This is a genomic window from uncultured Thermanaerothrix sp., assembly GCF_938028735.1.
In the GTDB taxonomy this organism is placed as follows: Bacteria; Chloroflexota; Anaerolineae; order Anaerolineales; family Anaerolineaceae; genus Thermanaerothrix.
The window spans coordinates 228,818-285,988 of sequence record NZ_CALIMF010000014.1 but is presented as its reverse complement, the minus strand read 5'-3'; the positions used below and the strand labels follow the sequence as shown (position 1 = coordinate 285,988).

51 protein-coding genes, 1 tRNA gene and 1 riboswitch (1 of these 53 running past the window's edge) are annotated in these 57,171 nt (G+C 52.8%); of the genes, 34 read left to right on the top strand and 18 right to left on the bottom strand.

The genetic code is table 11. The features are described from left to right. Positions 1–735, top strand: partial view of a hypothetical protein gene (locus Q0721_RS09055; protein ID WP_299028583.1) — the 3' portion only. Its footprint begins 258 nt before the window's first position; the window shows 735 of its 993 coding nt (coding positions 259–993); its start codon lies beyond the left edge, outside the window; the stop codon is at positions 733–735. A 32-nt stretch (positions 736–767) separates the two neighbouring features. On the opposite strand, the gene Q0721_RS09050 is transcribed toward Q0721_RS09055, so the two are convergent. From Q0721_RS09050 to Q0721_RS09035, 4 genes are read right to left on the bottom strand one after another with little or no spacing between them, the layout of a single operon-like run. After that, entirely contained in the window at positions 768–1,691 is a 924-nt protein-coding gene (locus Q0721_RS09050) for a pseudouridine-5'-phosphate glycosidase (protein ID WP_299028581.1), read from the bottom strand. After that, positions 1,692–2,639: a carbohydrate kinase family protein gene (locus Q0721_RS09045; protein ID WP_299028578.1), complete on the bottom strand. Its 948-nt coding sequence runs from the start codon at positions 2,637–2,639 to the stop codon at positions 1,692–1,694. Beyond that, positions 2,636–4,030, bottom strand: coding sequence for a hypothetical protein (locus Q0721_RS09040; RefSeq protein ID WP_299028575.1), 1,395 nt, complete (start codon positions 4,028–4,030; stop codon positions 2,636–2,638). Before Q0721_RS09040 ends, Q0721_RS09045 begins: the two co-directional genes overlap by 4 nt. Beyond that, positions 4,027–5,430: an SPFH domain-containing protein gene (locus Q0721_RS09035; RefSeq protein WP_299028572.1), complete on the bottom strand. Its 1,404-nt coding sequence runs from the start codon at positions 5,428–5,430 to the stop codon at positions 4,027–4,029. Before Q0721_RS09035 ends, Q0721_RS09040 begins: the two co-directional genes overlap by 4 nt. Positions 5,431–5,604: 174 nt before the next feature. Here Q0721_RS09035 and Q0721_RS09030 point away from each other — a divergent pair, with 174 nt between their 5' ends. The 6 genes from Q0721_RS09030 to bcp are packed head-to-tail and all read left to right on the top strand — an operon-like array spanning position 5,605 to position 12,004. Further along, a complete protein-coding gene (locus Q0721_RS09030; RefSeq protein ID WP_299028570.1) occupies positions 5,605–6,564 on the top strand; it encodes a proline dehydrogenase family protein in 960 nt (319 codons plus the stop codon). Between the two features lie 18 nt (positions 6,565–6,582). Continuing rightward, the gene (locus tag Q0721_RS09025) at positions 6,583–7,311 is read left to right on the top strand and encodes an SDR family oxidoreductase (protein WP_299028568.1); all 729 of its coding nucleotides are present in this window, start codon (positions 6,583–6,585) and stop codon (positions 7,309–7,311) included. Between the two features lie 9 nt (positions 7,312–7,320). Next, positions 7,321–8,262, top strand: coding sequence for a prenyltransferase (locus tag Q0721_RS09020; RefSeq protein WP_299028565.1), 942 nt, complete (start codon positions 7,321–7,323; stop codon positions 8,260–8,262). 3 nt (positions 8,263–8,265) lie between these two features. Beyond that, positions 8,266–9,501, top strand: a complete 1,236-nt coding sequence (gene glp / locus Q0721_RS09015) for a gephyrin-like molybdotransferase Glp (protein ID WP_299028562.1) — start codon at positions 8,266–8,268, stop codon at positions 9,499–9,501. Between the two features lie 33 nt (positions 9,502–9,534). Then, positions 9,535–11,505: a molybdopterin biosynthesis protein gene (locus Q0721_RS09010; RefSeq protein WP_299028559.1), complete on the top strand. Its 1,971-nt coding sequence runs from the start codon at positions 9,535–9,537 to the stop codon at positions 11,503–11,505. Between the two features lie 37 nt (positions 11,506–11,542). Beyond that, on the top strand, positions 11,543–12,004 hold the full coding sequence (gene bcp, locus Q0721_RS09005; RefSeq protein ID WP_299028556.1) for a thioredoxin-dependent thiol peroxidase: 462 nt from the start codon (positions 11,543–11,545) through the stop codon (positions 12,002–12,004). Positions 12,005–12,119: 115 nt separating this feature from the next. Here bcp and Q0721_RS09000 read toward each other — a convergent pair whose 3' ends face one another. Continuing rightward, the gene (locus tag Q0721_RS09000) at positions 12,120–12,596 is read right to left on the bottom strand and encodes an Rrf2 family transcriptional regulator (protein ID WP_299028553.1); all 477 of its coding nucleotides are present in this window, start codon (positions 12,594–12,596) and stop codon (positions 12,120–12,122) included. Between the two features lie 218 nt (positions 12,597–12,814). Between Q0721_RS09000 and Q0721_RS08995 the strand changes: the two genes are divergently transcribed. The 11 genes from Q0721_RS08995 to Q0721_RS08945 all read left to right on the top strand — a co-directional run bounded on the left by Q0721_RS08995 (position 12,815) and on the right by Q0721_RS08945 (position 23,788). Beyond that, positions 12,815–13,246: a cytochrome c gene (locus Q0721_RS08995; RefSeq protein WP_299028550.1), complete on the top strand. Its 432-nt coding sequence runs from the start codon at positions 12,815–12,817 to the stop codon at positions 13,244–13,246. A gap of 103 nt (positions 13,247–13,349) precedes the next feature. Further along, positions 13,350–15,170 (top strand): sensor histidine kinase, encoded by a 1,821-nt coding sequence (locus Q0721_RS08990; protein ID WP_299028547.1) that lies wholly within the window; start codon positions 13,350–13,352, stop codon positions 15,168–15,170. A 2-nt stretch (positions 15,171–15,172) separates the two neighbouring features. Further along, positions 15,173–15,823 (top strand): response regulator transcription factor, encoded by a 651-nt coding sequence (locus Q0721_RS08985; RefSeq protein ID WP_299028544.1) that lies wholly within the window; start codon positions 15,173–15,175, stop codon positions 15,821–15,823. Positions 15,824–15,988: 165 nt separating this feature from the next. Beyond that, positions 15,989–17,416, top strand: a complete 1,428-nt coding sequence (coxB, locus tag Q0721_RS08980) for a cytochrome c oxidase subunit II (protein ID WP_299028541.1) — start codon at positions 15,989–15,991, stop codon at positions 17,414–17,416. Between the two features lie 25 nt (positions 17,417–17,441). After that, positions 17,442–19,292: a cbb3-type cytochrome c oxidase subunit I gene (locus Q0721_RS08975; protein WP_299028538.1), complete on the top strand. Its 1,851-nt coding sequence runs from the start codon at positions 17,442–17,444 to the stop codon at positions 19,290–19,292. Positions 19,293–19,309: 17 nt separating this feature from the next. Continuing rightward, the gene (locus tag Q0721_RS08970; protein ID WP_299028536.1) at positions 19,310–19,519 is read left to right on the top strand and encodes a cytochrome C oxidase subunit IV family protein; all 210 of its coding nucleotides are present in this window, start codon (positions 19,310–19,312) and stop codon (positions 19,517–19,519) included. After that, entirely contained in the window at positions 19,519–20,088 is a 570-nt protein-coding gene (locus Q0721_RS08965; RefSeq protein ID WP_299028533.1) for a cytochrome c oxidase subunit 3, read from the top strand. Before Q0721_RS08970 ends, Q0721_RS08965 begins: the two co-directional genes overlap by 1 nt. 2 nt (positions 20,089–20,090) lie before the next feature. Continuing rightward, positions 20,091–20,705 (top strand): SCO family protein, encoded by a 615-nt coding sequence (locus tag Q0721_RS08960; RefSeq protein WP_299028530.1) that lies wholly within the window; start codon positions 20,091–20,093, stop codon positions 20,703–20,705. After that, positions 20,702–21,217 carry a hypothetical protein gene (locus tag Q0721_RS08955; protein ID WP_299028528.1) on the top strand — a complete coding sequence of 172 codons (516 nt, stop codon included), beginning with the start codon at positions 20,702–20,704 and terminating at the stop codon, positions 21,215–21,217. Before Q0721_RS08960 ends, Q0721_RS08955 begins: the two co-directional genes overlap by 4 nt. A gap of 7 nt (positions 21,218–21,224) precedes the next feature. After that, positions 21,225–22,010, top strand: coding sequence for an SURF1 family protein (locus tag Q0721_RS08950; RefSeq protein ID WP_299028525.1), 786 nt, complete (start codon positions 21,225–21,227; stop codon positions 22,008–22,010). Further along, entirely contained in the window at positions 22,007–23,788 is a 1,782-nt protein-coding gene (locus Q0721_RS08945; protein ID WP_299028522.1) for a heme o synthase, read from the top strand. Before Q0721_RS08950 ends, Q0721_RS08945 begins: the two co-directional genes overlap by 4 nt. A gap of 41 nt (positions 23,789–23,829) precedes the next feature. Here Q0721_RS08945 and Q0721_RS08940 read toward each other — a convergent pair whose 3' ends face one another. The 3 genes from Q0721_RS08940 to Q0721_RS08930 are packed head-to-tail and all read right to left on the bottom strand — an operon-like array spanning position 23,830 to position 26,888. Then, on the bottom strand, positions 23,830–25,071 hold the full coding sequence (locus Q0721_RS08940; RefSeq protein WP_299028520.1) for a Xaa-Pro peptidase family protein: 1,242 nt from the start codon (positions 25,069–25,071) through the stop codon (positions 23,830–23,832). A gap of 31 nt (positions 25,072–25,102) precedes the next feature. After that, positions 25,103–26,482 (bottom strand): L-seryl-tRNA(Sec) selenium transferase, encoded by a 1,380-nt coding sequence (selA, locus tag Q0721_RS08935; protein WP_299028517.1) that lies wholly within the window; start codon positions 26,480–26,482, stop codon positions 25,103–25,105. Continuing rightward, entirely contained in the window at positions 26,472–26,888 is a 417-nt protein-coding gene (locus Q0721_RS08930) for a hypothetical protein (RefSeq protein ID WP_299028514.1), read from the bottom strand. Before Q0721_RS08930 ends, selA begins: the two co-directional genes overlap by 11 nt. A 117-nt stretch (positions 26,889–27,005) precedes the next feature. After that, positions 27,006–27,123: riboswitch (SAM riboswitch) on the top strand. Positions 27,124–27,186: 63 nt separating this feature from the next. Between Q0721_RS08930 and metH the strand changes: the two genes are divergently transcribed. The 6 genes from metH (at position 27,187) to Q0721_RS08900 (ending at position 36,378) form a co-directional block, all read left to right on the top strand. Further along, complete coding sequence (gene metH / locus Q0721_RS08925) at positions 27,187–30,726, top strand: methionine synthase (protein WP_299028511.1); 3,540 nt, start codon at positions 27,187–27,189, stop codon at positions 30,724–30,726. A 6-nt stretch (positions 30,727–30,732) separates the two neighbouring features. Beyond that, a complete protein-coding gene (locus Q0721_RS08920; protein WP_299028508.1) occupies positions 30,733–32,604 on the top strand; it encodes a bifunctional homocysteine S-methyltransferase/methylenetetrahydrofolate reductase in 1,872 nt (623 codons plus the stop codon). Between the two features lie 9 nt (positions 32,605–32,613). Further along, positions 32,614–33,390, top strand: coding sequence for a type III pantothenate kinase (locus Q0721_RS08915; protein WP_299028505.1), 777 nt, complete (start codon positions 32,614–32,616; stop codon positions 33,388–33,390). Next, positions 33,383–34,597: a bifunctional phosphopantothenoylcysteine decarboxylase/phosphopantothenate--cysteine ligase CoaBC gene (coaBC, locus tag Q0721_RS08910; RefSeq protein ID WP_299028499.1), complete on the top strand. Its 1,215-nt coding sequence runs from the start codon at positions 33,383–33,385 to the stop codon at positions 34,595–34,597. Before Q0721_RS08915 ends, coaBC begins: the two co-directional genes overlap by 8 nt. A gap of 28 nt (positions 34,598–34,625) precedes the next feature. Beyond that, a complete protein-coding gene (locus Q0721_RS08905) occupies positions 34,626–35,348 on the top strand; it encodes a metallophosphoesterase family protein (protein ID WP_299028496.1) in 723 nt (240 codons plus the stop codon). 70 nt (positions 35,349–35,418) lie between these two features. Beyond that, a complete protein-coding gene (locus Q0721_RS08900) occupies positions 35,419–36,378 on the top strand; it encodes a DUF4349 domain-containing protein (RefSeq protein WP_299028493.1) in 960 nt (319 codons plus the stop codon). 51 nt (positions 36,379–36,429) lie between these two features. Here Q0721_RS08900 and Q0721_RS08895 read toward each other — a convergent pair whose 3' ends face one another. The 3 genes from Q0721_RS08895 to ftcD all read right to left on the bottom strand — a co-directional run bounded on the left by Q0721_RS08895 (position 36,430) and on the right by ftcD (position 40,983). Beyond that, the gene (locus Q0721_RS08895; protein WP_299028490.1) at positions 36,430–38,790 is read right to left on the bottom strand and encodes a glycoside hydrolase family 36 protein; all 2,361 of its coding nucleotides are present in this window, start codon (positions 38,788–38,790) and stop codon (positions 36,430–36,432) included. A 21-nt stretch (positions 38,791–38,811) separates the two neighbouring features. After that, positions 38,812–39,366, bottom strand: coding sequence for a dCTP deaminase (dcd, locus tag Q0721_RS08890; protein ID WP_299028487.1), 555 nt, complete (start codon positions 39,364–39,366; stop codon positions 38,812–38,814). Between the two features lie 72 nt (positions 39,367–39,438). Beyond that, positions 39,439–40,983 (bottom strand): glutamate formimidoyltransferase, encoded by a 1,545-nt coding sequence (gene ftcD, locus Q0721_RS08885; RefSeq protein WP_299028484.1) that lies wholly within the window; start codon positions 40,981–40,983, stop codon positions 39,439–39,441. Positions 40,984–41,060: 77 nt separating this feature from the next. Here ftcD and Q0721_RS08880 point away from each other — a divergent pair, with 77 nt between their 5' ends. Both Q0721_RS08880 and Q0721_RS08875 read left to right on the top strand, forming a co-directional pair. Next, entirely contained in the window at positions 41,061–41,726 is a 666-nt protein-coding gene (locus tag Q0721_RS08880; protein ID WP_299028481.1) for an SOS response-associated peptidase, read from the top strand. 63 nt (positions 41,727–41,789) lie between these two features. Next, a tRNA-Glu gene (locus tag Q0721_RS08875) sits at positions 41,790–41,865 on the top strand. A gap of 22 nt (positions 41,866–41,887) precedes the next feature. On the opposite strand, the gene rsmI is transcribed toward Q0721_RS08875, so the two are convergent. Further along, positions 41,888–42,574 carry a 16S rRNA (cytidine(1402)-2'-O)-methyltransferase gene (gene rsmI, locus Q0721_RS08870; protein ID WP_299028479.1) on the bottom strand — a complete coding sequence of 229 codons (687 nt, stop codon included), beginning with the start codon at positions 42,572–42,574 and terminating at the stop codon, positions 41,888–41,890. Between the two features lie 102 nt (positions 42,575–42,676). On the opposite strand from rsmI, the gene Q0721_RS08865 reads away from it, so the two are divergent. From Q0721_RS08865 to Q0721_RS08850, 4 genes are read left to right on the top strand one after another with little or no spacing between them, the layout of a single operon-like run. Beyond that, complete coding sequence (locus Q0721_RS08865; protein ID WP_299028478.1) at positions 42,677–43,492, top strand: ZIP family metal transporter; 816 nt, start codon at positions 42,677–42,679, stop codon at positions 43,490–43,492. Next, positions 43,476–45,038 carry a murein biosynthesis integral membrane protein MurJ gene (murJ, locus tag Q0721_RS08860; RefSeq protein ID WP_299028476.1) on the top strand — a complete coding sequence of 521 codons (1,563 nt, stop codon included), beginning with the start codon at positions 43,476–43,478 and terminating at the stop codon, positions 45,036–45,038. Before Q0721_RS08865 ends, murJ begins: the two co-directional genes overlap by 17 nt. 31 nt (positions 45,039–45,069) lie before the next feature. Then, entirely contained in the window at positions 45,070–46,143 is a 1,074-nt protein-coding gene (locus Q0721_RS08855; RefSeq protein WP_299028473.1) for a hypothetical protein, read from the top strand. After that, positions 46,140–46,658 carry a CopD family protein gene (locus Q0721_RS08850; RefSeq protein WP_299028470.1) on the top strand — a complete coding sequence of 173 codons (519 nt, stop codon included), beginning with the start codon at positions 46,140–46,142 and terminating at the stop codon, positions 46,656–46,658. The genes Q0721_RS08855 and Q0721_RS08850 overlap by 4 nt, the downstream gene beginning before the upstream one ends. 9 nt (positions 46,659–46,667) lie before the next feature. Here the strand turns inward: Q0721_RS08850 and Q0721_RS08845 are convergent, their stop codons facing one another. The 4 genes from Q0721_RS08845 to rplI form a co-directional block, all read right to left on the bottom strand. Further along, on the bottom strand, positions 46,668–48,203 hold the full coding sequence (locus Q0721_RS08845; RefSeq protein ID WP_299028467.1) for a hypothetical protein: 1,536 nt from the start codon (positions 48,201–48,203) through the stop codon (positions 46,668–46,670). Positions 48,204–48,216: 13 nt separating this feature from the next. Beyond that, positions 48,217–49,545, bottom strand: coding sequence for a 30S ribosomal protein S12 methylthiotransferase RimO (rimO, locus tag Q0721_RS08840; RefSeq protein WP_299028464.1), 1,329 nt, complete (start codon positions 49,543–49,545; stop codon positions 48,217–48,219). After that, positions 49,542–50,903, bottom strand: coding sequence for a RodZ domain-containing protein (locus Q0721_RS08835; protein WP_299028461.1), 1,362 nt, complete (start codon positions 50,901–50,903; stop codon positions 49,542–49,544). The genes rimO and Q0721_RS08835 overlap by 4 nt, the downstream gene beginning before the upstream one ends. An 87-nt stretch (positions 50,904–50,990) precedes the next feature. Further along, on the bottom strand, positions 50,991–51,512 hold the full coding sequence (gene rplI / locus Q0721_RS08830) for a 50S ribosomal protein L9 (RefSeq protein ID WP_299028458.1): 522 nt from the start codon (positions 51,510–51,512) through the stop codon (positions 50,991–50,993). A 193-nt stretch (positions 51,513–51,705) separates the two neighbouring features. Here rplI and Q0721_RS08825 point away from each other — a divergent pair, with 193 nt between their 5' ends. Further along, entirely contained in the window at positions 51,706–52,068 is a 363-nt protein-coding gene (locus tag Q0721_RS08825; protein WP_299028455.1) for a hypothetical protein, read from the top strand. A gap of 10 nt (positions 52,069–52,078) precedes the next feature. Beyond that, complete coding sequence (locus tag Q0721_RS08820) at positions 52,079–52,624, top strand: polyhydroxyalkanoate synthesis regulator DNA-binding domain-containing protein (RefSeq protein WP_299028452.1); 546 nt, start codon at positions 52,079–52,081, stop codon at positions 52,622–52,624. A gap of 15 nt (positions 52,625–52,639) precedes the next feature. On the opposite strand, the gene Q0721_RS08815 is transcribed toward Q0721_RS08820, so the two are convergent. Beyond that, the gene (locus tag Q0721_RS08815; protein WP_299028449.1) at positions 52,640–54,325 is read right to left on the bottom strand and encodes an ABC transporter substrate-binding protein; all 1,686 of its coding nucleotides are present in this window, start codon (positions 54,323–54,325) and stop codon (positions 52,640–52,642) included. Between the two features lie 137 nt (positions 54,326–54,462). Here Q0721_RS08815 and Q0721_RS08810 point away from each other — a divergent pair, with 137 nt between their 5' ends. Beyond that, positions 54,463–55,032 (top strand): phosphatase PAP2 family protein, encoded by a 570-nt coding sequence (locus tag Q0721_RS08810; protein WP_299028447.1) that lies wholly within the window; start codon positions 54,463–54,465, stop codon positions 55,030–55,032. 64 nt (positions 55,033–55,096) lie between these two features. Here the strand turns inward: Q0721_RS08810 and Q0721_RS08805 are convergent, their stop codons facing one another. Continuing rightward, positions 55,097–56,299, bottom strand: coding sequence for a hypothetical protein (locus Q0721_RS08805; RefSeq protein ID WP_299028444.1), 1,203 nt, complete (start codon positions 56,297–56,299; stop codon positions 55,097–55,099). A 106-nt stretch (positions 56,300–56,405) separates the two neighbouring features. Here Q0721_RS08805 and Q0721_RS08800 point away from each other — a divergent pair, with 106 nt between their 5' ends. Then, positions 56,406–57,110: a uracil-DNA glycosylase gene (locus Q0721_RS08800; RefSeq protein ID WP_299028441.1), complete on the top strand. Its 705-nt coding sequence runs from the start codon at positions 56,406–56,408 to the stop codon at positions 57,108–57,110. Positions 57,111–57,171: the final 61 nt, after the last annotated feature.

Here is a 57,171-nt window from a genome sequence, read left to right as displayed (position 1 = left end):
CTCACCCCGACCATCACGTTGACTCCTACCATTACATTAACGCCGACCATCACCTTAACCCCCACTATTACCGAAACCCCTTCTATAACCCCTACGCCTTTCCTACCCGCTGATATTGCGGCGCAAATTCAGAATACCGTTACCCCCAATCCGGGCGCTGTCTTTAGTCCATTGCAGTTCGCGCGTGCCGTAAATAGTGCGTTTCAACCTGTTAACCCACAGTTTGAATTTCAACAACCAATTACGACCCTATACGGGACGTTTTCTTATGATCAGATGATACCCGGTTCTCAGTGGACTGCTATTTGGTATCGTTTGAGCGATGGTCAGCGAATTTGCTACGAAACCAAACCCTGGGACGGTGGAACAGGCGGTTTTGGTTATACGGATTGTACACCGCGTTCTGAAGACTGGCAGGCTGGCGAATACGAGGTACAAATATTCGTGGGCTCCCAGTGGAAAACGTCGGGGCGCTTTACCGTTGTAGGAAATCCACCAACCTCAACCCCTACTCGTTCGCCTACGCCTACGGTAAGTGCAACCCCAACGTTTACGCTTTCCCCCACGATAACCCGCACCCCGCTTCCTTCACCAACCTCGACCTTCACAGCGACGCCGCGACCTTCTTGGACGCCTACCCCCACGCGGACACTCCCGCCCACAGCCACCCCACGCCCGACCTTGACGCCAAGACCCACGGATACGCGCTGGCCTACGTCCACCTCGCCCCCCTGATCATGGGACATAGGTCAAAGATTGGTGGTGGACTAGGCTCTGAACTGGTGGCGCGGCGTATAAAGATGATGGGCGATCTGGGCGGCTAAGCGAGCGTTATTTCTGAGCAGGGCCAGGTTGGCTTTCAGACTTTCCCCACCACTGAGAGCGCTAACACGGGCCAATAGGAAGGGTGTCACCTCTGCGCCGCGGACGCCCTGATCGAGGGCTTCATGAACAGCCTTTTGGATGAGGGCTTCAATAGTTTCTCTGGGCAAGGCGGTATCAGCAGGTGGAGGGTTAACAACTAAAATGGCGCTATTCACCTGACATTCCCATTGGATCTTGGCTATTTCCGCTACTTCTTGGGGGCTTTCAACGCGCACGTTGACAGGTAGTCCACTTTCTCGAGAGTAAAAAGCCGGAAACTCATCGGTGCGATAACCAACGACCGGCACTCCCATCGTTTCTAAAACTTCCAATGTGGCAGGGAGATCAAGAATGGCTTTGGCGCCTGCTGAAACCACAACTAATGGTGTCCTGGATAGCGTAGGCAGATCTGCAGAGACATCGAACGGGGACTCGCGATGAACGCCTCCGATGCCGCCCGTGGCAAAGACCTTGATCCCTACCTGATGAGCGATTTGCAGGGTGGCGGCAACTGTGGTTCCTCCTGCCTCTTTCCGTGAAAGCACGATTCCTATATCGCGCAGGCTCACTTTACGCTTGTGGGGAGCAGTTGCCAACCGCTGGCGGTCTTCTGGGCTCAGTCCTACTTGGATATACCCATCGAGAAAGGCAACGGTGGCCGGGATGACCCCCTCATTACGAACGGTTTGTTCCAGTTCTTCGGCAAGCTGAACGTTTTCGGGGTATGGAAGCCCATGGGTAATTACGGCAGATTCAAGGGCCACCACAGGGTAGCCGTTTTCCAGAGCGTGGTGGACCTCGGGGTAGAGACGGATGTGTTGTTTCATTTACGCAATCAACCTTTCATAAAGGCTTTCTAAAGATAACTGAGGCGATACCGAACCGGGGTGACTGAGGGTCAGGCTGGCCGCCGAGACCCCCAGGCGCACCGCTTCGTCTATATCCATGTTGTTCATCAGACCGAAGATGATGGCGGCCGTCATGGCATCCCCAGCACCAGTGGGATCAATCACCCGAGTGCGAATAGCAGGCACATGTCCACTGGTTGCGGAGGTAGCGTAGCAAACCCCAAATTCCGCCAGCGCGATCACGGCGATTTGTACCCCCAAGCGGATAAACGCACGGGCGGCTTCTAGAGCCGTGAAGCGGTCGTTAACCTGGATGTTGTCCTGCAAAAGGGCCGTGGCTTCCAGGCGATTGGCCGTTAGAAAAGTCAGGCGGGGCAGGAACGGAAGGAGGCGTGGTGCCAACGTTACTGACGTTGCATCAGCAAAGACGGGAATTCTGGCCCGCCGTGCCATCTGGAATACGGCTCGCAATGCCGGTTTGGACAGATTGGCATCCACAAAGACCAAACTGGCAGTGTGGAAAAGCGCCTCTTGTGACTTTAAGTACTCGGCTGTCAGGCGTGAAAGGATGCGCATGTCGTCAAGCCCATACTCTAAATTACCTTCGCGGGCCAGAACGGCAACATAGGAGGCTGTTCCGTAATCGCTGACGCGCAGGCAAGCCGAGATGTCCACCCCCACGTTGGCGGTATGCTCCAGCAATTGCCGTCCAATTGGGTCCTCACCCACGGCGCTAATCAGAGTTACCGGCAGGCCTAGACGGGCCAAGTTCTCAGCCACGTTGCGGGCAACTCCACCGAAGGAGGGGCGTACTTGGCTGGGCACAGAGGTCCCACTTTGTAGGTTATCAAAGGGACGGCCTACAACGTCGAGGCTGGCAGCCCCGATCACCAGCAAGTGTTTATCGGCAGAGAGGGGAAGTGTCATGGCGAATGAAACCTGGCTTTACCTTGTTGCTTTAAGTGAGCGTTTAAGCATTGCTCAATTTCCTCCAGGGCATTCCGTATTCTGGGTAGAACTTCCTGTGGATTATAGCCTGAGGCGACTTCGCTGAGGATGCCCTGGTAAATTCTAAGCAGATCAAACAAGTGAACCTCGGAGTCACGAGACCCCTGGTTGAGGGTAACAAAGGCTAAGATCGGGACTTCGCGCAAACGCTGCGCTAAGGCTTGATCCAAATTTTGTTCACGCCATTCCCGGAGTGCGCGTTCGCTACCCAGGCGCAGGTTCTCGCGGGTCAGTTTGAGTGCTTCAAGATGCTGTTCCCATACGATGGGCTCAGGAATATTCCAAGCTCCCACACTAATCCATTCCAAGCGTACCCCCTGGTTGCGGGCTAGACGTGGAAAAACGCGCGCAAAATCATCGAAAAAGCTGGTAAGTTGTGGGCGTGGCCATCGGTTAGGAATTGAAATGGGAGGAGGGAGATTAGGTGTATAGATGAAACGTAAGGGGCGCGTTAAGGGGTGCGCCCATTGGAGGGTCGTGATCTGACGTTGACGCTCAACTTGTTGACGGATCTCGGTTTGTCCAACCCCTGCGATCAGTTCGCTAAATGGACGGGATCGGATTTGATTTTGCAACTCCCGAGCAACTAAGCGGCGCATTCCCTCCACCCATGGACCCGGTAATTGGCGATAAGTCAGCCAATAAAGGTTTTGCCGGTAGGTCGGATAAGGATTTGGAAGGTTGTGGGACTGTGGAAAGCGCCGCCAGATGCTGAAGAGAACGCGCACGTCTTGGAGTGAGATGCGAATGCCATCTCGACTGCGCGTTTGAATTTCATCAAATTGGAGTTCGTGGTCTCTCAGGTCGAGGATACGGCGCAAGCGCTCAAATTTCTCCAGCGTGGTACTTGTGCCGGGCAAGATAAAACGAGGTGTACCGTTAGGGCGCTCAAAGATGGCTGCAACTTCGGCGGAGCAATTGACCTGTCCAGGACCACCAATAAGGAAAATGGGATTCTGTTGTTGGGACGTACTGAGTTGCTCGCCATGAATATCCAGGTTTGGGGGTGGCAGAAGTCCTAGGCTCACCTGAAGCAAAAAGCGGCGACTTATACCCGGATGCGGGAGCGTATAAATTTCGCTCTGGTAACGAGCCGCCCATTCCAGTCCTAACCAGAAAGGGAGGAAGATGGTTATCAGGACGGGAAGGGAAAACATTGAGCCTATCAGAAGACCGAGGGTTGGGTAGAAAGGATCCTGGCCTGCACCAATGGGAGGGAGTGGTAGATTGATCCATGCCACCCCTAACCATAGACAAAGCCCGAGAGGAAGCAGGAGGAATAAACGGAAGCGGGCATTTGAAAGTCTCATAGCGCTCGGCTCTCGAGAATTGCAATTAATTCTTGAATCTGCTGTTTCTCATCCACGGCTAGGGTCTTGAGCCCGGGACGGCTTTCAATGAGCATTAGATGCCCGCGCAAGAGACGTAACAAAATGGAGCGTGCCCAGTCTACAGGCGCTGTCATCTCTTCTGCAGGGGAATCTGTGGAGCGGGTTGAAAAGAAGGCCTCGAAATGGTGCGTGCTTGTTTCTGCATACACTCGGAGCGCATCCTCTCTGGCTTGATCCGCAAGGTCGCGACGTTCTCTTTCTATCTGTTCACGCTCTTGGCGCGCCCAGGCCAACCATCCTGCGCTCCAGCGGTTTAGCAGTTCACGTTCCACCTCGGGAGATAACCTTAGATCCAAGATATTGATCTCTATCACTCTGATGCCGCGGCTGCTTAGAACACTGAATTCGCGGCTGGGTGTGGTCTCGCCTGTATTGCGTCCGTCAAAATCCAGAAGCGGGACCTGGGGTTGTGTAAGGCGATTTCGCATCATTTGGAGAATCCATTGAAGCCCAACTTGTGGTTGACGGGCAGGCTGAGTTGGGAAAATTTGTTCTAGAGTGAAGCGAGAAATCAAGTCGCGCCAAGCTTCCGCTGCCAGTTGGGCGGGTAATTCGTTCCAGGGGATCAATCGCGCAGGCGTGTCTAGAGGTAAATCTGCATTGACAACCTGTCCCAGGATAGCCCTTTGCACGGCGAGAGGATTGTAGCCAAACTCAGTTTGGCCTTGGCCAGGCTGTGCATCCAGTTGAAAGATCACTTCAATTTGAGGAATGATCTCAAAATTATCGCGGGTGATTGCGCGCGTTTCTCGCTTGCGTCGCATTCGGGCTTCGTATTGGGCGGGTCCCTCGTTGGGCTGTGGAGGAGCGAAGGGATCTTCGCTAGGACGTGGGCCGATGGTTTGGCGCTGTTGACGCAAATCCACCACACCTGCGACTCGTTCACCAGGCTGGGTAAAAACAACGCCCGGACCCACAGCGCGAGTAAACCGATGGGAAGTGCGTAACATGGCGGCGCTGGCCGAGTCAAGAATCATAACCCCTGCGATACCAGAGGTGGTTTTCGGTTGTTGGCGGATCTGCCCATTCTCAATAAAGAGAATGGGACCGTGGCAGCCCACTAAGTAACCTATCAGATGGAAGAAGGCATTTAGTCTGTCGTGCAGATTATTGACCGGCACAATGAATTGCGAGAAAAATGCCAGCCAGAAACCTACTCCGATGCCAAAGATGACAAGATTAAGTCCCAGTCTAAGAAATCCCTTTGCACGGCCATCAGGGGCGAAAAGAGCCTCCAAGAATAAGAGGAGAAAGCCCACCAGGGCTGGGAGAAGTGTGGTTCTCCAATGAGGTCGAAGACTGGTGAACATGGGGGGCATACCCAAACTTATTAAATGATTTTATCCTAATGCGATTAGATCGAGAAATCTAATTAATGGGCAATTTTTAGGTTCTTGGTGATCCTCTGATTAGAGGATGAAATTGTGTTGGGCAAGGTGTGCTAGAATTATCTTGCTTGCCAGTGAATTTGCGCACAATAATGAGGAGCATCCATGCTTCGAGCACTATTAATCTCCCTGTCTAAAGCTGAATGGGCCAAGCATTTGGTTACCCGCTGGCGTGTTGCTTGGCGGGTGGCTTCGCGTTTCATTGCTGGAGAAACCTTGGAAGAAGCCACGCGGGTCATTCGTGTTTTGAATGAAGCGGGGTTGAATGCTACGGTCGATCATTTGGGAGAACACACTACTGATACCATCGAAGCCCAGCGGGCTACTGAGGCAATTCTGGCAAGCCTCGAGGAAATTGAGCGCCAGAACTTGCGTGCGAATGTTTCCGTGAAACTAAGTGCCATTGGTTTGACGGTTGATCGTGCGCTCTGCCGGCAAAATTTGGAACAAATTGTTGCCCGTGCTCGGGCCTTGGGCAATTTTGTACGTGTGGATATGGAGGATTCATCCCTGGTTGACGCAACTCTGGATCTGGTTCATTGGTGTCACGACCAAGGCTACGCCAATGTGGGCGTTGCTATTCAGTCTTACCTTTACCGAAGTGAACAGGATACACGTCATTTGGTGAGCCGACATGTTCCCATTCGCCTGGTTAAGGGAGCTTACAAAGAGCCTCCAGAGATTGCTTATCCACGTAAACGCGATGTGGATGCCAGTTTTGATCGTTTGACAGATATTCTACTCCAAGGGGTGCTAGAGGCGGGGGTTCCTCAAATTAGTGCAGATGGGCGCTTTCCCCCCATCCCGGCTATTGCTACTCACGATGAAGCGCGTATTCGGTATGCACAAGAACGCGCCAAGCGCTTGGGGCTACCCAACACCGCATTGGAATTTCAGATGCTTTATGGCATTCGACGTGATCTGCAACAAGCATTGGTTCGTGCGGGATATCCGGTGCGCATTTATGTGCCCTATGGTACCCATTGGTATCCCTATTTCATGCGTCGTTTGGCCGAGCGACCGGCCAATTTGTGGTTCTTCGTTTCTAATTTCTTCCGCCGCTGAGGCTAACAGAATATGGGAATGAGCCATTCTTACCCTCTGGCGCTGGTGGTGGGATCTTCTGGCAATCTGGGTGGAGCCATCGCGCTGGCATTGGCTCAACGGGGGTATGCGGTTGGGCTTCATTATTACCATTCCCGAGAAAAGGCACTGGCTCTAGCGACTCAGATTGAGCACATGGGGCAACCGGCTCTCTTGGCCTCGGCCAATCTTATGGAAGATGATAACATCACGGGCTTGTTTGAGCAGGTGGCGCGATGGGGGTATCCGTTGAAGGTCTTTGTCTACGCAGTAGGTAGGTTCTCGGGCGGGACGCTTCTGGATACCCCCCGCGAAATATGGGATAGCCTTTTTGCGCTCAATTTACGGGCCGCTTGGTTATGTGCTCGTGCGGCTGCGCCGTTGATGCAGGCTGCAGGTGGCGTTATTATCTATTTGACCGACTGTGGCGCGCTGCGGTTATGGACCTCCCACGCTGCCTATGTACTTTCCAAAGGAGCATTGGAACACTTAACGCGATTGTTGGCCAAGACCCTGGCCCCAAACATTCGGGTGAACGCTGTTGCGCCAGGGATGATTACTCCAGGCGTTGAGATGACATCTGAAGCATGGGCGCACTTAGTGGAACGCTTACCCTTAAAACGCTCGGGGACCCCTGAGGCAGTGGCCCAGGCTGTGCTTTCTCTGATTGAAAATGATCTGGTGACAGGCCAGATACTGCGGGTAGACAGTGGTTATCATTTGCTTTAGAGGTATTTCATGCGCAAACTTCTCTCATCACCTCTCTCACAACTGGTGCGCGCGGCTAACCCGCTGGCGCTATTGGCTGGCATATTGTTCTTTGCCCTTGGGGCTGGAATTGTTGATTTTCGCAATCAACCTTTTTCGTGGGTGGATTACTGGTTGGGCCAGGCCTGTATTACCCTTCTGCAAATGAGCAGTGCTTTTCTGAAAGCGTTCTATGATCGGATTGATGAGGATCGAACCCCACCCTCACAGCGGTCACCTGAAGCCAAGAATATAGAAGACGAGGAGAACGCTCCAAAAGAGGTTCTCTTGCCGCGACTGGTCTTTCTGCAAGCCGGAATGACGACTCTGAGCGTTGGAGCGATTGTGGCCGTGTTGCTATTGACCAGAGGGGCAATGAATGCCTCGGCACTCCTGCTCCTGGGGATCGCCTTTGGAGTGGCTTTCTTTTACAGTGTCCCTCCTTTGCGTCTCGCCTATACCGGATATGGTGAATTGTGCGTGGCCTTCTTCCTGGCTAATTTGACCCCCGCGTTTGCGTTTGTATTGCTTTCCCATGATTTGGACGCTCATTTGTTGGGTTTGCTTACTTTTCCTTTAACGTTGTTATGTCTAGCCATGCTGCTAGCCATCTCACTGGAACATTACTATCGTGATCTTAAGCAGGGGCGTACCACCATGATGGTGCGGTTGGGGTGGCAGCGTGGGATGTTGTTGCATAATCTCCTTGTCCCTCTGGCCTATTTCTGTTTGGGAGTGACTGCCTTGATGGGACTTTCGTGGTCACTACTTTGGCCGGCTATGTTGACTTTGCCCATAGGAGCATTTCAGGTCTGGCAAATGTGGCAAATTGGGAATGGAGCACCGACCCGCTGGCCGCTGTTACGCCTAACGGCTTATGCTACAGTTGGACTGACGGCTTATTTTCTGACCTTTTCATTGTGGGTGGGGTGACCGATGGGTGAATTTCTAGCATTACTATCCCCTCAAGCAGCTCTGGAGCGTTGGTTGAATGCTCTCCCCGACCTTGAGCCCGAGACGGAGGAACTCTTGACTCTGGAAGCCCTGGGACGGGTTACCATGGAGCCCATTCGAGCGCCAGAACCCATGCCATTTTTCCCCCGTAGCACGGTGGATGGATATGCGGTGCGGGCTGCTGATACCTTCGGGGCAAGCGACAGCCTGCCAGCCTATTTGGCGGTGGTAGGTGAGGTTGAAATGGGCCAGGCTCCTGAGTTTGCCCTACAACCCGGACAGGCGGCTTTGATTTACACCGGGGGGATGCTACCAGAAGGGGCAGATGCGGTTGTGATGTTGGAACACACTCAGATGACGATGCCAGGTGAGATCGAGGTCCTGCGCTCGGTGGGGGTGGGTGAAAATGTGCTCAAAATTGGAGAGGACGTGCAGGTAGGGGAGGAAGTTATTCCGGCAGGGGTTCGCTTACGCCCCCCTGAAATTGGAGGGCTGATGGGGCTAGGAATCACAAAATTGCGCGTAGCCAAAAAACCGCGTGTGGGAATACTGTCTAGCGGGGATGAGGTTATCCCCCCCGAGCAACCCCTGCGCCCTGCCCAAGTTCGAGATATTAATAGTTACTCGCTAAGTGCGTTGGTAGAGTTGGAAGGGGGGCTTCCACAACGCTATGGTATTGTGCCAGATCGTGAGGAGGTATTGCGTGAAGTACTTAGGCGTGCTTTGGATGAAAATGATCTGGTCATTATATCTGCGGGCTCTTCCATAAGTACACGGGATTTGACTGCGCGGATAATTGATGAGATGGGCCTTCCCGGTGTGCTAGTTCACGGGATCAACATCCGGCCAGGAAAGCCCACCATTCTGGCGGTTTGTAATGGAAAACCTCTTTTGGGTCTCTCTGGCAACCCAGTAAGCGCGCTGGTTGTGGCTCAATTTTTCTTACCGCCAGTCTTAGGGCGCTTGCTAGGGCTTAGAGTTAAACGTCCACGCGCACGCTTACCGGCCCGTCTCACCCTCAATTTGCCCTCTCAGGCTGGACGAGAGGATTACGTTCCCGTACGATTGATTGAGAGCGCGGAGGGGCTGCTGGCAGAACCCATTTTCTATAAGAGCAACTTAATCTTTTCGCTGGTGCGCGCAGATGGGCTACTGCGCATTCCCGCCGATGCAACAGGTCTGGCATCGGGTGCTGAGGTTGAGGTGTGGCTTTTGTAAGATGGTTAAATTGAGGATGAAAGGAAATTAGCGATGTCAGTGTACCTTCATGATATCCCTCTACCAGAAGCACAACAGCGTATTCGTGCCGCCCTTCAAGGAGCGAATTTATGGCGGATACTGGGAGTAGAAACATTACCCCTAAGCGAAGACCTGGTAGGACGGGTAACTGCTGAACCGGTTTGGGCGCGGCTTTCCTCGCCTCATTACCACTCTGCAGCCATGGATGGGTTTGCTATTCGAGCGGAGGACACAGATGGGGCTATGCCAACAGCGCCGGTGACCTTGCCAGTGGGCTCGCATGCGGTTTATGTGGATACAGGCGATGTATTGCCCGAATGGGCCAATGCAGTGGTGCCCATTGAAAATGTGGAGGCACTGGATCAAGAAGGGCGGCCAGCTGAGAACCCGCGACACCCTTCTATGATCCGGCTACGAGCGGCTTTGCCTCCTTGGAGCCATGTTCGCCCAATGGGTGAAGACATTGTGGCAACTCAACTGGTTCTCCCAGCGGGACATGTTCTGCGCCCGGTCGATTTAGGAGCCATTGCGGCGTGTGGGTACACTCACGTAGTGGTAACGCGCAAGCCTCGTGTTGCGATTATTCCAACAGGGGATGAACTGGTGCCAATTGGGACGCCGGTCAAGCCTGGGGACATCATTGAGTTCAATTCACTGGTTCTGGCTGCGCAGGTGGCATCTTGGGGAGGTGAACCAGTTCGTTACCCGATCACCCCTGATGATGAGGACGCGATTTTAGAGCGCGTTCGTGAGGCTGCGCAGGAAAGTGATTTGATTCTACTGAACGCAGGCTCCTCAGCAGGGTCAGAGGATTTTTCTGCCCGTGTGGTCGAACGCCTGGGAGATCTAATCTTCCATGGCGTGGCTGTTCGGCCTGGACACCCGGTTGTCTTTGGCATGGTTGGACGTTCTGGTGGAGCAGTGGGAGCCAAAGTACCCATTCTAGGGGTTCCGGGTTATCCGGTATCGGCGGCGCTCACTGGTGAGATCTTTGTTGAGCCCTTATTGGCCCTTTGGACTGGACGACCTGCTTCTGAACCCGAGGAAATTGAAGCGGTTCTCACCCGTAAGATCACCTCTCCCGCGGGGGATGAAGATTATGTGCGTGTCGTCATTGGTGAGGTGGGCGGGCGGATAGTAGTAGCACCTTTAGCACGTGGTGCGGGAGTGATCACCTCACTTGTTCGTGCGGATGGTATCTTGGTAATTCCCTCGGGTATCCAGGGAATAGAGGCAGGGCAGAAAGTGCGTGTACGGCTGTACACCTCCAGCCGGGTGTTGAGCCGCACCGTCTTTGCAATCGGATCACACGATATGTCGTTAGATCTGCTGGCTCAGTTTCTGGCTGAGCGAGGTCTGCGCCTAGTGTCGGCGAATGTGGGAAGCCTGGGGGGTCTGATTGCTTTACGTCGAGGTGAGGCTCATCTGGCGGGATCGCATCTGTTAGATCCGGAAACAGGGATCTATAACCTGCGTTATGTAAGGCAGTATCTACCCAATGAAAATGTCAGGATCGTGCGGTGGGTGGAACGTGAACAGGGTTTAATTGTACGTCCCGGAAACCCCAAAGGCATTAGAGGGCTAGAAGACTTGGTGCGTCCAGATGTGATGTTTGTCAATCGCCAGCGCGGAGCGGGTACTCGTGTTCTGCTGGATTATCACCTTAGTCTCAAGGGGCTCAATCCCGAAACCATTCGGGGCTACCAACAGGAGGAATATACGCACTTGTCTGTAGCCGCAGCGGTGGCCTCGGGGCGGGCCGATTGCGGCCTGGGAGTGACTGCCGCAGCCAAGGCACTGGATCTGGATTTTATCCCGCTCTTTCACGAAGCCTATGACTTGGTCATCCCTTGCAAGTACGTGGAGGATGAGCGCATCAAACCCATATTTGAATTAATGCATGAACCGCGTTTTCGCCAAGCGGTGGGCCAATTGCCCGGTTATGACATTGGACAAATGGGAACCATTGTTCAGGAATGCTGATAGGATTAAGTAAAATTCTATATTGTGGAGGTCTAAAATGACTCTAGAAGCCAATACGCCCGCACCGGATTTTATCCTGCTGGATGAAACCGGGACACCACGCTCCCTTAAAGAATTCAGAGGTAAACCCGTGGTGCTGTATTTTTATCCCAAGGATGACACACCGGGGTGCACCAAAGAAGCGTGTTCCTTCCGTGACGACTATCAGGCATATGCCGAAGCCGGCGTGGTGATTTTAGGGGTAAGTCCCGATTCACCAACGTCCCACGCTCGCTTTAAGGAAAAGTATAACCTGCCCTTTACCTTACTTTCTGATGAAGATCACCACGTTTGTGATCTATATGGCGTGTGGGGAAAGAAGAAGTTTATGGGGCGTGAATATGACGGGGTTCTGCGCACCACTTTCTTGATTGATGAGAATGGGATTATTAGGAAGGTATTTCCCAACGTCAAACCGGAAGGACATAGTGCAGAGGTTCTGGCTGCGCTGCGCTCATGAACGGCTCTGAATAAGCAGGCTGACCTCCCGCTTGAGACTCAGTTTAGGATTATCCTGTTCACAGATGCATTTTCTACGCGTCTGCGGATGGGTTTGAGCTGGATCCAGCGAGCTCTTAGCTTGCTGTACCCGGCTCGCAGATTTCCACTGGTAAACTCAGGGCGTGCACCTCGCGCAGGATTTGCTGTGGGGTCTGGTTCACCAGTTTGCTCAAGGTTAGGCTTTGAAGCGCTTCGTTGATATTTGCTTGGAGGTTAGTCCATATTGGTAGGAAGACGCATGTGCTGTAATGAGGGCAGGCCAAGGTATCTTCCAGACAAGGGGATAGGCGGATAGGTCCTTCGAGAGCTTCCATAATTTCACGAAGAGAAATAGCATCAGGAGAGCGACTCAGGCGAATACCGCCGCGTGGGCCGGGAATTGTTTTGACCAATCCCTTTTGCATCAGCGTGTGGGCAATCTGATGTGTAAAAGGTAGGGGAATATCTAGATCTCGCGAAAGCAAGGCGGTAGCAACAGGACGGTCTCCCATTTTGGCCAGTGCCAGCATGATTTGTAACCCGTAATCGAGACGTCGGCTGATTTTTAGCACATTCAATCCTCTAATGGAAAGTTTATCGGAAATCTTTATCAAAATAGTATGTTTTATCTGCTTTGTGTAGTGATGAATTCACGCCTTTATGATGAGGAATGTCTTAAATCACAATTAGGGTTGATTCAAAATTCACCCATTTCTCATCCTTGCCTCATTTGGAGACGGGATATAATCAAGATGTAACCGAATTTGTTCACCTGTCCAAAGGAGGACGTATGAAGAAGATAGGAATTCTGTTGGTTGTGCTGATGCTCAGCGCGCTGGCTCTTACCGCTTGTGGTGGCGGAGGCGGCGGAGAAGCCAAGGAGACACGTCCCACACCTCCGCCCGAATACGCCGGGAAAACGGATCCTTATACTACTAGCGATGCGAATGCGGTAGCGGCTGGAAAAGCCATTTATGAGCAACGCTGTGCTTCCTGCCATGGTGAGAAAGGGCTTGGGGATGGACCGGCTGGGCAAGCACTGGATCCGCACCCCGGTAACCTGGTTGAACTGGTTAAGGTGGCGAAGGATGATTACCTCTTCTGGCGCATCTCTGAGGGCGGTGCCATGGCGCCGTTCAATTCCTCAATGCCGGCCCAGAAAGGGATATTGACCGAGGACGAGATTTGGCAGGTTATCACCTACGTTAAGACTTTCAAGTAAACCAATGCTCTTGATCTGTTAACTTAGCCCGGCATGCTTGCATGCCGGGCTAAGTTTGTATACAAGGTCTTCGCAAAGCCGGGGTTAGGGTTAAAATAAAAGCATGGAAAATCTAGCAACAAAGACAATATTTATCTGGTTACGTGAGAAATTCCAAGTTGGTGTTGTGTTGGTAGGCGTATTCCTTCTCGGCTATGGGCTGGCTAAATTTAGCGAAGGCGACTGGATAGCTATGGTCTGGTTGGTGGGTGGAACCAGTTTGTTTTGGTGGGGAGGATGGAGAAAGCGGGATCGAGAAAGAAAAAAGGGGCGGGCAAAGTCTATACCGGATAACGAGGGACAAACCCCAGAGGGAAGCCCCGCAGGTGCCCTTTGGCAGGTTTTGCCTGACCTTCTTGGTGCGGATAATCAAGAATATCTGGTTCGCATAGCTTTGGAAAAGGCCGCCGCGGTTTGTGGAGCCAGCGGAGCCACTTTTATCTTTTTGGACGAATGGAACCAGCCTTTGCGAGTCTATGCGGTTGGTGAAGAAGGAGAAGTAGATAACCAGGAGTGGGAAAAGAGCCTGGCTCAGCCACAGGTTCGCCTTTCGTGTAAGCAATGCCAGGTCTATCGGGCGGCCGTGGACCAGGGGTGTACCCTCTTCCAGAGTGAAATGCCAAGGGCGAAAATAGTGGAGTGTGTTCCGTTGAAACAACATGGTCGTACGGTTGCTGTTATCAACCTCTTTTCAACACGGCCCAACTTCGTCCTTGCAGATGATCTGCGGCGCGCACTGGAGAATTTCTTTTCCGCTGTGCTAATGGGACTAGAACTGCATCGTCTAAAGGCGCGAGAGGCCGCTATTTACTCCCAGATTCTAGGAAATCGTGTAAGGCACCCCGACCTAGACAGCACACTTAGGCCCATAGTATGGCGCTGGATGCAAGTCTCAGCGTGCAAAGGAGCGGCATTATACTTGCTACAAAACGAGGCTATGAGGTTGCCCACTTTCCTGACGGTGGGTCAGTTTCCAGTCACTGAGCCTGAGCGCGTCCGAGAGGTGTGCAACTTGGTCCTCAAGGCTGTGCAGACTCGACCTGATCATCCCCAACGTGTTCCTCTGGAACCCCACGGAGTGCAAGGTTGGGCAATTCGCCTTGTTTCCTCTCAAGGCAAAGACCTAGGCGTTTTGTTGCTTTATGGGTTCAATTCAAGTGGGGGGGGTGAGTCTGTCAGCGCAGCCTCTAGTTTACTGTTGGATGCCCTGGTTTACGTCATTGAAACCGAACAAATGCATTTTGATCTGGCGTATCGGGCAGTCATACAAGAGCGAATGCGGCTGGCGCGTGAAATTCACGATGGTCTAGCACAGACGTTGGCCTACCTGAAATTGAACACTGCGCAGATGATTAATGCGCTCAATCAGGAAGACCATGCGCGATTAGAAACCCTCCTGCATCGCCATTATCAGGCGTTGGCCGAGATCTATCTGGAAACCCGGCAGGTGATGGATAACCTGCGCTTTAGCCCGCAAGAAGATATGAATACCTGGATCCGTCGGGTGGCGGCCAGTGCGATGGAAGGCATGAACTTACAGATCGAATGTATTTTACCCGAGAAGCCCCCTGATCTTCCCTTAGAAGTACAGGCGCAGCTTCTGCGCATTATCCAAGAGGCATTGAATAATATCCGCAAGCATGCCCGTGCTTCTAAGGCATGGATTTCATTAAGTTCTTGGGATCGGGATTGGGTTTTAGAAATTGGCGATAATGGGGTTGGCTTCACACCGCAGGATGTGCCGCAATTCTCGCAACACGGATTGCGAGGGATGCGCGAGCGTGCTGAGTTGATCGGAGCTGACTTCCAGGTTATTAGCCAGCCCTATCAAGGAACGATTATCCGTTTACAGGTACCATTTCGAGTGGAGGAGTCGCTGGTATGAGGATGCGTGTGATACGGGTCGTGGTTGTGGATGATCATGCGCTCTTTCGGCGCGGATTGATCGAATTGCTCCGAGGCATGCCGGAAATACAGGTGGTGGGTGAAGCCGCCAATGGTCACGAAGCTCTTGAGGTAGTGCGTCGCACGGGGCCCGATGTGGTGCTTTTGGATATTAATATGCCTTCCTTGGATGGATTGCGTACCTTAGAAGCATTGCGCAAGTGGGCTTCTTCCCCCAAGGTGCTGATGCTGACGGTTTCACAACAGGAGGCAGATCTCATGCAAGCCATCCGAAGCGGCGCAGACGGCTACCTTCTCAAGAATGTGGAGCCTGAGGAACTACGTAAGGCCATTTTACGTGTTTACCAAGGTGAGGGGGCTCTTTCGCCTGAGGTCACGGCACCAGTCTTACGTGCTTTGGCGTACCAATCCGAGATGGCCAATCGGCAAATTCTCAGCGACCGGGAATTGGAAGTGCTTGAGTGCTTGGCAGAGGGGAAGACAACAGGACAGATTGCTGCTAAATTGTATATCTCTGATAATACGGTCAAAACTCATGTGCGTCATATTCTGGAGAAGTTGGAAGCCTCTAATCGCACCGAAGCAGTGAGCAAGGCGATTGCTCTGGGGTTGATTCGCCGTCATGAGCCCTAGGCGCTCGCTAACGCCGTCCTCTTGGTGATACCAATATCCCCCTTTTAGGGGGGATTTTTAACCCCTTTTAGTGCCCGTGTAATCTCGACAATATGGGGGTTTTTTGTGTATTTTATAAGATGAAGCGGTTGTGCTTGGTGTGGAGAAGGTACAGAGGTTTGCAGCATGATGGGTCTTCAGCAGATGGATGGAGTGCGCAAGGTATTAATTGCTTCGGCCAATCCGCTTTTTGGGCGCGGGCTGGAACGATTGATTCACCAACAATGGCGGGGGCGTCAATTTGAAATTCGGGTTGTGGGAACAATGGAAGAGACGCTTACGCTCCTGGAGTCCTGGTTGCCCGATCTTGTCATCCTGGACTATGATGACCGCTCTCTTGACCGCAAGCGCTTTATGGATCTCTTTGTTAGTAGTCAGCGGACGATGCAGGTGATGTTGGTCTCGCTCCAGGAAAGTGGCTCAGTGGTTGTTTATGATCGTCGTGTTCTAACCCCTTCTCAAGCAGAAGACTGGCTCTTGCTTTCTGAGCCCTCAGGTTTTCAACCTTCTCCCTCAGGAAAGGAGCGGACATCGTCTATGAAACATTTGGCGATAGTAGCATCTCTGGTGGTTATACTGACATTAGCAACAAACTATCTCTTGAACACCGTTCAAGTTCTCCCTCTTCAAGCGAGTGTTCAGGCGCAACCGATTGATCGGTTGTTCAATTTGCAGTTCATGCTGATTGCCTTCTTCTTTTCCTTAATCGTGGCCTTCATGGGATATAGCGTGGTTGTCTTCCGGCAGCGCGCTAGAGATGAGGATGAGGAGGGTGCCTATATCAAAGGTTCTACCGGGCTTGAAGTTGTGTGGACGATCATCCCAATCGGGATTGTGATCTATCTCTCTTACCTGGGGTCGCTTGCCTTGGCCGAAACACGGCGGATAGACCCCCAGGCTATTGAGGTTAAAGTAGTGGCAGGACAGTGGTTCTGGCGGTTTGAGTATCCGCAGTATGGAATCACGTCTAATACGTTGTATTTACCAGTCAATCGTCAGGCTCATTTGCGCTTGACGTCCCTAGACGTTATTCACTCGTTCTGGGTACCTGAGTTTCGCGTGAAGCAGGATGCACTACCTGGCGCAAATTTAGAACGCGAATTACGCGTTACCCCCACCATGATGGGGCAATTTAAGGTGCGCTGTGCCGAGTTGTGTGGCACCTCGCATGCCTATATGGAGAGTCCGGTTGTAGTGGTATCCCAGGCTGATTTCGAGGCCTGGGTAGGTGAACAACTACAAGCCATCGGAGCCGATCCCGCAACGCGAGGGGCTAAGTGGGCTCAGACTAATGGATGCCTTTCCTGCCATTCAGTGGACGGTTCCCCCGGTGTGGGGCCGACTTGGAAAGGCCTCTATGGTCGCACAGATCACGAACTGGCGGATGGCAGTCGGGTTACGGTGGATGAGAATTACTTAAGGGTGGCTATTCTCAATCCAAATGCCCAGGTGGTCAAAGGTTATCCGTCCAATGTGATGCCGGGGAATTATCAGGCGCTGCTCTCGGACCAGCAAATCAACGACATTATCGAGTACATCAAGACACTCCGCTGATTTCAACACGTTGATGGAGGGTGCAATGAAACGTTTCTGGTCAATTGGTTTGGTGCGTGGGCTTGTTGGGCAGATTTTGGGCTTTCTGATAGGCATGGGGCTGTTGAGCGCTGTGCGTGCTGCTATGGGGCTGCCCTGGAAGACTGAACCTGCCTGGGTAGCCGGAGCGTTTGGTGGGGTTTTAGGTTTTATGATCACCTTGGGCGCCTTCAGGGATTGGTTTGCCTGGGCACTGGGGCATGAGACCCCTGACATCGAGGAAATCGAAGAGCAACCCGGTTGGCAACGCTATCTGGGTTATAGCCTGGATCACAAGGTGATTGGGGTTCAATACGGTATATTGTCTCTCTTGCTGTTGGCCATTGGGGGGAGTTTTGCGCTGATTTTTCGTGTCGAACTGGCTCGTTCGGGAATGCAGTTTCTTTCGTTGAACTTTTTCAACACCCTGATCGGGATGCACGGCATGGTGCTAATTATCTCAATCTTGCTGGGATTCGCCGCCATGGCCAATTTCCTAGTTCCGTTACTGATTGGAGCCAGGGACATGGCCTTTCCGCGCCTGAATGCCTTCTCATTCTGGATTGCTGTTCCTGCTTCGATCACGTTGTTGAGCGCTCTCTTTGTGGGCGGCTTCGATACAGGTTGGACGGCTTATCCGCCCCTAAGTATCCGCGCGCCTCTAGGAATGCAGATGTTCTTTGTGGGGGTGTTCTTCAACGGGTGGTCTTCCATTTTGGGAGCTCTTAACCTGATCACCACCATCATTCGGTTGCGTGCACCCGGAATGTCACTGTTTCGAATGCCTATATTTGCCTGGGCCACCCTGGCAGCGTCCATAATTGCCCTGACAGCTACTCAATTGATTGGCCTTTCCTTTCAGATGGTGATGTTCGAGCGTTTGTTTGGCATGGGGTTTTTTGATCCGACCAAAGGCGGCAATCCGATTCTTTTTCAACATCTCTTTTGGTTCTATTCTCACCCGGCCGTGTACATCTTTGTGTTACCTGGATTGGGTGTGATCAGTGAATTGCTGCCCGTTTTTGTGCGTAAACCTCTTTTCGGCTATCGTTGGGTTGCCATGTCTTCGTTGGGCATCGCGCTGGTGGGCTTCTTGGTGTGGGGTCATCACATGTTTACCTCAGGAATGGAAGAATATCTGCGCGTGCCGTTTATGTATAGCACGCTACTGGTGGCCGTGCCGACCGGGATCAAATTTTTCAGTTGGGTAGCCACTTTGTGGCAAGGACGCATCCGTACTCCCGTGCCGATGCTTTTCGTACTGGGGGCCATTATGGTTTTTCTCATGGGTGGACTGAGCGGCCCCCCTAACGGTGTAGTCGCAACGGATCTCCATCTACACGATACGTATTTTGTTGTTGGTCACTTCCATGATACGATGTTCGGGGGTTATATCTTCCCTCTCTTTGCGGCTATTTATTATTGGTTCCCTAAGGTGAGCGGTCGGAAGCTAAATGAGACCCTGGGACGATTGCATTTTTGGTTAATGACCCCTTCTTTCCTGGTGATGACCTTTGGTCAAATGTGGGTGGGGATGCTGGGGATGCGGCGGCGTATCGCCGATTACGATCCTGCCCAGGGGTTTGATACCGCTCATCTGATTATCACTATTGCTGGCTTTCTAATTGGGCTTTCGGTGTTGATTTTCTTCATCAATCTGGTGGTGAGTTTGCGCCGCGGGGAAGTGGCACTGGGCAATGTCTGGCAGTCGCGGTCGCCGGAGTGGCAGTTATTGCCCTCACCAGCTCCCATGCACAACTATCCTCAGCCTTTCCGGGTTGTGGGGGAGCCCTACGATTATGGGCTGAAGGGGTCACGGTATGTGGAGCCACTAACTCAGCCTGTAGGAGATGATTAAGAGACAGGAGGACGATGATGCAAACCACCAATAAATCCACCTTTGAGATACGACGTGGCGTTTACGTGTTCATCTTTTTGGCAGTTCTGACTGTTCTGGAATTTTATGCGGGGACACACGAAGCGCCGAGTGCAATTTTATGGGCTATTGCCCTACTTAAGGCCGCAGTTGTCATTCAGTTCTACATGCACCTAATGCGTGTTTTTCGATCACGGGAGGAGCATTGATGAGCACCCATCCGATCAGCCTTGATGCTTATCGACAGCGCGTTGCCACCAATCGCATTGGTTTGTGGCTGTTCATTATCTCGGATGCTTTTATGTTCGGAGCTCTGCTGGTTACGCGCTTTTACCTACTAGGTGGGCGCAGGCCTGAACTGGATCAGACCTTAGGATTGATTGTGACCTCGGTGTTGTTGACCAGCAGCTTTTTCATGAACCGGGCAGAGGCGATGATTGCAGCTGGAAATCGGCGTGGTTTCCTGACCAGCACGTTTATAACCATGCTTTTGGGAATTGCCTTCCTGGTAGGTGTGATCGGATTCGAGTGGCGGCTTGCGCCCTTTGGGCCGTCAGATGGGGCTGAAGGCGCAGTATTCTATATGATGACCGGGATGCATGCGTTCCACGTGTTGACAGGTGTAATTTTTCTGCTGATTGTTTTCCGCAACGGGCTAAAGGGGCGATATTCACCGGAGCGCCATTGGGCTGTGGAAGCCTGTGCAAATTATTGGCACTTTGTGGATGTAGTATGGATCTTCTTTTACCCTGCCCTCTACCTAATGGGAGCGCTGTAAATATGCACGTGCGGCAATACGGGCTTTTGATTGGGATTGGGATTGTGGTAGGGGTTTTACTCCTAAGCGGGCTTCTTTTTCCGCCACATGCCCAATTCCGCGGTTCGTTACTTGATCCCCCTGTTCCTGCGCCCGATTTTTCCCTTATCCGGGCGGATGGCGGGCTCTTTACTCTGAGCGATCAACGAGGCAAAATAGTTTTGCTTTTCTTTGGTTATACCTACTGCCCAGATGTGTGTCCAACGACCTTGGCTGACCTCAACGCTGCTCTCAAACGACTTGGCCGGCAGGCTGAGAACATAAAAGTGGTCTTTATCTCCGTGGATCCTCGCCGCGATACACTTCAGCGTGCTCAATCCTATGCAGCAGCGTTTAATCCCGCTTTCATCGGCCTCTCAGGAGAGGAAGTAGATCTACAACCGATTTGGCAGGCATATGGGGTGTACCGGCAGGTGCGCGATGAGGTAAGTCGGGGAGAGAGCTACCTGGTAGATCATTCGGCGCGGGTTTACCTGATAGACGCGCAAGGTAATTTGCGTCTGACTTATGCGTTTGGCACCTCTGCGGATGATCTGGTGAATGACTTGCGGTTGATTCTGCGGGATGTTCGTCCATGAGCGCAATGGCGAAAGCAGTACTTGTCCGCCTAGGAATCACATTTCTGCTCAGCCTCCTAGTAGGGATCCTGGTAGGGGAAGGTGCCTATTGGTTGCTACGAGGTGAAAGTGAAAATGTTCCCCGTACTATTGAGATCGTTATACCCCTAGGTACAGCGGCTCAGATCTCGATGGGGGGACCAGGGCCGACCCTCCCGCCCATGGTTTTTACGGAGGGGGATATTTTGGTTGTGCGCAATGAAGATAGCGTTAGCCATCAACTTGGCCCTCTCTGGATCCCATCCGGAAGCGCAGCCTCGCTCAACTTGGATCGTCCAAGCGCCTATAGCATGGCGTGTTCGTTTCAAACCTCGCAGATTCTGGGGATTGACGTGCGTCCGCGCATCCGCCCTGTAGATCGTATTCAGGGTATTTTGGCAGTCATGATTCCCACCTGGATGCTAATGTGGGTTTACTCTCTGGTGGCGGTACCTCTTCCAGAAAAAGTGGCGCCTTCATCATCTGGGTCTTAGGTAGCGTATGAGAACACATTGGTTGGGGCGTTGGGGTGCGACCACCCTATTAGTGTTGATTGGCATGATCGTTATGATTCGGCTGGGATTCTGGCAGTTGGACCGGCTAGCTCAACGGCGTGCTTTTAATGAGCGAGTACTAGCTGCTCGATCCCTACCCCCTCTTGATCTCAACTCAGACTCTTTCTCCATCATCCAATTACCGGATATGGAGTACCGAGAGGTTGTTGTAACAGGAGAGTATGATCATTCTGACGAGGTCTTGCTGCGTAATCAGGTGTGGCAAGGGCAACTTGGGTTTCACGTGTTGACACCGCTACGAATTCAGGGAACCTCCTGGGCTGTGCTTGTGGATCGGGGGTGGTTGCCCTATGAGGAAGCCCAACTTCCAGCACGCTTAGCCTATCAGGAAAAAGGAGTGATATCAGTGAAGGGGGTGATTCGACGTGGCCAAGAGCGGCCAGATTTTGGTGGTGTGCCAGATCCGACGTTGGCACCTGGTCAGGAACGGCTGGATGCCTGGAACCTGGTCAATATTTCCCGTATTCAACAGCAAACGCAGTTGTCCCTATTGCCCATTTATATTCAACAGGCGCCCGATCCAACTTGGCAAGGGTTACCCTATCGTACCTTGAGTGAGGTGGAAATTAGTGAGGGGCCTCATTTGGGATATGCCATCCAGTGGTTTACATTCGCTGCGATCTTGGGAATTGGATATCCGTTTTTTGTGAGACGGCAAATGCGCAAACCTAGTCCAGCCCAAGATAAACCTTTGGAGGACGAGGAAGGATGAAGGAACAGATTTGGCGTGGAGCCTATGGGGTGAGCCTTGGTTTCCTGATCCTAGCAGTTTACAGCGGGTATGTGGCCCGCTTTGTAGGGGTTGCGCAGGAATGTGTTCAAAACCTGAAATGTGTTTTTGTCCCCGGCCAGCCGGTGACTTGGTTGCCATGGGTGGCTTTAATGCACCCGGTCCTTTCCTGGCTTGCGACTGGATTGGTAATCGTTTTCGGGGGTTGGCAGCTGGTGGTCAGATGGCAAGTCTTGTCATCTCTTGAACGCGGGGGACTGATTGGTGGCATCGTGGCGCTTGCTCTCCAGGGCCTACTAGGGATCATCTCCCGTGTATTGGCTTGGGAATCCCTTGCTCTGCTGCATCTTGGGCTCGGATTAGCGGCGCTGACAGCTGTGGGGGTGAGTACCCTCTCTACCCTACCAGCCTTTCAAAGCCCTATGGGCAAAGGCGCTAGATCCAGCCACAAGTCGGTTCTTCTAGGGCTGGGGGTTATGGGGGTAACCTTTATCCTTCTGGCAAGTGGTTTTGCTAGTACGCTGGATCCTGGGGGGCGGGTATGTGGAGGGTGGCCGCTTTGTGCAGGCGGTTGGGTGCTGAGCGAGTGGGGGTGGAGCACCCTTATTCATCGCTTGGCGAGCCTTTTGGTCTTGATAGGGATGGTTATCATAATCGTAAGAGTAGGGCGGGACTACAATGCAGATCCAGTTATCTTGCCTCTTGCGCTGGCGGTTGGTATGCTTTTCTTGGGCCAGGTTGGGCTGGGCGGATGGATGGTTAGCCGCGGGTATCCTGGCGATATGGTGGCCCTGCATGCCCTCAACATTGTGGCATTATGGGGGGCAATGGTTGCACTGGTCTATGGGATGTGGGTACGCTTACCGCAAGCCGTTGAGAGGGTCTCGGATGAGATCTCCTGGCGTGTGCGCTTCAAAGCCTACTTCTTATTGAATAAGCCCGTGATTGTGGCGCTTCTTCTGGTCACAACCTACACCGGGATGGTACTGGCAGCCAGAGGATTGCCAGATTTGCGTCTGACGTTTTGGACACTTCTGGGAGGGGCTTTGGCGGCTGGAGGTGCCAGTGCCATTAACCAATACATTGACCGTGATGTGGATCGCCGCATGCAACGAACGGCTAAGCGGCCCATTCCTTCAGGTATTCTGACGCCAGCTCAGGGTCTGACCTATGGGGTGACAGCATGCCTAACGGCCTTTTTCCTCCTGGCGGGTAAGGTTAACTTGCTCAGTGCATTGCTTGCCCTGGCTGGGATGATCTACTATGTTGGGGTTTACAGTTTGTGGCTCAAACCGGCCACGACCCAGAATATTGTGATTGGTGGAGGCGCTGGAGCGATTCCACCTCTGGTGGGTTGGGCAGCAGTAGCTAATGATCTCCAGGTGCCAGCCCTATTTCTGTTCGCTATCATTTTCCTCTGGACGCCTCCGCATTTTTGGGCCTTGGCGCTAGTGCGGCAGAAGGACTACGCTCGCGCCGGTATTCCAATGTTGCCGGTTGTGCAGGGGGAGAAGGCGACGCGCCGGCAGATTTTCATTTATACCTTAGAATTAGTGGCTCTGACACTGTTAATGCCACTCTTTAATCTGACTGGTCGCCTTTTCCTATTTGCTGCGCTGCTCCTGGGAGCATGGTTAATTTATGCAGCCTGGCGGGTGTTGCGCCTTTCTGGCAATCGTCCGGCTTATCAGATGTATCGCATTTCCAGCATGTACCTTGCGCTGGTTTTTCTGGCACTGGTGGTAGATGTCCTGATCTAAAACGTAAAGAGTGCCCAGAAAGAGTTTTTGTGAATGCCTCTCTAACTTGCCCGAACAGGAATTACGAGATCAGGCGGGTACTCGGCGAGGCAGGTGATTTGTCCATCAGGTAGCACAGCATAGGTGTCCTCCAGGCGTACACCTATGCCCTTTTGGGGGTAGTAAAGCCCAGGTTCGATGGTAAAAACCGTGCCAGGCGCAAGGAGATCGCGTGATTCATTGGCATAGGCCCCACTTACTGGGTACTCATGGACATGTAGGCCCAAGCCATGCCCTAGGCTGTGCACATATCCTTCTTGCGTTGTGGGGTTAGTGCGCACTGTGGGATGCCCCATGGCTTCAAACAATTCGCATGTGCGGTCGTGGTAGAACTTGAAGAAGCGGTTAGGGGCCAATTCCTGCACAACTTGGCGATACACGGAGAGCACTTGTTCGTAAAGCCCAAGAGCTTCGTCTGTAGCGAATCCTAGGCACCAGGTGCGGGTGAAATCATAGAAGTAGCCTCCACCGGCTTCATGGGGAAAGATATCGAAAACGATCGTTTCCCCTAAGCGCAGCACATCATGGGGGTTCCCGGTGCTGTGAGGAATAGCCGCATCCCGTCCGATGGCAAATATGGTGCCTTCAGAATTCTCGGCCCCCTGTTCGGCCAGCCATAGGTTGATCCTTCGCTTAACCTCACCTATGGTGAGTGGTTCGCCGTCTGATTTGATTAAAATGCCACCCTTAGCCCGATGCTGACTCAGGAAATCTGCCGTTTGGGCCACCACCTGAGTAGTTACGCGGCCCATTTGCCGAATTCGTTCAATCTCATCCTCGTCTTTAGTCATCATTGCCATCAGGAGTATTGGATCATCAGCAAAACCGAGAAACTCTGCCTCCGGCATTAATGTTTGTAATTGTTTGACCAAATCAAACTGCGGTCCAAATTCGATTTTGCCGTAAAGGGCGATTCGGCTACGTTCGAGATGAAGATCTTCCAGCATTTTACGGAAGCGTAAAGCCGTAGCCTGCGAAATATCTCCGTTGGCTTGCTCATAATAAGTCCTAAAAGGATAGTCGTCATAACAACGGGTGATCAGTCCGGTTTTGGCGGCCTCATCGCGTTCCATAGACCGATAAAATAGCGTGGGCGGTTGATTGCGACGCTTAAAGAGATCAGCCCCAGTAAGAGAAGCCTCGCCACAAAAATAACGCATGGCAGGGTTATGAGTGGTTGGCCCCATAATCCACAGGGCGTCCACATTGTGAGTGTGCATCAAGTGGTCTAGGTCTTTTCTCATGCTTGTCTCCAAGGGAAGATGGAATGCTAAGTCACACTTGCTGCAAACCCTCTTGGATAACAAGTGGGTGCAACTCGTCCAAGAGAGTTCTTTCCTGCTCTAGCAACACAGTGCGGGGATCCAACATAATTTGATCGTTTTCGATACGAGCAATAATAGGAGTGGGACGAGTGCGCAGCCATTTCAGCGCCTGGGTGGGGGACTTTACTGAAAGGCTGAGCAGATGCGTGGGTAGTACTTCACCCGGCAGACTACCTCCGCCAACAGTAGAGTATCCGGGAATTACGGAGCCCGCCCCCAGAATGGTTTGCCAACGGATAGCTCTTTCTCTCAGCACTTTCTCAGATTGGGCAATCATTTGCCAGATGGGGATGGCTTGTTCCCAATCACCTTTTAAGTAATGCAAGAGGGTGGCGGAGAGAGCTGCTAGAGTGACTTTATCGGCGCGCACCGCGCGGGCCAGCGGGTGGCGTTTGATTTTCTCTAGTAAGTACTTCTTACCGACAATGATTCCGGCCTGGGGGCCACCTAACAATTTGTCCCCTGAAAAGCACACCAAATCCGCCCCTGCAGCCAAGGACTCCTGCACGGTTGGTTCATGAGCCAGGCCGTAACGGGCAGTATCAACGAGGGCTCCGGATCCAATATCGTCCACCAATGGGATTTGATGACGATGAGCCAATTCCGCCAGTGCTGAGAGGGTAGGCTCTTCGGTGAAACCGACGATACGGAAATTAGAGTGATGAGCATGCAAGATCATCGCCGCTCCAAATTCTCGTAGGGCATTCTCATAGTCCTCAGCGCGAGTGCGGTTGGTGGTGCCCACCTCGAGTAAGTGCGCTTTGGATTGGCGCATAACCTCGGGGATGCGGAAACCACCTCCGATTTCAATAAGTTGTGAACGGGCAATGAGAACCTTGCGTCGTGCGGCGAGTGCGCTGAGCGTGAGCAAAACCGCAGCAGCGTTGTTGTTAACGACCAGGGCGTCTTCTGCGTTGGTTAGCTGGGTTAGCAATTGGGTGACATGGCTGTTGCGGGTGCCTCGCTCTCCCTTATCGAGATTGTATTCCAGGTTGCAATAACCCTGAGCAATGTGGAAGATGGCCTGACGTGCGCTTTGGCTTAGTGGAGCACGTCCTAGGTTGGTGTGTAGAACCACCCCGGTGGCATTAATCACTGGCCTAAGCGAGGGTGTAAACCAGGTGTTTAATAAGGTCTGAGAATGGGCAAAAATGACCTCAGGGGTAATTTCAACCGTTTGCCCCTGCATGAGGCTTGTACGCAATGCGCTTAATGTTTCCCTTAGAGCTTTCAAGGTCATGGGACGGCCAAAAGATTCGATTAACGCAGTGGCCGCTGGAAGGTGGAGCAGTTGATCTACAGATGGGATCCGACGCAGTTCAGGACTCATGAGAAATCTTGTGAATGCGCCATTGGGCACGTTCGATCAAGCGTAACGAAAATTCAAGAATGAAGATCCCCAAGCACAGGATCATTCCAAGGGTCAGAGTGAGAACCCGTTCTAATTGTAGCCAGGCCAACAGGTCGAAAAGGATGCCAGCCCACAAGGCTTCGCGTAGGATAGTGCCCGTTGAAGGTGGGTTGGGGGAGGAAAAACGCCGGTTTAAGAAGTACACCACAGGCAATACTAGTCCGGTAACGCCCAGGGTGCCCAAGAAGAAAAAGAGCCAGCGCGGGAATAGGGTGGGAAGTGTCTGCGTGATCAGCAGGACCAATCCTCCTACTCCCAAGCCGCTAAACAAGACAAAAGGGATGAAAAATAAAGAGAAGGGAGGGAACTGTTCATTTCGGGTCACGTCTTTAAGCTCCTTTTGAGATTATATCGCAATTGTTCAAATGGATTGGGCTTTGCAAATGGGGGGTTTTGTAGTAGAATTTGTCGCAACAACTGAATAGCCAGAGCCGTTCTCTGGCGCTCATCCAGAGAGGTGGAGGGACCGGCCCGACGAAACCTCGGCAACCGCTGATGATCTCGGCAGGTGCCAATTCCGGCAGAGCCCGCGGATTAGCGGCAACTCTGGAAGATGAGAGCCTGTAAATCGCCATAGAGGCCTCTCCAATCCAGAGAGGCTTTTTTATTAGCGCGAGGAGTCTATGAAGAACCTAAAGCAACACCGTCAATTCACCAATCGGCGCTACTTGGATGCCTTGAGCGAACGAGTGCTCATTTACGATGGCGCAATGGGCACAAATTTACAAAAGATGAACCTAACCTCTGCCCATTTTGGGGGTGAGCGGTATGTCGGTTGTAATGACTATTTGGTGATCACCTACCCCCAAGCCGTGGAGCAGGTCCATCGCTCGTTTTTGGAAGTGGGTGTTGATGTGATTGAGACCTGCACATTCCGGTCTAACCGAATCACGCTAAGCGAATACGGGCTACAGGATAAAGTCATCGAAATTAACCGCCGGGCTGCAGCTTTGGCCCGCCGGCTGGCCGATGAATACAGTACGGCGGGTCATCCTCGCTTTGTGGCTGGTTCAATGGGGCCCACTGGAAAGTTACCTTCGATGGACGACCCCGAACTGTCCAACATCAGTTTTGACGAACTGGTGGATGTGTTTCGTGAACAGGCGGTGGGATTAATCCAAGGGGGTGTGGATGTTTTGCTGATCGAAACCTCGCAGGATATCCTGGAGGTCAAGGCAGCCATTTTGGGGATTCAGAAAGCCTTTGAGGAAACCGGGATTTATCTGCCCATTCAGGCTCAAGTGACTTTGGATACGACCGGGCGGATGCTATTGGGTACTGATATCTCCGCTGTTCTGGCAATCCTGGAAGGCTTGGCGATAGACGTAATTGGGCTGAACTGTTCCACCGGGCCAGATTATATGCGAGAGCCTATCCGTTACTTGGGGGAACATGCCAGTCTGCCGGTCTCATGTATTCCTAATGCGGGGTTGCCTCTTAACGTGGATGGGCAGGCGGTTTACCCTCTGGAACCCGACCACTTTGCAGATGAGTTGGCGGAATTTGTTGAAAAGTACCACATCAATGTGGTGGGGGGATGTTGTGGCACCACACCTGCCCATCTCAAGCGTCTGGTTGAACGCCTGGGGCGACGCCCTGCACCTCCACGCCCGATTCTTAACCTCCCGCAACTGGCATCGGCGATTCAGGCCATGCCGATGCTCCAAGAACCTAAGCCATTCCTCATTGGTGAGCGTCTGAACACGCAAGGGAGTCAAAAGTTCAAACAATTGATCCTTGAAGAGCGCTACGATGAAATTCTCACCCTGGCGCGACAGCAGGTTAACAGCGGGGCCCATGCGTTGGATATTTGTGTGGCATTAACTGAGCGGGGGGATGAGGTTGAGACCATGCGCAAGGTCATCAAGCGCCTAGCTCCATTGGTCCGTGTGCCGTTGGTTATTGATACGACCGAGCCCGAGGTGATGGAGGTGGCATTAAAAACAGCACCCGGGAGGTGTATGCTTAATTCCACCCACTTGGAGGGGGGGCGGGCCAAGGCTGACCGCGTCTTTGAACTGGCTAAGCGGTATAATGCCGCTGTCATGGTATTGACCATTGATGAAAACGGTATGGCTAAAACCGCAGACAGCAAATTGGCCGTGGCAAGGCGGATTTATCAAATTGCAGTTGAAGAACACGGTTTGCGCCCCCAAGACCTAGTTTTTGACGCATTAACATTCACCTTAGCCACGGGGGACCCAGAGTTTGCTCGTTCAGCGATTGAGACTCTAGAGGGGATTCGCCTGATAAAAGCCGAATTGCCCGGCGTTCTCACTTCGCTGGGGATTAGTAATGTTTCGTTTGGGTTGGCCCCGCGGGCTCGTGCGGTTCTCAATAGCGTGATGCTCTATCACGCGGTTCAGGCTGGGTTGGATATGGCTATTGTCAACCCGGCTCACATCAAACCCTATGCTGAAATTCCTGAAGCAGAGCGTCGTCTGGCCGAAGATGTAATTTTCAATCGCCATCCAGAAGCGTTACAACGTTTTATTGCTTATATGGATAGCGCTTCGGTAGAGGATTCCGGGAAACGAGAGAGTGAGCAGAGTGCTCTGAGCGCAAAGTCCGCCGAGGAACGCTTGCACTGGCGCATCTTGCACCGGCAGAAAGAAGGGGTTGAACAGGATATTGATGAAATCATTCATCGTGATCCGTCGCGGTCCCAGCACGAAGCGGCAATTGAGGTTCTCAACACTGTTCTTCTACCCGCCATGAAAGAAGTGGGCGATAAGTTCGGCGCCGGTGAGTTGATTTTGCCCTTTGTGTTGCAGTCGGCTGAAGTGATGAAGAAAGCAGTGAGCCACCTCGAGAACTATCTGGAGCGTAAAGAGGGGGTGAGCAAGGGGCGCATGGTGTTGGCGACTGTTTATGGGGACGTCCATGACATTGGGAAAAACCTGGTTAAAACGATCCTCTCTAACAACGGTTACGAAGTCATTGATCTGGGCAAGCAGGTGCCGGCTGAAACCATCATTTCCAAAGCCGTAGAGGTACAGGCCGATGCAATTGGTCTGAGTGCCTTACTGGTCTCAACCAGCCGACAGATGCCCCTTATCGTCAATGAACTCCATCGCCGAGGGCTTAAGTTCCCAGTGCTGATCGGAGGAGCAGCGATTAACCCGCGCTTTGGCCGACGGATTCTGTTTACAGAGAGTGGTGCATTCTACGAGCCAGGGGTTTTCTACTGCAAGGATGCTTTTGAGGGGTTGGAGACCATGGATGCGCTTATGGACCCAGAAGCGCGGCAACGCTTACTGGCCCGCATCCGGGCGGAGGCTGAGATGGAACTGGGCCGCCAGGTGCCTCACATAACCCGCTCTTCAGCACGTCGCTCCAACGTACCCCTTGCTGAGCGCATTCCCCGACCACCTACTTGGGGGATCCGCGTAGTCAGGCAAATGCCTCTGGAAAGCGTCTTTCAATACTTGGCTAAGAACGAACTGTTTCGCCTTTCTTGGGGAGCAAAGAACACCCACGGAGAGGCATGGGAACGACTGCTGGCGGACTATGAGGCGCGTCTGGATGCCATGCGGCGAGAGGCATTGCGGGATGGTTGGCTCAAACCACAAGGAGTCTATGGATACTGGCCGGCCCAGTCTGAAGGAGATGAACTGATTATTTATGATCCGGCCAGTGTGCAGGCAGGCTCGCCAGCAGAGATCATGCGTTTTAGCTTTCCGCGTCAAAACGTAGGGGAATTTCTGTGTCTAGCCGATTATTTTGCTCCTGTAGATTCGGGGCTGATGGATGTGGTGGCTTTTCAGATTGTAACAGTTGGACAAGCGGCCACTGAACGAGTGGAACGCCTGCAATCACAGGGGTTATACACCGAAGCCTATTTCACCCATGGTTTAGCGGTACAGATGGCGGAAGCAACTGCTGAATACCTACACCACCACATTCGCCGTGAACTGGGACTTGCCCCTAATCAAGGAAAGCGGTATTCCTGGGGATACCCCGCTATTCCTGATCTGGCTGATCATCGTAAGGTTTTCGATCTGCTTCCTGCTGAGAGGGAGTTGGGGATGAGCCTAACACCTGCCTTCCAGCTGGTCCCTGAACAATCTACAGCGGCGATTATTGTTCACCATCCCCAAGCGAAATATTTCAATATTGGTGAGAGTCGCATTGAGCAATTAATGCGGGCACAAGAAGGGTAGGACGGGATGAAACGAGAAGCGTTTTTAGCCTGGCTTTCTTCCTTTGACCGCCCAGTAGTGGCCGATGGAGCGATGGGAACACTGCTTAACCAACGTGGGGTAAAGTTTGAAGAATGCTTTGATCTCCTGAACCTGCAGAAGCCGAATTTAGTAGCGGATATTCACCGTGAATATTTGGAAGCGGGTGCACAAATTATTCTGACTAACACCTTTGGGGCAAATCGATATAAACTGGCCCAGCATGGTTTAGAAGATCAGGTGACGGTGCTCAACCAAATGGCTGTTAAGGTGGCGCGCCAGGCAGTTGCTGCCTCCCCAAATGAGGCACTGGTTGCAGGCGACGTAGGACCACTGGGAGTGCGTTTGGCACCCTTTGGTCGAGTGCAACCGGAGCAGGCCCGAGCTGCATTTCGTGAACAAATTGAGGCTCTGGTTGCAGCGGGAGTGGATTTTCTGGTTATCGAAACGATGGCAGACCTCTATGAGGTTCGTGAGGCGGTGCTGGCGGCCAGGGAGGTGGAGCCCGATCTGCCAGTGGTGGCTTCCGTGACCTTTACCCGGGATGATCGGACGCTACTGGGCGATGACCCTATCAGAGTGGCCAAAAGCATTTTTGAGATGGGAGCAGACCTCATTGGGGTTAATTGCTCGGGTGGGCCCAGCCAGTTATTGCGTATCCTCAAGCAGATGCGGAGTGCTGTACCAGAAGGGCGTTACTGGGTCAAACCGAATGCTGGATGGCCGGAACGCATGGGCGACCGTATCATGTATCCGGCTGCTCCTGATTACTTTGGAGATTATGCAGTAGCCTTTTGGAAAGCGGGAGCGGTCGTCGTGGGTGGTTGTTGTGGAACTACTCCTGAACATATTGCTGCCATGCATAAGAAGCTCCAGGGCGCCGATTTGGCCACTTATGAGAATGGACTAAACATTACTTTGGTGGATCGGGAAGAAAGTGTTGTAGGTACCCAACAGCCAACAACGCTGGCGCAGCGCCTGGCCGAGGGAAGGTTTGTCATTGCGGCTGAGGTGGATCCTCCGCGTGGCCTTTCAACCCAGAAATTACTGGCTGGTGTACATCTTTTGAAGGAAGCCGGGGTTGATGTGATCAATGTCGCCGACAGTCCCATGGCACGCATGCGGATGAGCCCCTGGGCAGTTTGCCGCCTCATCCAGGAAGAGGTGGGTGTGGAGACAGTGTTGCATTTCCCCACCCGTGGGCGGAATCTCCTGCGCGTTCAAGGTGATCTTTTGGCGGCTCATGCGCTTGGCGTGCGTAATGTGTTTGTGGTTATGGGAGATCCCACAGCCATTGGGGATTATCCCAATGCAATGGATAACTACGATCTGGTGCCATCAGGGCTGATTAAGCTCATCAAGCAGGGCTTTAACGCTGGCGTAGATCATGCCGGGATGGATATCGGGCAGCCCACCTCATTCTTTGTGGGGTGTGCGCTCAATCTCAATCCCCCTGACCCGGAGGTTGAGATTAAGAATCTGCGACGGAAATTAAGGGCAGGCGCAGATTTTGTCATGACTCAACCCGTTTTTGATCCCGTGGCTGCGCGCGCTTTCTTGGATCGCGTTCATACGGCTTTGGGAGAGTTTAGCGTGCCAGTTCTAGTGGGAATCCTTCCCCTGGTCAGCGAACGGCATGCTGCCTTTCTGCATCATGAGGTGCCGGGCATTTCAATCCCCTCTACCATTCGCCAACGCATTGCAGCAGGAGGTGACAAGGCGGCTCGTGTGGGAATCGAAATTGCGATAGAATTAGCCTTGGCAGCGAAAACTTTTGCTCATGGCATTTATCTAATGCCGGCATTCAGTCGTTTTGATTACGCTGCCGAGATTATTGAGAACGTGCGGAAAGGCGGTTGATGCGTTGACGTGCTTTTGACCATCGACGTAGGGAATACGAATCTGACTATTGGCCTCTTTGAAGGTTCAAAACTGGGGGCGCGTTGGCGCTTGGCTACCGATCATGAGCGTATGCCAGATGAGTACGGACTTCAAATGTTAGGGCTTTTGCAACATGGTGGGTGTTCGCCGGCTCAGCTGGATGGTATCTGTGTGGCTTCTGTGGTTCCTCCCCTGACACCACGTATTCTTCAGGCGTGCCGTAACTATCTGAGCGACAACATCCTTGTAGTTGACGACACGCTTGAAACTGGCATCAAAATTCTTTATGAAGATCCACGTGCGGTAGGTGCAGATCGCATTGCAGATGCAGTGGCGGTGTGTGCCCTCTATGGTGGGCCAGCCTGTGTGGTGGATTTTGGCACGGCAACCACCTTTGATGCGATTACGGCTGCAGGGGAGTATCTGGGGGGTGCCATTGCCCCCGGCATAAGTATTGCCGCGGAGGCCCTGTTTTTGCGCACGGCCAAGTTGCCACGGGTGGATTTGCAAGCCCCTCCCTCGGTGATTGGGCGCAATACTGTCCATGCCATTCAATCGGGCCTGTTGTATGGGTATGTGTCCCTCGTAGAAGGAATGGTTGAGCGCTTTCGGCGTGAGTTGGGAGAAGATATGAAGGTAATTGCCACTGGTGGGTTAGCTGAGGTGGTGGCCAACCATACTCATGTGATTCAACACTTGGCGCCTTGGTTAACCTTGGAGGGGTTGCGCATCCTTTGGGAGAAAAATCGTTCTCGCCATGAGTAATCCGGTGACTGATCGTTGCATTGTCTTGGGGGTAACCGGCTCTATTGCTGCTTACAAGGCTGGTGAAATTGCCTCTCGCCTGACCCAGTGGGGCGCTCAGGTAGAGGTCATCCTTACAGAGGGGGCACAGCATTTCATTACTCCCCTCACTTTTCAGTCGTTGACCGGACGGAAGGCTTACACAGATGCTGACCTGTGGGGTGGAGAAGGTCATATCACCCACGTGGGGTTGGGGCGCAGTGCTGAATTGATTGTGATTGCCCCGGCTACGGCCAATACTCTTTCCAAACTGGCTTACGGGATTGCCGACAACTTGTTGGTGTTGACCGTGTTGGCTGCGCAGTGCCCGCTGGTTATTGCGCCGGCGATGGATGCAGGAATGTTTCAACACCCGGCAACCCAAGCAGCGGTCAGGATTTTAGCGCAGCGAGGTGTTCTCTTGGTTGGCCCAGCAGAGGGGCGGCTAGCCTCCGGCCTGATAGGGCGGGGACGGATGGTAGAAGCAGCTGAAGTGATAGCAGCAGCGCGGTGGTTGCTGGGCCAGCGTGGGCCCTTGGCAAAGCGTAAAGTCGTTATAACAGCGGGGGGAACGCAGGAACCCATTGATGCGGTGCGGGTGATCACCAATCGATCTTCAGGCAAGCAGGGGTATGCTCTCGCCCAGGCGGCGTCAGATGCAGGTGCAGAGGTGGTCCTGATCACAGCCCCCACGTCTCTGGTTCCTCCATATGGTGCTAAGGTGATCAAAGTGCGCACCGCTGCCGAGATGCTAGACGCTGTACTTAGAGAAACTCACGACGCTGATGCCTTGATTATGGCGGCTGCTGTGGCTGATTTTCGTCCTCGGACCCCGCAAACCCAAAAGATCAAGAAGGAAACGGAAATTTCCTCTTTGGAACTGGAAACCACACCAGATATCTTGATGGCGGTCGCCGAGCGGCGGGCACGTCTGGGCTTTCCGCGCCGGGTAATCGGCTTCGCGGCCGAGAGCGAAGATTTGCTTACTAATGCACAGAGTAAACTCCAGCGTAAGCGGCTGGATATGATCGTGGCGAATGATATTTCGGCCCAGGATGCCGGTTTCGAGGTGGATACCAATCAGGTAACTCTGCTTTTTGCCGATGGACGCGTGGAAGCCTTGCCATTAATGGGCAAAGACCAAGTGGCTGAGGTCGTGATTAGTCATCTGATCGCAATGTTGAGTTGATTATCCTACTAAGTTGGGGATTACATAGATGCGGATACTGGTAATTTCGGACGTTCATGCTAATCTTCCTGCGCTTGAGGCGGTTCTGGAAGATGCAGGGACTGTGGATGCAGTATGGTGCTTGGGAGATCTGGTGGACTATGGGCCTGACCCCAATGAGTGTGTGGATTTGATCCGCCAACAGCCCAACCTGGTCTGCCTACTAGGGAATCATGATGCTGCGGTGCTGGGGCGTTTAGATCTTTCTTTTTTCAACCGTGAGGCGTCGCTCTCGGTGCACTGGACTCAACAGGCTCTGCGAGAGGATGCGCGCCAGTTTTTGGAGGGGCTACCCGAGCGAGTTGTGCTTGGCACAAACACTCTAGTCCATGGCAGCCCACGCAATCCCTTGTGGGAGTATCTATTGGATTTGAGCGTGGTGGCCTCAAACTTTGCTTACTTTGACACCGCCTATTGCTTGGTGGGACATACTCATATCCCGGTGATTTTTTACTATAATGGGGAGCAGATCGAATGGATCATCCCCAAAGATGGCGAAACGGTAGACCTGAAAATCCCCGCCATTGCTAATCCTGGGTCGATCGGGCAACCACGAGATCGTGATTCCCGCGCCGCTTACGCTATTTTTGACCCGGATGCTGGAACTTGGGAATTTCATCGCGTGGTGTACCCGATTGAGGCCGTTCAGGAGCGCATCCTAAAAGCTGGGTTGCCCGCTTATCATGCCCGCCGATTGAGTGAGGGAGTCTGATTTTCGTGGCCGGGAACTTTGGGCGTTCGCTAGCGTCTAGAAAGTAGAGATTGCTTGAGGAGAAGATGCGATGAAGAAAGGAATAGGACGCCCACTTTTGGCTGGTATCATGTTGCTTGGTGTGTTGAGCTTGTGGGCATGTGCACCCAAAAGTATCTCGCCGGCTGCGGGGGGGATGGGGGCTTATCCCAAAGATGTAGTGGCCCAACCCACGATGGCGCCATTGTTGGCCGAAAGAATGGCCTACCAGAGCGCTTCAAATGTTTATCAGGAAAGCCCTACTGCAGAACGCATGGTTATTCGATCTGCTGAACTCTCAATCGTAGTCGCCAACCCGAGTCAGGCAATGGAGGCTATCATTCGCCTGGCAGATGAAATGAAGGGGTTTGTGGTCAGTTCTAATCTGTACCAAACCCAAACCCCGCAAGGCGCCCAAGTGCAAGAGGGAACGATCACCATTCGTGTACCTGCCGAACGATTGGAAGAAGCCCTCTCGCGCATTCGGGCTTTGGTTGAAAACCCGGTTACCGACATTCTCTCTCAGAATATCTATGGTCAGGATGTTACGAAAGAATACACTGATCTGCAGTCACGATTACGCAACTTAGAAGATGCGGCTGAGCAACTGCGGAAGATCATGGACACGGCGACAAAGCCCGAAGAGGTTCTTCAGATTTATAACGAATTGCGCCAAGTGAATGAGCAAATTGAGGTACTGAAGGGACAAATCAAGTACTATCAGGAATCCGTGGCCATGTCCGCCATAACGGTCACCCTGCGGGCTAAAGAGGCAGTTGCGCCAATAACGATTGGGACCTGGAAGCCCGGGGGAGTGGCGCGGGATGCCATCCGTGCCCTGATCCGGGCCTATCAGATGCTGGCGAGTGGGGTGATTTGGTTGGTGCTTTTCTGCTTGCCGGTGGCATTTCCAGTGGGTATTGTGGTCTGGCTGATCTGGTTGGGCTTTCGTCGTTGGCGCCAAGCCCGCAAAGCCGTGTCCCGAATTGAATCGCCTCCACCTGCGGCTTAGTTGTTCTACCATGTTTCTCTTGCCCGGTTGGTTGCGCCTGCCGGGCAAGATTCATCTCCATGCAACGGTAAGCGTGGCGGCTCGGGTGAGATGTATCGCGAAACGGTATAGGTGGGAGGATACAGTGTCCCATGGCAGCCTTTCTTCTTCTAGACAAGCGGTGCGGGGAGGTTCGGGTAGATATAGATATACAGAGCCTTCAGCGGCATGTTGCAGATCCAATCTACAGATCAAGCGGGCGTCCTCGATGTGCCAGTTTTTTGCTTCAAGCCCCTGACTGATGTGGAGGGTGCTTCCCGCCCAAGCCGGTTGTCTCTCGGGAATAGGAAAGGCGGCCAAAAGAGAGATACCATGAGGCGCCAGGGGTGCAAGTTTCAGGGGTGTATCGTTCTCCCAGGTATAATGGCGGTCGGTCCAGAATTCGTGGAGCAGATAAGGCTTTGAGGGAGGTAAGTGGTAACGCGAGCGGGTGAGATGAGGTGTGACTGCTTTGTCGCTCCAGTTGATAAAAGCAAGGAGATGCCACTCCCCGATAGCCCCTTCCAGATCCAGACGGAGGTGTGCGGGGTATGTGGTTTCAAGTAGATCCAATACCTCGGGGCATTTCTCGATCAAGGGGAGGAGTACCTGGGCCACCCTTAATCGCTCGATGGGTAGGGTGGTTAAGTTATCAGAGAGAAAGAGTGACCCTCCACTGAGGGCAATTACACTAGCCAGGGTCTGCACTTCAGATAGAGTCAGCTGGGTATCCAGCCGAAGGAGCAAGCAATCGGGGTCATTGATCCACCAGCGGCGATGCAATGGGGCACGGGTGAGGGTGTTACGAATGGCATTGATCGCAGCCGGCATATGAGGTTCGCCCTTAAAAAACCACCGACGCCCTAGGTATTCGGGATGCCACGAGCCGCTAATATCGGCTCCAATGCGCATTGCATTGACCAGACCCAAAACAGACCCAAGCGGGGCACCACATCCCAGTAAGAACGTTTCGTCCCCAGCGGCCTGGCGCAGAGTTTCCATCCCGTGACGTAGCACTTGCGCCCGCGTCAAGGTGGGTTGGCGATATTGACCCGGGAGCGCTGCTGCGTATAGGAAATCAAGTTTCAGGTAGGGGAATCCCCAGTCATGAACAGCCGTATGTACAACATGAGCAGCATATTCGAGGGCGGGTGGGACGGTGAGATCAAGTGCGGTAGCAAACGTGTTCCAGACAAACCCGGCATTGACTGGGCGACCCGAGGGTTGGCGTAGCAGCCAATCGGGATGTTGGCGGGCCAATTGAGACTGTGGATGAACGATAAAAGGCGCCAGCCATAAACCAGGACGCAATCCCGCTTCCTTGATCTCGAGAGCCAGTGGAGCGACTCCATAGGGAAAGGAAGGTTTGAAGGTCAACCAATCCCCGACCTGAGATTCGAAGCCATCGTCAATTTGGACGAGGTCCAGCGGGACTTGAGCCTGCCAGGCCTGGATTTGGCGCAGATTCTCTCGAACGTCCTTCTCTGAAATCTTCGTGTAGTAATAATACCATGAGCACCATCCGCGAGGACTGGGGGGAAATTCTTTCAACCCATGAAAGGCGGCTACGGCATCTAAGTAAGGTTCTAAAGGGAGCTCATGGTCGGTGAGCATAAAAGGATAGGCCACCAACCAGTCCGTTTCCATGCTGCAACCGGGATCCAAACGAGTATGATCTCCGTTGGCCCAAACCTGTAGGTGAGGCTGGGGAGTAGTCGAAAAAACCAAGCTGCCAAAGTGCTGGTGTTGGGAGAGAAACCCGATAACGAGCCCCACCTTGTCGGAGGGGGCTAGCAACACGGTGAAGAAGTCGCTGCTGAATTGTCCACGGCGGCGGAAGATTGGGGTTCCTGCGTTGAGTACCATGGGGGTTTGGAAAGGCCCCAAACGCGAGCGGGGCATGCTCTGCTCGGATTTCAGCATTCCGGTGAAGGACCAGGATTGCCAGCCGTTTAGGTAGAACCCAAGTGTGCATGATGAATCACCCATGACCAGCAACGTGGGTGGGACGGAGTCACTTTGGTCCAGAAGGTCAATTTGGTCGATCCAAACAGGCTCTGAGCTCTCGTTGTGGAGGCTGAGCTTCCAAAGGGCCCACTTGTGATGCTGGGCATTAGCCAGAATGAGATGAGCCCGAAGTCCCATTTCAGGTAGAGAGGTGGTAAGCACCTCCACCGTTTCACCGTCCATCGGGGGTAAGGAACTTTCAGGGGTAATCTTTATGGGATGAAAGCGATCCAACTTCCAATGGTAGCGTTTACCATGGCGATGAAAGCGGATACCCAAGCAGAAATGGTTTAACTGGATGCGAGGGACATCTTCGGCTTGCAGCGAGAAATGTCCTTCCACGGGATTGCATTGCCAAGTGAAAGGTCCTGGATAAAACCCCGGCATGGTTCTTTTCCCTAACTGAAATCACAAGCGAGGCAGATAAATTCCACCTTGCTTCTGGTATTTTCCCTTTTTATCCGCGTAAGAGACGTCACAGACTTCATCGGCCTCGAAAAAGAGCACTTGGGCAATTCCCTCATTGGCGTAGATTTTGGCTGGGAGTGGGGTTGTGTTGGAAATCTCCAGTGTAACGTAGCCTTCCCATTCGGGTTCAAAAGGGGTGACGTTAACGATAATCCCACATCGGGCATAAGTACTTTTGCCAAGGCATACGGTTAAGACGTTGCGAGGAATGCGAAAATATTCCACTGTGCGTCCTAAGGCAAAAGAATTGGGTGGAATCACGCACACTTCTCCCTTAAAATCCACCATAGATTTCGGATCGAAATCCTTGGGGTCAACCGTGGTGCTGAATACATTGGTAAAGATCTTAAACTCATCGGCCACACGAATATCATATCCGTAAGACGACAAGCCATAGGAGATGACCCCCGAGCGCACCTGATGATCCACAAAGGGCTCAATCATGCCATACTCAAGTGCCATTTTGCGAATCCAATGATCCGGTTTCAGCCCCATATGATGAAACTCCTTTCCGCGGGAAAATTTTAGCCAAATTGGCTTCGTACTCACTTTCAAAGATTCAGGTGTTTATAATTGGAGACCTCCTCGTTCTTGAAGCAGGCGGCGAACCTCTTGGAGCAAGTGTTCAGCCTGTTCTTCCACACGATTAAGTTGCTCCAGCAATGGCTGAGCAGTCGCGATCTCCAGAGCACTTGTGTTGATACGTACATTGTAACCTGCGCAAATAATGGCACTGTGAGCCAGCGTGGCGGCGGATGCGGCATCGGTGATAGCGTTGAGGTTGCCTGAGGCAACCGCCTGCTGGGCCAGAGACATCACCGTGAGGGTCGTTTGAGCCACCTTTAGGGGGACTTCTGCGGCGTGGAGATAGGCATTTTGGAGAGCCTTTTGTCGGTCTACCTCTTGCTCAGGTGTATCCTTTGGGAGCTTAAGGGCGGCCATGACGGCTTCAAAGGCCTTGGCATCTTCCTCTACAGCACTCAATAAAATTCTACGCAGGTTTTCGACTTCCTCCAGAATTTGCCACATTTGGGGTTTGACGGATTCGTATTTCTTCTTGCCTAGGGTGAGGCGAGCGACCATCGCTACCAGTGCCGCTGCCATCGCCCCGGTGAATGCTGCCGCTGAGCCCCCACCGGGGGTTGGGGTGGGAGCGGCCAGCGCCTCCAGAAAACTAGTTTCCCGAGAGGGGACAGGTTCAGTGGCTTGAGCGCGCATGACCTCGCTCAGGCGATTTTCCAGGATTTGAGCAGGTTCAAAACCATCCAGTTGCAGATACCAGATGGCAGAGTCGTTAAGGGCCTCCTGTGGGATGAGCCCGACCACTTCACTATGATGCACGGCCACCCCATATCGCTCACTTTCGCGACGGATCATTTCCATGACTCGATAAATTGGGGTTTGGCGAAAGTTGGTGAGGTTCATCGAGACTTGGGCCTTGCCCTCAACCAGTACCCCCATGGCTTTAACATAGCGCAGCCCGCCGTTCGAAAACCGGATAGCCTTGGCGATCTTTTGAGCGATGGAAGTATCTGTGGTATTTAGGTAAACATTAAAGGCGATCAGGGGCTGGCGTGCGCCAATGACGGTTGCCCCTGCAGGACCAACTCGGCGGGGGCCAAAGTCGGGTTCTCGTTCAGGATTGGTCTCAATTTCTACTTTCAATGCCTCATACTGGCCTCGGCGAATGTTTTCCAAGTTAACTCGTTCGGGGCGTGTAGCGGCTTCCTCGTAGAGGTAAACTGGAATTTGCAGTTCTTCTCCCACTCGTTTGCCCAGGCGACGGGCCATTTCAACACATTCTTGCATGGTAATGTCTTGGATTGGGACAAAGGGAACGACATCGGTGGCGCCAATGCGGGGGTGTGCCCCGGTGTGCTGATTGAGATCAATCAATTCGGCGGCACAGGCGATGGCGCGAAAAGCAGCTTCTTCCACGGCTTGCGGAGGACCTACGAAAGTAATAACTGTGCGATTATGATCGTAATCCGAATGACGATCGAGGACATAAACATGTGCAACGGATTGAATGGTCTGAATAATAGCCTCAACAACTTCGGGACGACGGGCCTCAGAAAAGTTTGGAATGCACTCGACCAGGGGATAGGACATAGCGCGCCTCGGGTATCAGGGATTGCGTATATTATAATCATCGTTAGACGAGTGGCTTACCGAAAGGACAGTGGAAAATGTGTGGTCGTTTTACCCTAACGATAGATGCCAAGCAGCTGGCATTGGCATTTGGCTTGATCGAAATTCCGGCGGGCTGGCAACCGCGCTATAATATTGCCCCGACACAACTGGTGCTGGGAGTACGGGAAGCCGAATCTCCTAAAGGGGAATGGATGCGGTGGGGGCTCATTCCCTCGTGGGCGAAGGATCCTACCATCGGAAATCGTCTCATCAATGCACGGGCTGAGACTTTGACTGAAAAGCCAGCCTTTCGCTCTGCCCTTATCTCCCGGCGCTGTCTGATTCTGGCTGATGGATTTTATGAGTGGCGGCGTAGCGGGGGGAAATCGCTTTCACAACCCTTTCTTTTTCGCCTGAAGAACGGCACCCCGTTTGCATTTGCCGGATTGTGGGATGCTTGGCGCAATGGTGCAGGTGAACCTGTACTTTCATGCACACTTATTACTTGTTCTGCTAATGCGATGGTGGGAGAAGTTCACAAACGCATGCCTGTTATTCTAGATCGCGAGCAATGCTGGGATTGGTTGAGGGCAAACCCTCTTTCTCGGCTGATGGATCTTCTGCGTCCCTATCCGCCCGAAAAAATGGAGATGATCCCTGTCGGTCAGATTGTCAACAACCCTGCTACGGATGATCCGGTTTGTATTCAGCCCGCAAGATAGGATTTTAGGGCATCCTGTTGGCTTGACCCGCTGACATCCTTTGTGGTAGAATTCTGGCGCACTGCCCCCATCGTCTAGGGGACTAGGACGCAGCCCTTTCAAGGCTAAAACGGGGGTTCGAATCCCCCTGGGGGCACCAGAAATAACCGCTAGCCATGCGGTTATTTTGACTTAAGGAGATGGATGATTAGCACAAACTCCGCTTTTCTCGTTTTCAGTGTCTTCAATACACTATGCAGGGAACCGCGCAGGATATTCTCTTGGGGCAGGGTGAGGTCAAGTGCGAGGGTGATGGGAATTTCACTTCCAAACAGACGCTCAACCTCCTGTAGCAGGGTTATCAAGCGGTAAGGAGCATCCATTAAGACGATTGGCAAGCCAATCGCTTTGAGTTTTTGGAGCGCCTGGCGACGTTTTTCTGGTTTACGAGGTAAAAACCCCCCGAATACGAACTGCTCGATGGGCATATCAACCACCGAGAGCGCGGCCATGAGAGACGAAGGCCCTGGGATGGGTTTGACCGTGACTCCCATGACCACAGCCTGGTGGATCAATAACGCACCCGGATCTGAGAAGACCGGAGTCCCACAATCTGAAATCAGCGCCAGTTGTTGACCCTCTTGCAGCAAGGAAACTAGCATTGGTGCTTGTTGGGCCTCGTTATGCTCATTAAGGGGGTAAAGGGGCTTGTCTGGAAGATTTAGTTGATGCAACAGCCGCTTGGCCTGGCGAATTTCCTCACAAATGATGCCATCCACCTGGTTGAGTATCTCAACAGCGCGCAGGGTGATGTCCTTGGGATGACCAAGTGGGGTGGCGACGATATAAAGCGTGCCCAGTTGCTTCATGCTCTTGATTATACACATCCCTATGGTGGAAAGGACGAGAAAATCATGTTATATTAGGTGGCGTTATGCGTGACTAACTCCTTGCCAATGCGAGGCAGAACCATGGCTCTAGCGCTTCTAGAAGGTATGAATCCGGTTTTGCAAGCCTTACTGGCGACTTTATTTACCTGGGGGGTAACGGCGCTGGGCGCAGCCGGTGTGTTCTTGAAGCGTGAATTGAGTCGCAGATTATTGGATGGCATGTTGGGGTTTGCCTCGGGGGTCATGATTGCGGCCAGTTTCTTTTCTTTGCTGGGGCCGGCTATTGAGATGTCTCATGACTTGGGGGTTCCGGGTTGGCTACCAGCGGTCTCCGGTTTCCTGCTGGGTGGGGTCTTTCTCTTCTTGGTGGATCGGCTTCTTCCTCATTTGCACGTGGGAATGGCTCCCGAATCGGCTGAGGGTCTGAAAACCTCCTGGCAGCGTAGCGTACTTCTAGTCTTGGCTATCACCCTGCATAATTTTCCTGAAGGGTTAGCGGTTGGTGTGGCGTTTGGAGCGGCTGCAGCGGGGATTCAGGAAGCCACCCTGGCAGGGGCAGTGGCACTGGCTATTGGAATTGGACTGCAAAACTTTCCAGAAGGATTGGCTGTCTCGGCTCCTCTGCGTCGGGAAGGAATCTCCCGCTGGAAGAGTTTCTTCCTGGGTCAACTTTCTGGAGTTGTGGAACCTCTGGCAGGGGTTTCGGGAGCACTGGCCGTGTTTCTGGTGCGCCCGTTGTTGCCCTATGCCCTGGCTTTTGCTGCGGGAGCAATGATTTACGTGTGTGTGGAAGAGTTGATCCCAGAAGTGCACTCTGGGAATCACTCGGATGTGGCAACCATTGGGGTTATGCTTGGGTTTGCTCTGATGATGTTACTGGATGTGGCGTTGGGGTAAAGGGATTTTCATGCGTTTGACTCGGGTGACCCGAAATGCGCTTTTGGTCGGGGTTTTCTTTGCGTTGGATAAGGGGGTAGGATTTGTTCGTCAAGTGATCATTGCACGCCAGTTTGGCCTTTCGGAGGCTCTGGATGCTTTCAATGTAGCGAATAATGTACCCGATTTGCTCTTCGCTCTTATCTCTGGGGGAGCGCTAGCCATGGCCTTTATACCGGTCTTGACCGAGAGTCTGACCCAACGCGGAGAGCGGGCTACCTGGCAACTCTTTAGCTACGTGGCCAATCTGGCCTTCCTTGTCACGGGTGTGCTTGGGGTCTTAGTTGGGATTTTCACCAAACCCCTGGTCACTTGGGAACTAGGGGTTGCGCCGGGATTTGGGCCTGAGCAGCAGCAGCTAGTTGTTAATCTTATGCGCTTAAACCTAATAGCAACAGTGATTTTCTCGCTCAGCGGTCTGGTGATGGCGGCCCTACAAGCCCACCAGCATTTCCTTTTACCAGCGATGGCTCCCCTTTTTTATAACTTGGGACAGATATTTGGGGCCGTGGTGTTGGCGCCTGAGCAAGGGGTACACCTTGGCAATATAACCTTGCCCGCCTTGGGTTTGGGAGTGTACGGGCTGGTGTACGGGGTTATCCTTGGCGCCATCCTGCATTTGGGCATTCAAATCCCTGGGCTGATCCGTTATGGATTTCAATGGCAGGCTGGGCTTGGATTGCATCAGCCCGATGTGCATAGAGTGCTACGACTGATGGGGCCGCGTCTGTTAACCGTATTGTGTATTCAGCTGATTTTCATTGTGCGTGACAATTTGGCTTCTCGATTAGCCACAGGGGCTGTAACAGCATTGACGTACGGTTGGATGATCTTTCAGGTTCCAGAGACGTTAATTGGAACTGCGCTTGGCACTGCGCTTCTGCCAGCCCTTTCAGAGCAAATAGCGCGAAACCAACGGGAGTCCTTTCACCAAAGCATTCAGCGCGCCGTGCAGGTGCTGATCGCCCTGACTATCCCCCTGACCATTATCTTGGGGTTAGGAATGCGTCCACTTCTGGATGTGGTGTTCGGTTTCGGCGTGGAAGGAACTGATTTGCTTTGGCGGGTTTCCCAGGGATATCTTTTAGGATTGCTGGGACAATGTTTAGTGGAAGTAATGGTCCGGGCCTTTTATGCCCGACAAAATGCCTGGATTCCACTCCTGGGGGCGGGCATGACTCTGGGGATCTACGTCCTGGCGGGTACCCAATTTTATCGCTGGTTGGGTGCGCCGGGGATTAGCCTTGCAGATGCTCTATCTTTCTCTGCTGAGGCTATCCTGCTAACCTTTTTACTCGTGCGGAGCTTGAAGCGGGGGTTTCAAGTGTTACCGGTGTTGGCGCGAGCGGGATTGGCGGCAGGGATTAGTGGGGGGGTGATCTGGCTCGGACAAGCAGGAATCCAGTGGGGACACTCGATCTTGATGGCAGGAGGATTAATGGGACTGGGAGGTTTGCTGAGCTTGCCCTGGATATGGCGAGAGATGCGATTGTTGATCCGCCTGTGAACACCTTCTAACCTTGGGTATAATTGAAGCCATGATGCCGGCGAACAATGAAGATACGATCATTTCAACCTCACATGGAACATTAGAGACTCCCGAAGCGACATCAAAACCACGTAAGATGCGCTTATGGTTCCTAGTCTTGGGGGCTTTGGGAACCATCTTAGTATCTGGTTTACTGGGTGGTTGGCTGGGATATCAGGCCAGCCTGCGCGATCGGTTGGCAGAAGAGGAAAATCAGAAAGCCATTGTAGCCGCGACTCAGTATCAATTGGGCTTAGCGGACCTGGCCGCTGGGCGCTATGATACGGCCCGCAAGCGTTTTGAGTTTGTCCTGGCGCTTAAGCCAGATTTCCCAGGAGCTATGGAGAGCCTAGCCCAGGCAATGATGGGGCTAACGCTCCAACAGACCCCAACGGTTACCCCTTCACCTACCGCCCAACCTACGCCGGATACGCGGAAAGAAGAGGAGTTATTTGCGCAAATCCAACAGGCGCTTTTGAACCAGGATTGGCAACTGGCTATTGATACTATTGAGGTGTTGCGCAAGTTGAATCTAACTTATCGGGCCGTGGATGTGGATGGTATGTACTACTTGGCTTTGCGTAATTTGGGAGTGAAAAATATCTTGGAGCAGGGCTTGCTGGAAGTGGGGATTTATAATCTAACCCTGGCCGAACGATTTGCTCCTCTAGATGTAGATGCACAAAATTATCGTATTTGGGCCCGTCAGTACCTTTCAGCCGCCAGTTTTTGGGGAGTGGATTGGCGGCGGGTTGTGAATTATTTTGCCCAAATCTACCCGGCGTTGCCCAATTTGCGTGATGGATCTGGGATGACAGCCACACAACGCTTCCGGATTGCCTCGATCAAGTACGCGGATCAACTGGCGGCTCAAGGTCAGTACTGCGAAGCACAAATTCATTACGAGAATGCCCTTTCCATTGCCCCTGATCCGCAAGTTCAGCCCACCCTTGAGGTTGTGCGAGAATGGTGTGCCAATCCTCCGGGTTCACAAGTTACGCCGACTGAAACGCCTACTCCTGGCAGTGGAATGACCCCCACTCCTTCAGATACTCCTTTGCCCTCAGAGACCCCTACACCATGAGTTCCTCCACTCCTGCATGGGTGCTTATTCTCATCTACTGGTTGCATATGTTGGCCACGGTGGTTTGGATTGGGGGATTGACTGCTTCTAACTTCATCCTCATGCCCCTGGCTCGTGAAACCCTGCCCGAAAGCACTTATCTGGTTTTCTCTGAGCGTGTACTAAAGCGTCTGCAGGGCATCGGCTGGATAGCTTTGGCAATTTTGGTGGGTACCGGGCTTTTTCAGATGAGCGCCCATCCGGCTTATCAGGGGTTTCTCAGAATTGATAACGCGTGGGCAATGGCCATCCTGCTTAAACACAGCGTGATAGGTGGTGTGGTTCTGGTGAGTTTTTGGATAACATGGGGCCTAATGCCACAGTTGCGGCGCATGAATTATTTGCTCAGTGCTGGCGTTGCAGTGGATGAGAGTTCTCGACTCAGGCTTCAACGCCGCCACGCCTGGCTTGTCCGTTTGAATCTGGGGCTTTCGGTGGTAGTGCTATTATTAACGGCTTGGGCGCGGGTATCTTGATCGTTTTGTTCATGGGGTTTCTGGAGCCCGTGGCGCAGTGTAGAAGGTATAGGGAGTATCAGGGTAATAGTGCCAGGTTTTACGTTGCGAAAACTCTTGAGACAGGGCGTTATCTGTTTCGATCCCTCGGCTTATAGTAAACAGGAACGGGCTGTCCATAAAGGGACTGCTGAGAGTTGAGAGTGTGCCGTACTCGCGCCAGGACTCGCGGATGTGAACGATCACTAGAGCGGGGGTGAGCGTTTGGGCCTGGGGCGATTCAAACGGAGTGAGTTGAGCCCGTGTAGCGCCATATAACCCATAAAGTTGGGCCAGGCGAGCAGGCAGGTAAAACTGCACATTTGCCATAAACAGCCCTATGGCTACCCCAACCACGAGTCCGAATCGCAGATAGCCCATTAGACGTTGTCGGAGAGAATGGATGGGATTGGGTAGCCTGCCGGCAAGACGGGTCATGCCAGCAGCGGTCAGTAGTGTTGCGCTGATGATACCTTCGTAATAATATCGGGGGCCAAGCACCCACGCGCCGATCCAGTAAAAACCATAAACAAAGATCAGGCTTGCCCCAAGGGCGATGATCAGCCAAGCGGAACGATTCTTACGTAAAGCCACCAGTCCCATGGGCATAAAGAGCCAGGAGATTCGTCCCCAACCGAAGAGATCACTGCTGCCCGCTCTCAGACTGAATAATGTATTGACCCAGGCATGGTAGGGTTGGTGCCCATCAGAGTGCAGCCCGATTCCCAGACCGAAACCCACCCGATCGTAAGGCCACCATAGTGTATAAGGATTGAGCCAGGGATCCCCGGTGAGTGCATATTGCCAGAGAAACAGGAGAGAAGCCAGTCCTCCTGCTATGCCTCCGATCATAAGGATGCGCTGACGCACTAGGGAGGGACCGCGCAGGAGGATCAGAAATCCGTGCACAAGGAAGGGGATGGCAATACCCAGCGCAGTCAAAGGTCGGGTGAGGGCCAGAAGGCCCAGGCTAAGCCCGGCCACAGGAACAGTCAAAGCCGAATAGCGGGGTGAGGGTTTGGTCGTTGTATCCAACCAAGCCAGTGCGAAGGCCAAGGTAAGGAAGAAGGAAAAAGTGTGGGAGAGTAGTGAGCCAGCGTTCATCAAAAAGAAAGGGGACGAGGCAGTTAGAAGGGCTGCCATTACTCCCTGGACTGGCGTTGTTAGCTTGCTGACCAAGCGGAAGGTAAGCCAGGTGCACCAGGTTGCTAGCAGGACATTCAACCCGCTGGGGATACCTAAGCGCACGGCCAGCGAAAGCGCAGCCGGCCACCCTGGGGGGTATTTGCCAAAGCGAAAGCCCTCGTAATCCACCACGAAGGGTACCAGAAAGCACCGGGGGCAGGAGGGAGAGGGTATTTTAATCTCTCCCCGCGCCATGACACGGGCTTGCCAGAGGTAGGCATACTCATCTTCTAAATGGGGAATGCCCTCAAAAACATTAAGGGTTATCGCCAGAGTCAATCCACCGGCGAGCAGGGAAATCCCAAGCGCTAAGATGAAAGCTAACCGTGATGTTGCTTTCATTCTTTGTTGCAAGTCACAAGGTAGGGTGTGCGATAAGGTCGTTCGGTAGAGCGCTGTCCACTGTCACAGTGAGCATTTCGCCTGGGTCAAATTGCCCGGGGATTAACACCAGACCGTCCACTTCGGGGGCATCGCGGTACGAGCGGCCTACCGATAGTTCGCGATTTGATCCCTCAATTAGAACCGTCAGGTTTTTACCGATCAGAGACTGGTGGATCTGAAGCGAGATTTTGGATTGGAGTTCCATTAAGCGATTGTAGCGATCCTGCTTGACCTCGAGAGGTACGGGGTCACCTAGGGGCTCGCTAGCCGTCCCGGTTTCAAATGAAAAGGTAAAGGCACCTACTCGGTCCAGCCGCATTTCAGCCAGGAAGTCGAGCAGGGTTTGGAATTCAGCCTCCGTTTCGCCTGGATAACCAACGATGAAAGTGCTCCGAATGGTTAGGTCGGGCATGGCACGGCGCATTTTCTCAATGGTTCGATAGACCCACTCCATGTTGGCTGGGCGGCGCATCCTGCGCAGGATTTTTGGATGCGCGTGTTGAAGGGGAATATCCAGATAATGCAGAATTTGAGGCTGGGAAGCCATTAGGTCAATCAACCGGTCGGAGATTGCACCGGGATAGGTGTAAAGGAGGCGGATCCATGGAATCTCGGGGACAACTTTGATCAAGTTTTCCAGCAAGGTTGCTAACCCGTCTTGCATCCCTAGATCATGACCATAGTCGGTCGTGTCCTGGGCGATCAGGATCAATTCCTTAACCCCTGTAGCCTGAAGCTGACGGGCTTCTTCGAGAATCACCTCCATTGGGCGGCTGACCAGAGTGCCTTTGATCAAGGGGATTGCGCAGAAAGCGCAAGGACGCCGGCAGCCATCTGCAATTTTGAGGTAGGCGCTTACTCCCTGTACAGCAGCCCGCAGCACCCCTCGTTCATCGCGCCCTACAGTTGCATCATCGGGGAGGTGGTAAAGCGGTTGCGGAGGGCGTGCGTTTAAGCGTTCGACCAGATCAAGAATATCCATCCAGCGGCGGGTGCCGAGCATTCCGTCAATGCCCGGAACTTCTTGAGCCACTTGTTCGCGATAACGCTGTGTCAAGCAACCCGTGGCAATAAGCATTTGCCCTTTACGCTTGTTGTGAGCTAACTTGGCCAGCGTTCTTAGGGATTCTTCGCGTGCAGGCTGTATAAAACCACAGGTGTTAACGATAAGGAATTGAGCCTGACGTGGGTTATCGACGGCCACATAACCTGCGCGCTGCAGCAGAGTAGCCATCGAGTGGGAGTCCACAGTATTCTTAGCGCAACCTAACGATACCAGATAAAACGTTTTCTCGCTCATGGAATCAGTGGGGTAATGGTGGGGGTTGGTCGGGTTGGAGTGGGAGTAGGGGTTGATGGAGGAGGTGGAGTCATTGTTGGTGTGACTGTGATCTGGGGTGTGGGGGTCAGAAAACCTTCTGCAGTAAATATCCGATATACAGCTTCCCCCATAGCCCCTGGGGTGTCTAAGTCGGATTGGTTGAAGATCAGCCGCACGCCAGCACCGTTGCCAGTGCTAAATTCAATTCGCTGTCTGGCTCCAAAGGCATAAACTTGACCCGGGGTTGTACGACCTTCAAATACTACTTTATCATCTGCAACGACTCGCATCCAGACGCGTAATTGGGCTACCACGTTGAGCTGCAAGGGGGCATTGATCGGCGCTATGCTAGGGGTTTCAGTTGAGGTTGCCTCAAGTGTTCCGGGTGCCTCAAGGATGCCAACAGGCGATTCGGGATTCGTCTCTGCTGTGGGGGAGGATAACTGAGTGGGAGAAGTGGGTGCCTGAGCCAATACTTCAGCAATGGACGGGGGCGTAGCCTGGTTCTTAGCACTCTGGGCAGCAGAAATGCGTAGGGCTCCCCACACGGTGAACCCCAGAAGCGCAACAATGAATCCAATTGCGATAATCAAATCAGGCGAGAGAATACGTTGCCAGGAGAGCGTGGGGGACGAAACTGGAGGGATCGGTTGTGCTGAAGACTGTTGGAGCCCTTGGGCCTTGCTGGTGCGTTCTAGACGACGTTGTTGTAACGCCTCGGCAAAGCGCAGCAGGACTTGGTCCTCATCCAGGCCAAGGAAAGCGGCGTAATTCTGTAACATACCGCGCGCATGGACCAGGGAAGGCAATTGATCCATCTGGGCGGTTTCAAGAGCCGCAAGGTAGCGGGATCGAATATGCGTGGCCGAGCTGGCCTCTTCTAAGGTAAGACCTAGACGCTCACGCTGTTGTCTTAGGGTAAGGCCAACTTCTCGGAATAGTTGCTCAGAATTCGGAATAGCAGGAAGGTTGTCTGGTTGGGGCAAGGTCAGACCCGCTACCTGATTATCCGATTTCAGAATTGAAGACTCTTCGGTTGAATGCAACAAAGCAGTACCTGCAGAGTTCTCCTCCAGGGGAGTTACGCTGGCATTTACTATGCTCTCTTTCTTACCTTCCCAGACATCAAGTAAGGGTTGGATCGGAATTTTCAAGAAACCTGCATAGAGCCGTAAAAAGCCCCGTGCCTGTACCCTCGAAGGGAGAAGGTCAAGACGATCGTTTTCCAACGCCTCCAGGTAAGCCAATCGGATGTGAGTGGCTTGCGCAACTTGCTCTAACGAAATGTTGCGTTCAAGACGGGCTTTTTTGAGAAGAGATCCAACCGATTCGGTCATGTCCCTGACCTCAGGTTCAAAAAAAGACCGGCCTATCAGCACGTGGCTGGGTTTGGCCGGTTACGATAACTAACAAAGTTACAGACCTCAATAACTCGCTTCTTCAGCCGGCTGAGAAGCAATTTCCTCTGTAGTGGGTGTTTCTTCCTCTAAGGTCACAACTTCTCCTTCGCGATGCACGATAATACGCACTTCGGGCAGGAGGTCTACAGTTAAGCGCACACGGGCGCGATGCTCGCCCAAGGTACGAATGGGTTCGGTTTCAACCTGATGACGATTAATTTGTGTACCCAATTTTTGGTTGATGGCCTCAGCAATCATTTGAGGCGTAACCGAACCGTAGAGTTTCCCTGTTTCACTGGCGCGGGCTGGGAAGGTGAGCACCAGTCCATTGATACGCTGAGCCACACCAGCCAGTTCATTGTTCAGCGCTGCTCGGCGGGCAGCGGCCTGGGCACGAATGGCCTCAGCGCGCTTAAGCGCACCCGGGGTTGCCAGAATCGCCAGCCCTTGGGGAATGAGGTAATTTCGCGCGTAGCCGTCAGCAACTTTCTTTACGTCGCCAGCACGCCCCAATTTGTAAACATCCTTGATCAGTAGCACTTTCATAGTTTTTCAAGCCCTTTCTTTGATTAGAGTTGAGTTGCCAGACCGGCAGCACCACGATGAAGGGTACAACATCGGGCGCAGGCGGATTGTACCAAAAGGTTGAGGATTCGTCAAATTTTTGGCCTTGACTCTTATAACGCAATGCGTTATATTGTAGTAGCAACGCACTGCGTTATAGAGATGGAGGTGTGAAATGGCACGAACCAAACCTGAGACCCAATCCGAAACCGAGCGAGAAACCCCACCCTCTTGGTATGAACTTTCACGCAAAATCCTTCTGGCAAGTATTGGCGCGGCTGCCTTGGCAAAGGATGAAATTGTGCAGTTCATCGACCGGTTGGTTGAAAAAGGGGAAATTGTTGAACGTGACGCCCGCCGCCTGATTCAGGAGGTACTCGAGGAGCGCGAACGCTTGGAACAGGAGCGTAAAGCCCAGCAAGCCCAAGCGAGTACCACTTCCCCAGCTACCAAGGCCGACATTGAGGCTTTGAGCGCCCGCATAGCGGAGTTGCAGAAACGGATTGAAGAACTTCGTAAACAACAGCAACAGGGGTAATTTCATCTGAATGGCGGATATCCTGGTCAAACGGTACAACAATCGGAAGTTGTACGATACCGTCCATCGGTGCTATGTAACGCTTGAGACCATTGCAAATTACATAGCCCAGGGGAACAGCATAAAAGTGGTGGATCATGAAAGTGGTCAAGATCTTACCACTATGGTCCTTGCCCAGGTGATTGCGGATCAGGAACGACGATTAGGCGGGCTGTTGCCTCGCTCATTGCTTTCACGGTTGATTCGCATTGGTGAATCTCGTTTGAGCGAATTGAGTGAGAGCCTCCAAGCGTTTCTAGCCCCTCAGGAATTTGTCAATCGTCATATCCGTTTACGCCTTGAGCGCCTCAGGACGCGAGGAGATCTGGATGAGAGTGAGTTTGAGCGCTTGATGATGAGGCTGCTCGACCCTGAAATCGAAAATGAAGCGGTAACAACCGATCGAGTGCCCGAGAACGAACCCTCGAGTGCTGACATCGAACTTGAGCGCCTTTGGCGGGATCTTGAGGCTTTGGAGAGGGCGGTGAATGCTCTCGCCCGCCCTCCCAAGCCTTAGGTGATAACGCTCTTACTAGTGGATGGCTTGGGGGATAAAAGCCCCAAAGAAGCGCTGAAAGATCTCGAACCGGCCGGTGCGCCCAACGTGATTGGGATGATTTTCCTCCCAAAGAGCGCTCAAGGTAGCTACAACGTCATTGGCGTCCAGGGTTGAGCCATCCACGAAGCGGACAGGGGAGCGCAAGTAGAAAGTCCATTGTGTGGCTTCGGCGTTGGCCTCCCAAGCCTCAGCCAAGCCGGGGCGGATTGTGGTGCCGCCGGGTTCATATTCCACCAATGTACTGTAGAGCAATCGTGTGACTCGCAAGGTATTGGGGTCGCTCTCGTCGGCGGGCCAGAGTGATTCGGGTTCACGAGTCTGGGTGATGCGGATCTGGCCATTTGTCGAGCGCATCTCTTCAAAATTTTCGTTAACTGGTCCAATGCGTTGTCCCTGGATTGTAGTTCGAAAGGCATAAATCCCATTCGTGTGGGCAATGGGGATGGCCGGGACTAGCTTAAGGACGGTCTCGTTGATCCGGTCGTAGAGTTTCTGTCGTTCCTGGGGGTCGGGAGTCTGGGCGGCGCGTTGAATAAGGTTGACCAGTTCAGGATATGGGGTGCCTAGCGGCTTTGCCTCGTTGATGAAAACACGGGAGAAGAAATCGTCTGGATCGGCGTAGGTAGCGCTCCAAGTAGCCAGGAAGAGAGGGGCACTACCGCTGCGGAGGACCTGGTTATAAGCCGCCGAATCCAAGGATTGAAGTGTGACTTTCAGACCCAGTGAGCTGAGTTGCAATTTGATTTGTTGGGCAAGCATTTCAAGGTATGGGGCATCCAGAGGCGGGTTAGAGGGATAAACGACAACCAGTTCTTGATTCCAATTAAACCCGCTTTGCTTCAATAAATCCTGGGCTTCTTTGGGATTGTAGTCTAGCCAGTTCAATCCTGGCGTATAGCCTAAATTCATAGCCGGTGGGAGAAATTGATTGGCCAGCACCGAATCGGAGGCCAGTCCATAGGTGAGCAGACGGGGGCGATTTAGGCTCATGGCGATGGCAGTGCGCACGCGTACATCATCAAAGGGCTTAATCTGATTGTTGAAACCTAGATAAGTGACGTTCAGGGAGGTTTGATAAACAGGAGCGACCCCCACAAAGGTCTCGAGTGTTGGTAAAAAGTTAGCGCTTAGGCCATCAATTGCGTCGGTTTGTCCGTTGCGTAAGAGCACGATTCGAGAAATTGTTGATCCTTGCCAATTGATGATAATCTTTTGGCTTTTTGGAGGAACCCCCCAGTAATCAGGATTGCGCTCCAGCACAATTTGCTGACCAGGGTCATAACGCAGCAAGCGGTAGGGTCCACTGGCGTTGGGAACCCGACTCATTTCAGTGGAGTTTCCTCCGTGATGGTTCAGAAAATCGCTATCCTGAATAGCAAAGACTGGGTAGGCCAGTTTGGCCGGTAAGGTAGCATCGGGACGGCAAAGGGTAAGGCGCACAGTGGTCAGGTCAACTGCCTCAATGGCCTTGATGAGACCCCCATAAGAGCAATCGTTGGTATAGGCTCGGAGAAGTTGAGGCGGGGCTGCACCTTGGACGATCTGAAAACCTTGCCCTTGGCAGGCTGTCAGCGGAAGGAGAAGCAGGAGGAAAGCCAGCCGGGCCAGCGTTGAGGCAGTGGATAGAAAAGGGGTGGGGAATGAAAAGATGCGTTTCATAAAGGTACATCCTGCTGCGCAAAAGAGTAGAGGAGAAACGTCTTTTTGATTATAAGGGATTGAGCTCTATTTGCACTTGACAGATTGGTAAGGTGGCCTTGTTTTTGCGAGGAGAGTATGGAATAATCACAGCCGTTATGCGTGATCCCAAGATTTTAGTAAACTTTTTCAAGCACATCTTGGCAATTGACTTCCAATTGACCGAGGCTATAGGCCAATGGGCCAGACATCAACGCATAAGGAAAATGGCCCGTTTGCTTTCCCACTCAGCGGATTCCTGGGTGTGGCTCGGGGGTTCCTTCTTGGTGGGGCTTCTGATCCCCTCTTGGCGTTGCCTGGCGTGGGCGGGGGGTGGGGGCATTTTTTCGTTAGCGGCCTTTATTTACATGCTCAAGGCCCTGATTCGTCGCCAACGCCCTCGTCCGGAGAGCGGTTGGATTTACGCAATGACCGATGATCATTCTTTCCCTTCTGGACATGCAGCACGGGTTGTACTGTTGGTGATGCTGACATTGCCAATTGGGCAACCCATAATAAGTCTGGGAGTGGCTCTCTGGGCTATTCTAGTGAGTTTTTCGCGGTTAACCCTAGGAGTTCACTATATCTCCGATGTATTCGCTGGCATGATTCTGGGCGGTGGGTGGGGAGGGATGGTGCTGGCTTTCTGGCCAGGTGTACAATCTGTTTGTAGCGCTTGGGGTTTTTAGCAATGAACCAAGGTGCGATTCACTCATCGCACCTTGGTTGTTGGTGGATTAGAGAGTAGCAACTTTATTTGATCAGGCTAGTTGTAGTGCCTGTGAGGTGGATAGAAGCCCGCTGTCGGATGCGGATCTGGCGCGAAGGCTGGGTGCTTAGCAATCCGAACCGCGCGGCTCCCAAATAAAGAATTTCTAGGATTAAGTCGCGGTAAGTGATCCCATCGGCTTCGGCGATCATGCATAGATCGCTATAGCCAGGCGAAAGGCCCGGGAGGGTGTTGATTTCCATCAGGTAAGGCTTACCATCGGCACCCAAGCGGATATCCACCCGCGAGATGTCCAACGCTCCAAGGGTTTGATGAGCGCGGATAGCCAGGTTATTTAGCTGAGTAGCTAAAGTCTCATCAACTGTAGCGGGGCAAAGGTAGAGGGGAGCGCCTTTCTCACCCGGATAGCGTTGCTTGGCTTCATGACTGTAAATACCCGGCGTAACCGATGTGTTGTGGTAAATCTCCATGATTGGGAAGCGGTGAAAACCGTCTTCTGCATACCATTCCGGATGGCGACTGTACTGGCGAGCCTGAGGATCACCCATTACGGCTACAGTAAATTCGCGCCCTGAGAGGTAGGTCTCTACCAAAGCGGGCTGATGATAGGTTTCGATAATCCATTTGACGCGCTGACGGAGTTGGATCTCATCAAAGACCACAGAGTTCTCGTCTGTACCCATCCCCGTGCCTTCACGAACTGGCTTGACAAAGAGGGGGTAGTGCAAGTCGGGCGAGATTGGATCCTCGGGGGTCTCGAATTCCTGAAACGCTGCGGTAGGTAGATGGTGATCGCGCCAGATCCGTTTTGTCAGTGTTTTTTCGAGCGAAATAGCGCTGGCTACCACGCGTGAGGCTGTGTAGGGGATTTTGAGCATCTCAAGGAGGGCTGGCACTTGGGCTTCACGCCCATCCCCACCGAGCCCTTCGGCGATATTAAAGCAAATATCGGGACAGTAATCACGAAGGGCTTGAGGTAAGTTGCTATCGGCTTGCAAAAATATGGTGGTATGTCCGTCAGATTCAATGGCCTCTCGAATGGCCTGGATCGTTCTTGGGCTGTCAAACTCCGCGCCGGCATCGGGTGGCGCATCCTCGGGTATCGGCGTTTCCCCCTTGATATTGGCGATCACCGCTACGCGCCACGGGCGTGCTGGGCGCGGACGAATATCAGGAGGTTTATCGTCTTCCACACTTTCCTGGTTATAATGCTTGATGGTTGTCATGATCTTCCCTCTCTCAAAAAATAAAATTGTTACGCGTGCGGAGTATATCGCACTTATCCAAAAACACAAGGGTTATTTTTTGAAGTTCAAAGGAGCGTCATGGTTGATGAATAGTACCTTCGATATTAGCCAGACTCAAGATTGGGATACCTTCGAGGCAATCCTGACCCAATGTCGGCGCTGTGAACGCCTGGTGGCCTGGCGGGAGCGGGTAGCCATGGAAAAACGCAAGGCCTATCGAGATTGGGAGTATTGGGGACGTCCAGTTCCTGGTTTTGGAGACCGCCGCGCAAGGGTTTGGGTGGTTGGGCTGGCTCCTGGCGCCCATGGCGCCAATCGGACCGGACGCATGTTTTCCGGTGACAGTTCGGGGGATTTTTTGTACGCGGCTCTCTATCGGGCCGGGTTTGCCAATCAGCCTAGGTCTGTACGACGCAATGATGGGTTAGCGCTTAGCGATATTTACATTTCTGCTGTCTGTCGCTGTGCCCCGCCTCAAAATCGTCCTACGCGGGAGGAAATCCAGAACTGCCTACCTTTCCTTATGTGGGAATATCACCATTTAGATAATCTGGAAGGCATTGTGGCTCTGGGGCAGATTGCACTCAACGGGGTATTACGCGTGCTTCGTGCCTCGGGTTACCCGGAAGTCGAGTTGCCCTTTAGCCATGGCGCATTTATGCCTGCCGACGCAGACCGTCCTTGGGTGTTGGCTTCTTATCATCCAAGCCGTCAGAACACGCAGACAGGGCGTTTGACACAACAGATGTTTGACGCCATCTGGCAGTGTGTGCGTTTATTGCTGAAATAGCCACTCTATATGTACACCCTTTTGTGGAGCCGAACGCTTGCGAGGGGAAGGGGGTGGTTTT

Bases quoted from the DNA above. Each gene is read 5' to 3' on its own strand.
- Q0721_RS09020 (WP_299028565.1), top strand. From the start codon at position 7,321: ATGCGCAAACTTCTCTCATCACCTCTCTCACAACTGGTGCGCGCGGCT.
- Q0721_RS08905 (WP_299028496.1), top strand. From the start codon at position 34,626: ATGCGGATACTGGTAATTTCGGACGTTCATGCTAATCTTCCTGCGCTT.
- Q0721_RS08865 (WP_299028478.1), top strand. From the start codon at position 42,677: ATGGCTCTAGCGCTTCTAGAAGGTATGAATCCGGTTTTGCAAGCCTTA.
- Q0721_RS08855 (WP_299028473.1), top strand. From the start codon at position 45,070: ATGATGCCGGCGAACAATGAAGATACGATCATTTCAACCTCACATGGA.
- ftcD (WP_299028484.1), bottom strand. From the start codon at position 40,983: ATGTCCTATCCCCTGGTCGAGTGCATTCCAAACTTTTCTGAGGCCCGT.
- metH (WP_299028511.1), top strand. From the start codon at position 27,187: ATGAAGAACCTAAAGCAACACCGTCAATTCACCAATCGGCGCTACTTG.
- Q0721_RS08900 (WP_299028493.1), top strand. From the start codon at position 35,419: ATGAAGAAAGGAATAGGACGCCCACTTTTGGCTGGTATCATGTTGCTT.
- Q0721_RS09010 (WP_299028559.1), top strand. From the start codon at position 9,535: ATGTCAGTGTACCTTCATGATATCCCTCTACCAGAAGCACAACAGCGT.
- selA (WP_299028517.1), bottom strand. From the start codon at position 26,482: ATGAGTCCTGAACTGCGTCGGATCCCATCTGTAGATCAACTGCTCCAC.
- Q0721_RS08990 (WP_299028547.1), top strand. From the start codon at position 13,350: ATGGAAAATCTAGCAACAAAGACAATATTTATCTGGTTACGTGAGAAA.
- rplI (WP_299028458.1), bottom strand. From the start codon at position 51,512: ATGAAAGTGCTACTGATCAAGGATGTTTACAAATTGGGGCGTGCTGGC.
- Q0721_RS08880 (WP_299028481.1), top strand. From the start codon at position 41,061: ATGTGTGGTCGTTTTACCCTAACGATAGATGCCAAGCAGCTGGCATTG.
- Q0721_RS08975 (WP_299028538.1), top strand. From the start codon at position 17,442: ATGAAACGTTTCTGGTCAATTGGTTTGGTGCGTGGGCTTGTTGGGCAG.
- Q0721_RS09025 (WP_299028568.1), top strand. From the start codon at position 6,583: ATGAGCCATTCTTACCCTCTGGCGCTGGTGGTGGGATCTTCTGGCAAT.
- Q0721_RS09035 (WP_299028572.1), bottom strand. From the start codon at position 5,430: ATGCCCCCCATGTTCACCAGTCTTCGACCTCATTGGAGAACCACACTT.
- Q0721_RS08945 (WP_299028522.1), top strand. From the start codon at position 22,007: ATGAAGGAACAGATTTGGCGTGGAGCCTATGGGGTGAGCCTTGGTTTC.
- Q0721_RS08960 (WP_299028530.1), top strand. From the start codon at position 20,091: ATGCACGTGCGGCAATACGGGCTTTTGATTGGGATTGGGATTGTGGTA.
- Q0721_RS08825 (WP_299028455.1), top strand. From the start codon at position 51,706: ATGGCACGAACCAAACCTGAGACCCAATCCGAAACCGAGCGAGAAACC.
- rimO (WP_299028464.1), bottom strand. From the start codon at position 49,545: ATGAGCGAGAAAACGTTTTATCTGGTATCGTTAGGTTGCGCTAAGAAT.
- Q0721_RS08970 (WP_299028536.1), top strand. From the start codon at position 19,310: ATGCAAACCACCAATAAATCCACCTTTGAGATACGACGTGGCGTTTAC.
- Q0721_RS08805 (WP_299028444.1), bottom strand. From the start codon at position 56,299: ATGACAACCATCAAGCATTATAACCAGGAAAGTGTGGAAGACGATAAA.
- rsmI (WP_299028479.1), bottom strand. From the start codon at position 42,574: ATGAAGCAACTGGGCACGCTTTATATCGTCGCCACCCCACTTGGTCAT.
- Q0721_RS08985 (WP_299028544.1), top strand. From the start codon at position 15,173: ATGCGTGTGATACGGGTCGTGGTTGTGGATGATCATGCGCTCTTTCGG.
- Q0721_RS08810 (WP_299028447.1), top strand. From the start codon at position 54,463: ATGCGTGATCCCAAGATTTTAGTAAACTTTTTCAAGCACATCTTGGCA.
- dcd (WP_299028487.1), bottom strand. From the start codon at position 39,366: ATGGGGCTGAAACCGGATCATTGGATTCGCAAAATGGCACTTGAGTAT.
- coaBC (WP_299028499.1), top strand. From the start codon at position 33,383: ATGAGTAATCCGGTGACTGATCGTTGCATTGTCTTGGGGGTAACCGGC.
- Q0721_RS08895 (WP_299028490.1), bottom strand. From the start codon at position 38,790: ATGCCGGGGTTTTATCCAGGACCTTTCACTTGGCAATGCAATCCCGTG.
- bcp (WP_299028556.1), top strand. From the start codon at position 11,543: ATGACTCTAGAAGCCAATACGCCCGCACCGGATTTTATCCTGCTGGAT.
- Q0721_RS08955 (WP_299028528.1), top strand. From the start codon at position 20,702: ATGAGCGCAATGGCGAAAGCAGTACTTGTCCGCCTAGGAATCACATTT.
- Q0721_RS08835 (WP_299028461.1), bottom strand. From the start codon at position 50,903: ATGACCGAATCGGTTGGATCTCTTCTCAAAAAAGCCCGTCTTGAACGC.
- Q0721_RS08820 (WP_299028452.1), top strand. From the start codon at position 52,079: ATGGCGGATATCCTGGTCAAACGGTACAACAATCGGAAGTTGTACGAT.
- Q0721_RS08815 (WP_299028449.1), bottom strand. From the start codon at position 54,325: ATGAAACGCATCTTTTCATTCCCCACCCCTTTTCTATCCACTGCCTCA.
- Q0721_RS09030 (WP_299028570.1), top strand. From the start codon at position 5,605: ATGCTTCGAGCACTATTAATCTCCCTGTCTAAAGCTGAATGGGCCAAG.
- Q0721_RS08995 (WP_299028550.1), top strand. From the start codon at position 12,815: ATGAAGAAGATAGGAATTCTGTTGGTTGTGCTGATGCTCAGCGCGCTG.
- murJ (WP_299028476.1), top strand. From the start codon at position 43,476: ATGTGGCGTTGGGGTAAAGGGATTTTCATGCGTTTGACTCGGGTGACC.
- Q0721_RS08950 (WP_299028525.1), top strand. From the start codon at position 21,225: ATGAGAACACATTGGTTGGGGCGTTGGGGTGCGACCACCCTATTAGTG.
- Q0721_RS08850 (WP_299028470.1), top strand. From the start codon at position 46,140: ATGAGTTCCTCCACTCCTGCATGGGTGCTTATTCTCATCTACTGGTTG.
- Q0721_RS09050 (WP_299028581.1), bottom strand. From the start codon at position 1,691: ATGAAACAACACATCCGTCTCTACCCCGAGGTCCACCACGCTCTGGAA.
- Q0721_RS09045 (WP_299028578.1), bottom strand. From the start codon at position 2,639: ATGACACTTCCCCTCTCTGCCGATAAACACTTGCTGGTGATCGGGGCT.
- Q0721_RS09040 (WP_299028575.1), bottom strand. From the start codon at position 4,030: ATGAGACTTTCAAATGCCCGCTTCCGTTTATTCCTCCTGCTTCCTCTC.
- Q0721_RS08920 (WP_299028508.1), top strand. From the start codon at position 30,733: ATGAAACGAGAAGCGTTTTTAGCCTGGCTTTCTTCCTTTGACCGCCCA.
- Q0721_RS08940 (WP_299028520.1), bottom strand. From the start codon at position 25,071: ATGAGAAAAGACCTAGACCACTTGATGCACACTCACAATGTGGACGCC.
- coxB (WP_299028541.1), top strand. From the start codon at position 15,989: ATGATGGGTCTTCAGCAGATGGATGGAGTGCGCAAGGTATTAATTGCT.
- glp (WP_299028562.1), top strand. From the start codon at position 8,266: ATGGGTGAATTTCTAGCATTACTATCCCCTCAAGCAGCTCTGGAGCGT.
- Q0721_RS08800 (WP_299028441.1), top strand. From the start codon at position 56,406: ATGAATAGTACCTTCGATATTAGCCAGACTCAAGATTGGGATACCTTC.
- Q0721_RS08965 (WP_299028533.1), top strand. From the start codon at position 19,519: ATGAGCACCCATCCGATCAGCCTTGATGCTTATCGACAGCGCGTTGCC.
- Q0721_RS08845 (WP_299028467.1), bottom strand. From the start codon at position 48,203: ATGAAAGCAACATCACGGTTAGCTTTCATCTTAGCGCTTGGGATTTCC.